At 41.2% G+C, this 56,293-nt stretch carries 67 protein-coding genes, 1 other RNA gene and 5 pseudogenes (2 of these 73 running past the window's edge); 55 read left to right on the top strand and 18 right to left on the bottom strand.

Annotated features, from left to right (window positions below):
* From MHB78_RS13465 to MHB78_RS13455, 3 genes are all read right to left on the bottom strand, one after another.
* Positions 1–61, bottom strand: the beginning of a protein-coding gene (locus MHB78_RS13465) for a multidrug efflux SMR transporter (RefSeq protein WP_046132487.1). Its footprint begins 302 nt before the window's first position; 61 of the gene's 363 nt are visible here — the first part of the coding sequence; the start codon lies at positions 59–61; its stop codon lies off the left edge, out of view.
* A gap of 11 nt (positions 62–72) precedes the next feature.
* On the bottom strand, positions 73–390 hold the full coding sequence (locus MHB78_RS13460; protein ID WP_046132488.1) for a multidrug efflux SMR transporter: 318 nt from the start codon (positions 388–390) through the stop codon (positions 73–75).
* Positions 391–636: 246 nt separating this feature from the next.
* Entirely contained in the window at positions 637–852 is a 216-nt protein-coding gene (locus MHB78_RS13455) for a hypothetical protein (protein ID WP_046132489.1), read from the bottom strand.
* A 130-nt stretch (positions 853–982) separates the two neighbouring features.
* Between MHB78_RS13455 and MHB78_RS13450 the strand changes: the two genes are divergently transcribed.
* The 10 genes from MHB78_RS13450 to MHB78_RS13405 all read left to right on the top strand — a co-directional run bounded on the left by MHB78_RS13450 (position 983) and on the right by MHB78_RS13405 (position 9,071).
* Positions 983–1,387, top strand: coding sequence for a YmaF family protein (locus MHB78_RS13450; protein ID WP_046132490.1), 405 nt, complete (start codon positions 983–985; stop codon positions 1,385–1,387).
* 110 nt (positions 1,388–1,497) lie between these two features.
* Positions 1,498–2,442 carry a tRNA (adenosine(37)-N6)-dimethylallyltransferase MiaA gene (gene miaA / locus MHB78_RS13445; protein ID WP_046132491.1) on the top strand — a complete coding sequence of 315 codons (945 nt, stop codon included), beginning with the start codon at positions 1,498–1,500 and terminating at the stop codon, positions 2,440–2,442.
* Between the two features lie 40 nt (positions 2,443–2,482).
* Positions 2,483–2,704 (top strand): RNA chaperone Hfq, encoded by a 222-nt coding sequence (gene hfq, locus MHB78_RS13440; protein WP_006640257.1) that lies wholly within the window; start codon positions 2,483–2,485, stop codon positions 2,702–2,704.
* 150 nt (positions 2,705–2,854) lie between these two features.
* Complete coding sequence (locus MHB78_RS13435; RefSeq protein ID WP_046132492.1) at positions 2,855–3,067, top strand: hypothetical protein; 213 nt, start codon at positions 2,855–2,857, stop codon at positions 3,065–3,067.
* A gap of 248 nt (positions 3,068–3,315) precedes the next feature.
* Positions 3,316–3,711, top strand: coding sequence for a class Ib ribonucleoside-diphosphate reductase assembly flavoprotein NrdI (gene nrdI, locus MHB78_RS13430; protein ID WP_046132493.1), 396 nt, complete (start codon positions 3,316–3,318; stop codon positions 3,709–3,711).
* A complete protein-coding gene (gene nrdE / locus MHB78_RS13425; RefSeq protein WP_046132494.1) occupies positions 3,668–5,770 on the top strand; it encodes a class 1b ribonucleoside-diphosphate reductase subunit alpha in 2,103 nt (700 codons plus the stop codon). Before nrdI ends, nrdE begins: the two co-directional genes overlap by 44 nt.
* A 20-nt stretch (positions 5,771–5,790) precedes the next feature.
* Positions 5,791–6,765 (top strand): class 1b ribonucleoside-diphosphate reductase subunit beta, encoded by a 975-nt coding sequence (gene nrdF, locus MHB78_RS13420; RefSeq protein WP_046132495.1) that lies wholly within the window; start codon positions 5,791–5,793, stop codon positions 6,763–6,765.
* Between the two features lie 119 nt (positions 6,766–6,884).
* Complete coding sequence (locus MHB78_RS13415; RefSeq protein WP_046132496.1) at positions 6,885–7,502, top strand: hypothetical protein; 618 nt, start codon at positions 6,885–6,887, stop codon at positions 7,500–7,502.
* Positions 7,503–7,579: 77 nt separating this feature from the next.
* Complete coding sequence (locus tag MHB78_RS13410) at positions 7,580–8,245, top strand: GntR family transcriptional regulator (RefSeq protein WP_046132503.1); 666 nt, start codon at positions 7,580–7,582, stop codon at positions 8,243–8,245.
* A 4-nt stretch (positions 8,246–8,249) separates the two neighbouring features.
* A complete protein-coding gene (locus MHB78_RS13405) occupies positions 8,250–9,071 on the top strand; it encodes a multidrug resistance efflux transporter family protein (protein WP_046132504.1) in 822 nt (273 codons plus the stop codon).
* Here the strand turns inward: MHB78_RS13405 and MHB78_RS13400 are convergent.
* Positions 9,017–9,277 (bottom strand): annotated as a pseudogene (locus MHB78_RS13400) (transposase); the annotation flags it as partial. The gene MHB78_RS13405 and the pseudogene MHB78_RS13400 overlap by 55 nt on opposite strands.
* An 83-nt stretch (positions 9,278–9,360) precedes the next feature.
* Positions 9,361–10,122, bottom strand: a complete 762-nt coding sequence (locus tag MHB78_RS13395) for an N-acetylmuramoyl-L-alanine amidase (RefSeq protein ID WP_046132758.1) — start codon at positions 10,120–10,122, stop codon at positions 9,361–9,363.
* 156 nt (positions 10,123–10,278) lie between these two features.
* Here MHB78_RS13395 and ssrS point away from each other — a divergent pair.
* A non-coding RNA gene (ssrS, locus tag MHB78_RS13390) (6S RNA) lies at positions 10,279–10,462 on the top strand.
* A 349-nt stretch (positions 10,463–10,811) separates the two neighbouring features.
* On the opposite strand, the gene MHB78_RS13385 is transcribed toward ssrS, so the two are convergent.
* From MHB78_RS13385 to MHB78_RS13370, 4 genes are all read right to left on the bottom strand, one after another.
* A complete protein-coding gene (locus MHB78_RS13385; protein WP_046132760.1) occupies positions 10,812–11,297 on the bottom strand; it encodes a DMT family transporter in 486 nt (161 codons plus the stop codon).
* Positions 11,298–11,319: 22 nt separating this feature from the next.
* Positions 11,320–11,769: a DMT family transporter gene (locus tag MHB78_RS13380; RefSeq protein WP_046132761.1), complete on the bottom strand. Its 450-nt coding sequence runs from the start codon at positions 11,767–11,769 to the stop codon at positions 11,320–11,322.
* Between the two features lie 187 nt (positions 11,770–11,956).
* Complete coding sequence (locus MHB78_RS13375; RefSeq protein WP_046132762.1) at positions 11,957–12,334, bottom strand: UPF0715 family protein; 378 nt, start codon at positions 12,332–12,334, stop codon at positions 11,957–11,959.
* Positions 12,335–12,503: 169 nt separating this feature from the next.
* A complete protein-coding gene (locus MHB78_RS13370) occupies positions 12,504–12,941 on the bottom strand; it encodes a hypothetical protein (protein ID WP_046132763.1) in 438 nt (145 codons plus the stop codon).
* Positions 12,942–13,315: 374 nt separating this feature from the next.
* On the opposite strand from MHB78_RS13370, the gene MHB78_RS13365 reads away from it, so the two are divergent.
* From MHB78_RS13365 to MHB78_RS13305, 13 genes and pseudogenes are all read left to right on the top strand, one after another.
* A complete protein-coding gene (locus MHB78_RS13365; RefSeq protein ID WP_046132764.1) occupies positions 13,316–13,750 on the top strand; it encodes a DUF2243 domain-containing protein in 435 nt (144 codons plus the stop codon).
* 173 nt (positions 13,751–13,923) lie between these two features.
* Positions 13,924–13,995 (top strand): annotated as a pseudogene (locus MHB78_RS13360) (AAA family ATPase); the annotation flags it as partial.
* 472 nt (positions 13,996–14,467) lie between these two features.
* Positions 14,468–14,719 (top strand): hypothetical protein, encoded by a 252-nt coding sequence (locus tag MHB78_RS13355; protein ID WP_046132766.1) that lies wholly within the window; start codon positions 14,468–14,470, stop codon positions 14,717–14,719.
* A gap of 184 nt (positions 14,720–14,903) precedes the next feature.
* Positions 14,904–15,338, top strand: a complete 435-nt coding sequence (locus MHB78_RS13350; protein WP_099047106.1) for an SMI1/KNR4 family protein — start codon at positions 14,904–14,906, stop codon at positions 15,336–15,338.
* Between the two features lie 283 nt (positions 15,339–15,621).
* Positions 15,622–16,173: an SMI1/KNR4 family protein gene (locus MHB78_RS13345; protein ID WP_046132768.1), complete on the top strand. Its 552-nt coding sequence runs from the start codon at positions 15,622–15,624 to the stop codon at positions 16,171–16,173.
* 225 nt (positions 16,174–16,398) lie between these two features.
* Positions 16,399–17,370 carry an alpha/beta hydrolase family protein gene (locus MHB78_RS13340; RefSeq protein ID WP_046132769.1) on the top strand — a complete coding sequence of 324 codons (972 nt, stop codon included), beginning with the start codon at positions 16,399–16,401 and terminating at the stop codon, positions 17,368–17,370.
* A 216-nt stretch (positions 17,371–17,586) separates the two neighbouring features.
* The gene (locus MHB78_RS13335; RefSeq protein WP_231947461.1) at positions 17,587–17,751 is read left to right on the top strand and encodes a T7SS effector LXG polymorphic toxin; all 165 of its coding nucleotides are present in this window, start codon (positions 17,587–17,589) and stop codon (positions 17,749–17,751) included.
* A gap of 359 nt (positions 17,752–18,110) precedes the next feature.
* Complete coding sequence (gene spoVK / locus MHB78_RS13330; protein WP_046132903.1) at positions 18,111–19,076, top strand: stage V sporulation protein K; 966 nt, start codon at positions 18,111–18,113, stop codon at positions 19,074–19,076.
* A 103-nt stretch (positions 19,077–19,179) separates the two neighbouring features.
* A complete protein-coding gene (hflX, locus tag MHB78_RS13325) occupies positions 19,180–20,442 on the top strand; it encodes a GTPase HflX (RefSeq protein WP_046132770.1) in 1,263 nt (420 codons plus the stop codon).
* A gap of 19 nt (positions 20,443–20,461) precedes the next feature.
* Entirely contained in the window at positions 20,462–21,727 is a 1,266-nt protein-coding gene (locus MHB78_RS13320; RefSeq protein ID WP_046132904.1) for an aminotransferase class I/II-fold pyridoxal phosphate-dependent enzyme, read from the top strand.
* Positions 21,728–21,830: 103 nt separating this feature from the next.
* Positions 21,831–22,238 (top strand): MerR family transcriptional regulator, encoded by a 408-nt coding sequence (locus MHB78_RS13315; protein ID WP_046132771.1) that lies wholly within the window; start codon positions 21,831–21,833, stop codon positions 22,236–22,238.
* 56 nt (positions 22,239–22,294) lie between these two features.
* Positions 22,295–23,629, top strand: coding sequence for a type I glutamate--ammonia ligase (gene glnA, locus MHB78_RS13310; protein ID WP_046132772.1), 1,335 nt, complete (start codon positions 22,295–22,297; stop codon positions 23,627–23,629).
* A 333-nt stretch (positions 23,630–23,962) separates the two neighbouring features.
* The gene (locus MHB78_RS13305; protein WP_157759334.1) at positions 23,963–24,100 is read left to right on the top strand and encodes a hypothetical protein; all 138 of its coding nucleotides are present in this window, start codon (positions 23,963–23,965) and stop codon (positions 24,098–24,100) included.
* Between the two features lie 202 nt (positions 24,101–24,302).
* Here MHB78_RS13305 and MHB78_RS13300 read toward each other — a convergent pair whose 3' ends face one another.
* The 3 genes and pseudogenes from MHB78_RS13300 to MHB78_RS13290 all read right to left on the bottom strand — a co-directional run.
* Positions 24,303–24,572 carry a hypothetical protein gene (locus tag MHB78_RS13300; protein ID WP_046132773.1) on the bottom strand — a complete coding sequence of 90 codons (270 nt, stop codon included), beginning with the start codon at positions 24,570–24,572 and terminating at the stop codon, positions 24,303–24,305.
* Between the two features lie 1,668 nt (positions 24,573–26,240).
* Positions 26,241–26,882, bottom strand: coding sequence for an endo-1,4-beta-xylanase XynA (xynA, locus tag MHB78_RS13295; RefSeq protein WP_046132775.1), 642 nt, complete (start codon positions 26,880–26,882; stop codon positions 26,241–26,243).
* Positions 26,883–27,038: 156 nt separating this feature from the next.
* Positions 27,039–27,130, bottom strand: a pseudogene (locus MHB78_RS13290) (hypothetical protein); the annotation flags it as partial.
* On the opposite strand from MHB78_RS13290, the pseudogene MHB78_RS13285 reads away from it, so the two are divergent.
* Positions 27,129–27,504 (top strand): annotated as a pseudogene (locus tag MHB78_RS13285) (hypothetical protein). The pseudogenes MHB78_RS13290 and MHB78_RS13285 sit on opposite strands and share 2 nt — an antisense overlap.
* A gap of 306 nt (positions 27,505–27,810) precedes the next feature.
* Here the strand turns inward: MHB78_RS13285 and MHB78_RS13280 are convergent.
* The gene (locus MHB78_RS13280) at positions 27,811–28,017 is read right to left on the bottom strand and encodes a hypothetical protein (RefSeq protein ID WP_046132776.1); all 207 of its coding nucleotides are present in this window, start codon (positions 28,015–28,017) and stop codon (positions 27,811–27,813) included.
* A 131-nt stretch (positions 28,018–28,148) separates the two neighbouring features.
* Between MHB78_RS13280 and MHB78_RS13275 the strand changes: the two genes are divergently transcribed.
* Positions 28,149–28,457 (top strand): hypothetical protein, encoded by a 309-nt coding sequence (locus MHB78_RS13275; RefSeq protein ID WP_046132777.1) that lies wholly within the window; start codon positions 28,149–28,151, stop codon positions 28,455–28,457.
* 12 nt (positions 28,458–28,469) lie between these two features.
* Here MHB78_RS13275 and MHB78_RS13270 read toward each other — a convergent pair whose 3' ends face one another.
* A complete protein-coding gene (locus tag MHB78_RS13270) occupies positions 28,470–28,910 on the bottom strand; it encodes a hypothetical protein (protein ID WP_231947462.1) in 441 nt (146 codons plus the stop codon).
* Positions 28,911–29,214: 304 nt separating this feature from the next.
* Here MHB78_RS13270 and MHB78_RS13265 point away from each other — a divergent pair, with 304 nt between their 5' ends.
* The 15 genes and pseudogenes from MHB78_RS13265 (at position 29,215) to MHB78_RS13195 (ending at position 41,908) form a co-directional block, all read left to right on the top strand.
* Positions 29,215–29,565 (top strand): hypothetical protein, encoded by a 351-nt coding sequence (locus MHB78_RS13265; RefSeq protein WP_046132778.1) that lies wholly within the window; start codon positions 29,215–29,217, stop codon positions 29,563–29,565.
* A 133-nt stretch (positions 29,566–29,698) separates the two neighbouring features.
* Complete coding sequence (locus MHB78_RS13260; protein ID WP_315956877.1) at positions 29,699–30,241, top strand: hypothetical protein; 543 nt, start codon at positions 29,699–29,701, stop codon at positions 30,239–30,241.
* Entirely contained in the window at positions 30,204–30,860 is a 657-nt protein-coding gene (locus MHB78_RS13255) for a tetratricopeptide repeat protein (protein ID WP_315956876.1), read from the top strand. The genes MHB78_RS13260 and MHB78_RS13255 overlap by 38 nt, the downstream gene beginning before the upstream one ends.
* Before the next feature lie 1,221 nt (positions 30,861–32,081).
* Positions 32,082–32,513: a YrhA family protein gene (locus MHB78_RS13250; RefSeq protein ID WP_046132779.1), complete on the top strand. Its 432-nt coding sequence runs from the start codon at positions 32,082–32,084 to the stop codon at positions 32,511–32,513.
* Between the two features lie 788 nt (positions 32,514–33,301).
* On the top strand, positions 33,302–34,561 hold the full coding sequence (locus tag MHB78_RS13245; protein WP_046132780.1) for an MFS transporter: 1,260 nt from the start codon (positions 33,302–33,304) through the stop codon (positions 34,559–34,561).
* Positions 34,562–34,638: 77 nt separating this feature from the next.
* Complete coding sequence (locus MHB78_RS13240) at positions 34,639–34,854, top strand: hypothetical protein (RefSeq protein WP_046132781.1); 216 nt, start codon at positions 34,639–34,641, stop codon at positions 34,852–34,854.
* A 753-nt stretch (positions 34,855–35,607) separates the two neighbouring features.
* A complete protein-coding gene (locus MHB78_RS13235) occupies positions 35,608–36,096 on the top strand; it encodes a cation:proton antiporter regulatory subunit (RefSeq protein ID WP_046132783.1) in 489 nt (162 codons plus the stop codon).
* 16 nt (positions 36,097–36,112) lie between these two features.
* Positions 36,113–37,336 carry a cation:proton antiporter gene (locus MHB78_RS13230; protein ID WP_046132784.1) on the top strand — a complete coding sequence of 408 codons (1,224 nt, stop codon included), beginning with the start codon at positions 36,113–36,115 and terminating at the stop codon, positions 37,334–37,336.
* A 242-nt stretch (positions 37,337–37,578) separates the two neighbouring features.
* Positions 37,579–38,081: pseudogene (locus MHB78_RS13225) on the top strand (transcriptional repressor Rok).
* Between the two features lie 247 nt (positions 38,082–38,328).
* A complete protein-coding gene (locus MHB78_RS13220) occupies positions 38,329–38,634 on the top strand; it encodes a hypothetical protein (protein ID WP_046132785.1) in 306 nt (101 codons plus the stop codon).
* An 82-nt stretch (positions 38,635–38,716) separates the two neighbouring features.
* Complete coding sequence (locus tag MHB78_RS13215) at positions 38,717–39,100, top strand: UPF0715 family protein (RefSeq protein ID WP_046132786.1); 384 nt, start codon at positions 38,717–38,719, stop codon at positions 39,098–39,100.
* Between the two features lie 619 nt (positions 39,101–39,719).
* Positions 39,720–40,154, top strand: coding sequence for a dUTP diphosphatase (locus MHB78_RS13210; RefSeq protein WP_065894529.1), 435 nt, complete (start codon positions 39,720–39,722; stop codon positions 40,152–40,154).
* A gap of 54 nt (positions 40,155–40,208) precedes the next feature.
* Entirely contained in the window at positions 40,209–40,808 is a 600-nt protein-coding gene (locus tag MHB78_RS13205; RefSeq protein ID WP_046132789.1) for a class I SAM-dependent methyltransferase, read from the top strand.
* A 175-nt stretch (positions 40,809–40,983) separates the two neighbouring features.
* Positions 40,984–41,499 (top strand): AAA family ATPase, encoded by a 516-nt coding sequence (locus tag MHB78_RS13200; RefSeq protein WP_052948578.1) that lies wholly within the window; start codon positions 40,984–40,986, stop codon positions 41,497–41,499.
* 55 nt (positions 41,500–41,554) lie between these two features.
* On the top strand, positions 41,555–41,908 hold the full coding sequence (locus MHB78_RS13195; protein WP_157759335.1) for a DUF3221 domain-containing protein: 354 nt from the start codon (positions 41,555–41,557) through the stop codon (positions 41,906–41,908).
* 730 nt (positions 41,909–42,638) lie between these two features.
* Here MHB78_RS13195 and MHB78_RS13190 read toward each other — a convergent pair.
* Positions 42,639–42,737, bottom strand: coding sequence for a YjcZ family sporulation protein (locus MHB78_RS13190; RefSeq protein WP_081605354.1), 99 nt, complete (start codon positions 42,735–42,737; stop codon positions 42,639–42,641).
* Positions 42,738–43,458: 721 nt separating this feature from the next.
* On the opposite strand from MHB78_RS13190, the gene MHB78_RS13185 reads away from it, so the two are divergent.
* The 7 genes from MHB78_RS13185 (at position 43,459) to speG (ending at position 49,535) form a co-directional block, all read left to right on the top strand.
* The gene (locus tag MHB78_RS13185; RefSeq protein ID WP_231947463.1) at positions 43,459–44,052 is read left to right on the top strand and encodes a hypothetical protein; all 594 of its coding nucleotides are present in this window, start codon (positions 43,459–43,461) and stop codon (positions 44,050–44,052) included.
* Positions 44,053–44,154: 102 nt separating this feature from the next.
* Positions 44,155–45,342: an MFS transporter gene (locus MHB78_RS13180; protein WP_231947464.1), complete on the top strand. Its 1,188-nt coding sequence runs from the start codon at positions 44,155–44,157 to the stop codon at positions 45,340–45,342.
* 312 nt (positions 45,343–45,654) lie between these two features.
* The gene (locus MHB78_RS13175) at positions 45,655–47,097 is read left to right on the top strand and encodes a flavin monoamine oxidase family protein (RefSeq protein ID WP_128748163.1); all 1,443 of its coding nucleotides are present in this window, start codon (positions 45,655–45,657) and stop codon (positions 47,095–47,097) included.
* A 561-nt stretch (positions 47,098–47,658) separates the two neighbouring features.
* A complete protein-coding gene (locus MHB78_RS13170; RefSeq protein WP_046132792.1) occupies positions 47,659–48,249 on the top strand; it encodes a TetR family transcriptional regulator in 591 nt (196 codons plus the stop codon).
* 73 nt (positions 48,250–48,322) lie between these two features.
* The gene (locus MHB78_RS13165) at positions 48,323–48,658 is read left to right on the top strand and encodes a multidrug efflux SMR transporter (RefSeq protein ID WP_046132793.1); all 336 of its coding nucleotides are present in this window, start codon (positions 48,323–48,325) and stop codon (positions 48,656–48,658) included.
* On the top strand, positions 48,658–48,972 hold the full coding sequence (locus tag MHB78_RS13160) for a multidrug efflux SMR transporter (protein WP_046132794.1): 315 nt from the start codon (positions 48,658–48,660) through the stop codon (positions 48,970–48,972). Before MHB78_RS13165 ends, MHB78_RS13160 begins: the two co-directional genes overlap by 1 nt.
* Before the next feature lie 35 nt (positions 48,973–49,007).
* Positions 49,008–49,535 carry a spermidine N1-acetyltransferase gene (gene speG, locus MHB78_RS13155; RefSeq protein ID WP_046132795.1) on the top strand — a complete coding sequence of 176 codons (528 nt, stop codon included), beginning with the start codon at positions 49,008–49,010 and terminating at the stop codon, positions 49,533–49,535.
* 31 nt (positions 49,536–49,566) lie between these two features.
* Here the strand turns inward: speG and MHB78_RS13150 are convergent, their stop codons facing one another.
* Together MHB78_RS13150 and MHB78_RS13145 are read right to left on the bottom strand one after the other, a co-directional pair.
* Positions 49,567–50,562, bottom strand: coding sequence for an FUSC family protein (locus tag MHB78_RS13150; protein WP_052948579.1), 996 nt, complete (start codon positions 50,560–50,562; stop codon positions 49,567–49,569).
* A 104-nt stretch (positions 50,563–50,666) separates the two neighbouring features.
* Positions 50,667–50,852: a DUF4177 domain-containing protein gene (locus MHB78_RS13145; protein ID WP_046132796.1), complete on the bottom strand. Its 186-nt coding sequence runs from the start codon at positions 50,850–50,852 to the stop codon at positions 50,667–50,669.
* A gap of 155 nt (positions 50,853–51,007) precedes the next feature.
* Between MHB78_RS13145 and resA the strand changes: the two genes are divergently transcribed.
* The 5 genes from resA to MHB78_RS13120 all read left to right on the top strand — a co-directional run bounded on the left by resA (position 51,008) and on the right by MHB78_RS13120 (position 54,877).
* Entirely contained in the window at positions 51,008–51,547 is a 540-nt protein-coding gene (gene resA, locus MHB78_RS13140; RefSeq protein WP_046132797.1) for a thiol-disulfide oxidoreductase ResA, read from the top strand.
* A gap of 129 nt (positions 51,548–51,676) precedes the next feature.
* Positions 51,677–52,477, top strand: coding sequence for a DUF2935 domain-containing protein (locus MHB78_RS13135; RefSeq protein ID WP_046132798.1), 801 nt, complete (start codon positions 51,677–51,679; stop codon positions 52,475–52,477).
* 135 nt (positions 52,478–52,612) lie between these two features.
* Positions 52,613–53,524, top strand: coding sequence for a hypothetical protein (locus MHB78_RS13130; RefSeq protein ID WP_052948580.1), 912 nt, complete (start codon positions 52,613–52,615; stop codon positions 53,522–53,524).
* A gap of 112 nt (positions 53,525–53,636) precedes the next feature.
* Positions 53,637–53,936, top strand: a complete 300-nt coding sequence (locus MHB78_RS13125; RefSeq protein ID WP_046132799.1) for a hypothetical protein — start codon at positions 53,637–53,639, stop codon at positions 53,934–53,936.
* A 335-nt stretch (positions 53,937–54,271) separates the two neighbouring features.
* The gene (locus MHB78_RS13120; RefSeq protein WP_046132800.1) at positions 54,272–54,877 is read left to right on the top strand and encodes a TetR/AcrR family transcriptional regulator; all 606 of its coding nucleotides are present in this window, start codon (positions 54,272–54,274) and stop codon (positions 54,875–54,877) included.
* A 299-nt stretch (positions 54,878–55,176) separates the two neighbouring features.
* On the opposite strand, the gene MHB78_RS13115 is transcribed toward MHB78_RS13120, so the two are convergent.
* The gene (locus MHB78_RS13115; protein WP_269082065.1) at positions 55,177–55,305 is read right to left on the bottom strand and encodes a hypothetical protein; all 129 of its coding nucleotides are present in this window, start codon (positions 55,303–55,305) and stop codon (positions 55,177–55,179) included.
* Positions 55,306–55,596: 291 nt separating this feature from the next.
* Between MHB78_RS13115 and MHB78_RS13110 the strand changes: the two genes are divergently transcribed.
* Both MHB78_RS13110 and MHB78_RS13105 read left to right on the top strand, forming a co-directional pair.
* Positions 55,597–55,737, top strand: a complete 141-nt coding sequence (locus MHB78_RS13110; RefSeq protein WP_164918159.1) for a hypothetical protein — start codon at positions 55,597–55,599, stop codon at positions 55,735–55,737.
* Positions 55,730–56,293, top strand: partial view of a prohibitin family protein gene (locus MHB78_RS13105; protein ID WP_046132801.1) — the 5' portion only. Its footprint extends 270 nt past the window's final position; the window shows 564 of its 834 coding nt (coding positions 1–564); it begins with the start codon at positions 55,730–55,732; the stop codon falls past the right edge of the window. The genes MHB78_RS13110 and MHB78_RS13105 overlap by 8 nt, the downstream gene beginning before the upstream one ends.

The raw sequence follows: 56,293 nt of genomic DNA, 5'->3' as shown, positions 1-56,293 counted from the left end.
GCATCGTGCTTCCGAATACTTCTGAAAGAATGGCCGCCGCTAAAAATAGAATTCCTTTCATCTAATCCCTCCTTACGACAAATTGATCAGCACAACACCCGCAACAAGGCAGACGATGCCAAGCATCGCCCGGCGGTTCAATTTTTCTTGAAACCACAGGACGCCGATGACGGTCGTAAGCACTGTGCCCGCGCCGCTCCATGTCGCATATGAAAGGCTGAGCGGAATGGATGTTAATGTCAGCGACATCATGTAGAAGGCCAGCGCATATCCGATCACAACGAGCACCCCCGGCTGCCATCGCTTAAATCCGTCAGAGACTTTCAGCATTGCGGCGGCTGCCGCTTCGGACAATATCGCGACTAGTAGAAACAGATAGCCTGTGATCATAAAAAATCCCCCTTCACGAGATTCGGCGGATGTGCTCATCTGAGAGCTTTTTTTTTGAAAGCGTCAATTCAAACGTTTTTAACATTTTCCCCACCTCGCCGAGCGAAAACGCTTGTCCATTGCGGCGAAGGATTTTTAGACATAAAAAAATCCCCCCGCAATGATGTACGGTAGGCAAAGTTCATCATAAATGATCCGAAAGTTTCAAGTCAAGGTAAAAAGGCCCCGTCCAGGGACCTTTTTTGATTACCAATAGTAAGGATACGGTCCGTAAGGATATCCATATCCGAAACCGGGGCCGAGGAGCGCTCCTGCTGTCAGACCGCCTAAAAATCCGCCGAAAAACGGTCCCGGTCCGAAAAACGGCCTGCCGAAGAACGGTCTCCCAAAGAACGGTCTCCCAAAAAACGGTCTGCCGATGATTCGCTCATCCTCCAAATGATCAAATCCGAATTGATTCATAAAAAAGTCCCTCCAATAATAAAATGATATCTGACTACCATCAATGTATTCCGCCCGGTTGTTTTTGCTTGGGCAGGCGTTTATGCAATGCCCGATTTTTAATGAATCAGCCCGAAAAGGGGAGAAAGAAATGGGATTATATCAGTCAGACTGGTCGAAGGCCCCTGCGCATGCCCATGCATACAGAGCGAGAACGTCTGAAGCCGAAGGCCATATTCATTTGATTGAGGGGTTTACACAGCCGGCAAACGGAAGCAATACAGATTGTCATGTCCATTTTTATTCAGGGATCACGTCCTTTGAGAGAGGACACTATCATAGATACTACGCGATTACGGGGCCTGCCATACCGAGAGCGGACGGTACGCACTACCATGATATCGAAGGAACTACTTATTTGGCTTACAGCACAGCTCTCCCGATCAGATACGGAGGCGTCGTTTATGTCGGTGAAGGACGCCGCAGGAAGACGCACAGACATACATATAAAGGGATGACGAGAGAAGTGGTCGGAAATGAGCCGCTCGGCTGGTAAGGAAATGGAGGAAATGTTTTCCATGGGGCAAAAACGGGTAAAATGAAATAGGTGTTTTTGTGTGTTAAATGGTATAATGGGAGCAGCTTGCTTAAAGAGAGTGATCATTAGTGAATAAAAGGAAACCGCCGGTTATCGTTTTGATCGGACCGACCGCTGTCGGCAAGACGCAGTTAAGCGTGATGCTGGCCGGAAGTTTAAACGCGGAGATTATCAGCGGCGATTCGATGCAGATTTATAAAAGAATGGACATCGGCACAGCAAAAATCAAAGAAGAGGAAATGAATGGAATCCCACATCATCTTCTTGATATCAAGGAACCGACCGAATCTTTTTCCGTTGCTGAATATCAGGAGTTGGTCAGGGAGAAAATGTCTGAAATCGAAAGCCGCGGGAAGCTGCCGATGATCGTAGGCGGAACCGGGCTGTACATTCAATCTGTGCTTTATGACTATTCATTTACGGATGAAGCAAGCGATCCCGCTTTCCGGGCGGAAATGGAGAATATCGCGTCACAAAAAGGATCAGATTATGTGTACGGCCTGCTGTCAGAGCGCGACCCGGAATCGGCGAAAGCGATTCACCCAAACAACACGCGCAGGGTCATCAGAGCGCTAGAAATTCTACATACCTCCGGAAAAACGATGACTGAACATATGGAAGGACAGAAAAGAGAACCTTTGTACAATGCGGCCCTCATCGGGTTAACGATGGACCGCGAAGCGCTTTACGACAGAATTAACAGGCGGGTCGACCAGATGATGGACGATGGGCTTTTGGAAGAAGTGAAGCAGCTCTATGATGAAAAGGTCAGAGACTGCCAGTCTGTTCAGGCGATCGGCTACAAAGAGCTTTATGCATATCTTGAGGGCAGGGAGCCGCTTGAGGCTGCAGTTGAGACTTTAAAGCGAAACTCAAGACGCTATGCCAAACGGCAGCTGACGTGGTTCAGGAACAAAATGGACGTCGCCTGGTTTGATATGACGCCCCCTGTCAAAATTGAGCAGAAAAAACAGGAAATTTTCGCTTATATAGCAGGAAAGCTCGAACTTTAATCGAAACAATATGTTATAGAGAAACAAGGAGGACCAGAATATGAAATCGATAAATATTCAAGATCAGTTTTTGAATCAGATCCGTAAAGAAAATACATTTGTCACGGTCTTTTTACTCAATGGATTTCAACTGCGCGGACAGGTAAAAGGATTTGACAATTTCACAGTATTGCTTGAGACAGAAGGAAAGCAGCAGCTCATATACAAGCATGCCATTTCAACATTTGCACCGCAAAAAAACGTCCAGCTTGAACTCGAATAAGGATTCGCGGCTTCGAAAGACCATGCCCCCTGCATGGTCTTTTTTATGTCCGGGCGGCGCGATGCATACAAATTTACAAAGCAGCCGCGAATCGATAAACTAGGTATTGGTTAACACATAAGTTTTTAAATGCAAAGGAATGAGCGTACAATGAAACCTAAAATTGTCATCAACCATTGGGAAGAAACGTGTGAAGACGAGTCCTGCTACGAATACGGCACAAGCATTCTTGTAAACGGAAAAGAGCTGATCCGCGAGGCATCCATCCTGACGGCCGTTAAATCCGTGCTTGAAGAACTCGGAATCGAAGCCGATATTAAAGAAGTATGCGAGAACAAGTGTTGCGACGCTTACAAAAAATAAGTGAAAAAGTCTAGTCTACTAACTCAATTTTTTTCGTGTTATGATAGATTTCGGTTTGATGAGTAGGGTGAGCGTCAGCTCTCATTCTACTCATATTTCTTTGGCCTGCGGCTCCTCAGCTTGGAGCAAATTGTGAACTTTCTCGACTTGCGTATCAATATATTGTGTTTTTCTGAATGATAGTATACTATATATTGTGTAAGGCGAGTTGAGAGACTCGGGAACAATTTTAATAGGTCGTGATAATGATGATTCAAATCGTATTTGATTCAAAGACGGGGAATGTTCAGCGCTTTGTAGATAAAACGCCGTTTCGGAATAAACGGAAAGTCAGCGCAGACGAGTATTTAGACGAGCCGTTTATTTTGATCACGTACACGACAGGGTTTGGAGAAGTTCCGAAAACAACTGAGATGTTTCTTGAAAAAAACGCCCATCTCTTACTCGGGGTTGCGGCGAGCGGAAACAGAAATTGGGGAGATAATTTTGCGAGGAGCGCAGAAAAAATATCGAGACAGTATCAAGTTCCGATTCTCCACAAATTTGAACTCAGCGGGACGGCCAAAGACGTTGAACTGTTTACTCAGGAGGTAGAAAGAGTTGTCAGAAAATCAAGTGCCAAAATGGATCCAGTTAAACAATGAGATCATGATTCAAAAAGACGGGAAATTCCAATTTGATAAAGATAAAGAAGCGGTACATAGCTATTTTGTTGATTATATCAACCAAAATACGGTGTTTTTCCATGATCTGAAAGAAAAAATCGACTACTTAATCAAAAATGATTATTATGAAGAAGAATTTTTAAGCCGGTACACATTTGAAGAAATCAAAGAAGTGTTCAAAGAGGCATACGCAAAAAAATTCAGATTCCCGTCATTTATGAGCGCTTTTAAGTTTTACAACGATTATGCGCTGAAAACGAACGATAAGAAAAAAATTCTGGAGCGCTATGAAGACCGGATTTCCATTGTCGCCTTATTCTTCGCAAACGGCGATAAGGAGAAAGCGAAAGAGTTCGTCAGAATGATGATCAATCAGGAATATCAGCCGAGCACGCCGACGTTCTTAAATGCCGGCCGCAAACGCCGCGGCGAGCTTGTCAGCTGTTTTCTCCTTGAAGTCAACGATTCGTTAAACGACATTTCCAGAGCCGTGGATATTTCGATGCAGCTTTCCAAGCTTGGCGGAGGCGTGTCCCTCAACCTTTCAAAATTGCGTGCGAAAGGCGAAGCCATCAAAGACGTCGAAAATGCGACAAAAGGGGTTGTCGGCGTGATGAAGCTGCTCGACAACGCGTTCCGCTATGCAGATCAAATGGGACAGAGACAAGGTTCAGGAGCGGCATACTTAAACATTTTCCACCGCGACATCAACGATTTCCTTGATACGAAGAAAATTTCGGCAGACGAGGATGTCAGGGTGAAAACATTATCCATCGGCGTCGTCATTCCCGATAAATTCATCGAGCTGGCGAGAGAGGATAAAGCAGCTTACGTCTTCTATCCGCACACCGTCTATAAAGCGTACGGCGAGCATTTGGACGAAATGGACATGAACGAGATGTACGACCGTTTAGTGGAAGACCCGAGGGTCAAAAAGGAAAAAATAAACCCGCGCAAAATGCTGGAAAAGCTGGCGATTTTAAGATCGGAATCCGGGTATCCGTACATCATGTTCCAGGATAACGTCAACAAAGTTCACGCGAATAACCATCTGTCAAAGGTTAAATTCTCCAACCTTTGTTCGGAAGTGCTTCAGGCTTCCCAAGTTTCGTCTTACACCGATTACGGCCAAGAAGACGAAATCGGTCTGGATATCTCCTGCAACCTGGGATCGTTAAACATCCTGAATGTCATGAAAAACAAATCGCTTGAACAAACGGTCAAGCTTGCGACCGATTCATTGACGCACGTCTCAGAAACGACGAATATCACGAATGCGCCGGCTGTCCGCAAAGCGAACAAAGCGATGAAATCCATCGGCCTCGGTGCGATGAACCTTCACGGATATTTGGCGCAGAACGGCATCGCCTATGAGAGCGAAGAAGCGAGAGATTTTGCGAACACCTTCTTTATGATGATGAACTTCTACTCTATTGAACGTTCGGCAGAGATCGCCAAGCAAAAAGGGGAGACGTTCCATCAATATGAAGGTTCCGCATACGCGACGGGAGAATACTTCGAGAAGTATATCACGCAGGACTTCACGCCTAAATTCGAGAAAATTGCCAAGCTATTTGAAGGCATGCACATCCCGACGAAAGAAGACTGGAAACGGCTGAAGGAATTTGTTGCAGAGCACGGCTTGTACCACAGCTACAGACTGTGCATCGCGCCGACCGGCTCCATTTCATACGTGCAGTCAAGCACAGCGTCCGTGATGCCGATTATGGAGCGGATTGAAGAAAGGACGTACGGCAATTCGAAAACATACTATCCAATGCCTGGACTTGCGCCGAACAACTGGTTCTACTACAAAGAAGCGTACGATATGGATATGTTTAAGGTTGTGGACATGATTGCGACGATCCAGCAGCACGTGGACCAAGGCATAAGCTTTACATTGTTCCTGAAAGATACCATGACGACACGCGATCTGAACCGGATCGATCTTTATGCCCATCACAAAGGCATCAAAACACTTTACTATGCAAGAACGAAGGATACAGGGCAAGAAAGCTGCCTTTCTTGTGTCGTTTGATTAAAGGAGAGTATGAGAAAGTGACGAAAATATATGACGCAGCAAACTGGTCGAAGCATGAAGACGATTTTACCCAGATGTTTTACAACCAAAATGTAAAACAGTTCTGGCTTCCGGAGGAAATCGCCCTAAACGGCGATCTCCTCACATGGAAGTACTTGGGCCAAAACGAGCAGGATACATACATGAAAGTGCTCGCGGGGCTGACGCTTCTGGATACGGAGCAGGGAAACACGGGAATGCCGCTTGTCGCAGAGCATGTCGAAGGACACCAGCGCAAAGCGGTGCTGAACTTCATGGCCATGATGGAAAACGCGGTTCACGCCAAATCCTATTCGAACATTTTCATGACCCTTGCACCGACGGAGACAATCAATGAAGTCTTTGAATGGGTCAAACAAAATAAATACTTGCAGAAAAAAGCGCAGATCATCGTCGGGCTGTACGAAAAAATCAGACAAGGCGACAAAATATCGCTGTTTAAAGCGATGGTTGCCTCCGTCTATCTGGAAAGCTTCCTGTTTTACAGCGGCTTTTACTACCCGCTTTATTTTTACGGACAAGGCAAGCTTATGCAAAGCGGCGAAATCATCAACCTGATCTTGCGCGATGAAGCGATCCACGGCGTCTATGTCGGTTTGCTCGCCCAGGAAATTTACAATCAGCAGACGCCTGAAAAGCAAAAAGAATTATATGAGTTTTCGATCGACCTATTAAACGAGCTTTATGAAAACGAGCTTGAGTATACCGAAGATTTGTACGATCAAGTCGGCCTTTCGCACGACGTGAAAAAATTCATCCGCTACAATGCAAACAAAGCGCTGATGAACCTCGGTTTTGATGCTTATTTTGAAGAGGAAGAGATCAACCCGATCGTATTGAACGGATTAAATACGAAAACAAAATCACACGACTTCTTCTCAATGAAAGGAAACGGGTACAAAAAAGCAACCGTTGAACCTTTGAAGGACGACGATTTTTATTTTGACGAATAGTAAACTTAGTCTGGGCTGCAAGCGCCTAAGACGCCGGCTCCCCGCAGGAAGGGCCGGCACGTAAATGAAGAGCAGAACTTGTTCTGCTCTTTTATCTTGATTGGAGGAACACGGTTACGATGGGAAAAATGGATGAAATGATTCTCGTGGCACCGCGGGAAGACGTATTTGCAAATGAAACGCTGACATTCCAAGGCGTGAATAGCGACAAGGAATCAATCCGGCAAATCATGGCGCATATCGAACGGAACTTCAGCGAAATGAGAAGGGGAGACGCGGAAGAAAACCCTTCTTATAAACAGCCGATTCCGTATGTCGTTATCAAAAGGGAAGATGAAATTTTCGTATATGATCGGCTTGAAGGAGGCGGCGAAGCCCGGCTTCACAACAGGCTTTCGCTCGGTTTCGGCGGCCATATGAACGCTGCGGAAGGCCTCGGCTTTGCGGATGTTTTAAAATTAAACACAGACAGGGAGCTTGATGAAGAACTGTTGATCGATGAATCCGATAAAGGGAACGTGATAACGCTCGGACTGATTAATGATGATGAAAACAGCGTCGGCAAAGTCCATATCGGCATTCTCTCCGCACTTGAGCTGAAACCCGGCGCCCGCGTTGAAGTAAAAGAAAAAGACCAGATTGCAGGACGGTGGATGAAAGCCGCCGATCTGAAAGAAAAAAGCGTGTACGATCGGCTTGAAACATGGTCACAGTTTGTCGTCGACATTTTAGTATAAATGAGAAAGAGGTTCGGCCTTATGAGCCGAATCTTTTTTTGTTTGATCATAAAACCAAAATGCGATATATTGGTTTTATGATGAAGCATAACATTAAACCGCTTAAACGAATGTCGTTTCGTGAAGAAGTATACCAAACGCTAAAGCGTGCAATCGTCCAACTTGAGCTGAAGCCGGGGGAACGCCTTCATGATCAAGAGCTTGCAGCGCAATTCGGAATCAGCCGCACGCCTGTCAGAGAAGCGCTTAAACGGCTTGAAGACGAAGGGCTTGTGGAAGCCGTTCCGGGATCGGCGACAAGAGTCGCGCCGCTAAAAGCCGAGGAAGCAAGGCATGCCTTTACCGTGACGGCCGCTCTGCACGCTTTGGCTGTCAAGCTTTCGGTCCCTTCCTTAACAGAGGCCGCTCTGCAGGAATTGGAGGATTGCAACAAAAGTCTGCAGCATGCGATCGAAAAAGAGGACATCGTTGCAGCCATTGAAGCAGACGACTCTTTTCACCGGGTGTTTTTACATGCGTCGGAAAACCCTGAAATTACCCGTGCACTCGAAAAAATCGTCTCAAAAATTTACCGGCTTGAAATGTCACAGTTTTCTTCAGTCAGCAGTATGAAATCGATAGAACAGCACAAGCGGATTATCGAGGCTTGCAGGCGGAAAGACACCGATGCAGCCGTCAGGCTTGCAGAAGAAAACTGGCTGAGCCTTGGAGAAAGACTGGCCGGACATCCGGAGGGAGAGTAGGAATTTGAAACCGATCGTGCTCGGCATTTTTGCCGCTTTCTTTTTTGCCTTTACGTTTGTTCTCAACAGGGCGATGGAAATGGAAGGAGGGAGCTGGGTATGGAGCGCTTCCCTCCGTTTCATCATGATGGCGCCGCTTCTTTTTGTCATTGTTTGGGCAAGGGGAAATATCAGTGGCGTTTTTCGAGAAATCAAAAAAGCGCCGTTCGTCTGGCTTATATGGAGCACTGTCGGATTTGGCTTATTTTATGCGCCGCTGTGCGTTGCCGCAGCTTACGGTCCGGGCTGGCTGATCGCCGGAACATGGCAGATCACGATCATTTCGGGGTCCTTGATGGCGCCGCTTTTTTACGAAATCGTACAGACGCAGTCAGGGCCTGTAAAGATCAGAGGAAAAATCCCCTATAAGGGGCTGTCGATGTCGCTTATTATTTTGGCCGGAGTTGCGCTCATGCAGCTGGAACATGCTGCACAGCTTTCGCTTCAAGAAATGCTTTTTTGCGTCGTTCCCGTCCTTTTGGCTTCCTTTGCATATCCGCTGGGAAACCGAAAAATGATGGAGGTTTGCGCCGGCCGTTTGGATGCCTATCAGCGTGTATTGGGCATGACGCTCGCAAGCCTTCCGTTTTGGCTCGTCCTTCTAATGTACGGCTTGGCAGCAGACGGACCGCCGGAGAGAGGTCAGGTCATTCAATCGGGCCTTGTGGCCGTTTTTTCCGGAATATGCGCGACCGTCCTTTTCTTCGCTGCAACCGATATGGTGAAGGGGGATATGAGAAAATTAGCGGCTGTTTCACGGATCGACGTCCCATTTTCGATCATATAGTGAAGTACCTTCAGTTTATCTTCTACAGAATAGGTTGTATAGAGTTTTTGAAACGCACTTTCTCCATGGTAATGGTATTTGCGAATCCATACCTGAAACACACCTGACGAAACACCGATCTCTCTGGCGATTGTTTTATGCCCTTCCCTACCCGCAAGATACCTTTTGACCGCTTGTATTTTTTCCTCAGCTGTAAATTTAGCCATAAAAAACTGCACCTCCGATTGTTAGATGGTGTCTAACAATTGGGGTGCAGTTCATTTCCTGTGAAGGAAGGCAGGCTTTTTCTTTATTCCTGATAAAAAAAGGCCTCAAATCCGGCACTTTTCGCTTTCTGAACAAGCGCTTCAGCGTTTTCCTTTGACGAAAAAGCGCCGATTTGAACTTTATAAAGGCTTTCCCTGTAAATCACGATGGCGTCAAACCCATTCGCTTCTGCTTGAGAGGCTAGGGTATCCGCATTTGCTTTTTCCTTAAAGGCCCCAATTTGGACTTTATAAAGAGCTTCAGCCTTTTTGGTAAGGTTAAACGCTCTTGCCAGTCCATTCGCATGCCCTCTGACAATCGATTGAATAAAAGCTGATGATTTTAACTTATCGGCGTCATCGGCATTGTCGACAAACCCGTTTTCCGTCAACAATGCCGGCATCACCGTTTCTCTTAAAACGTGGAAATCGGCCGTCTTTTTTCCGCGATCCCTGAAATCGACGGCTTTTATTATCTCTTCATGAATCCTATCCCTGTAAGTGGTCGTAGGTGCGCCGACGCCCGGATAAATATACGATTCAAAACCAGTGCCCCCGCCGGCATTAATATGGATCGACAGATAAAAATCCGCGCCCCAATTGTTTGCGGCGTTCGTCCTCTGCGTCAGGCTGACAGTCTGGTCGCTTGTCCTGCTTAACTGAACAGAAACATTTTCATATTCATCAAGCAAAAGGTTTCTTAACGCAAGGGCGATTTGTAATGTTATATTTTTCTCGATCAAGCCATTTCCGCTCGCACCTGCATCAGAACCGCCGTGTCCCGGGTCGATGAAAATTTTAACCATATGACATCACCTCATCCATAGTGTATGAAAAACTTGTACAGAAGGGTTGTGCAGCCGTCATATATTAACTGAATTTTGGTAATATTCAGCTTATTTGCATCTTTTTCCTTCTCAAAGACAACGGTTGATTTTGATGTGCAAATATCATATAATACAAATACGCTGCATTGTACGTAATGATAATTAAGTTTTAACCTTTAAGCTGTAATAGGGAGTTTTATATCGAACCTGGAATGCCAAGCCTTCTTTGAAAGGACGGCAGGAAAGTTTCTGCAGACACCCACTTTGAGGAGTGTGGTTTAAAACTTTCTTACTTGCATACGGCAATTGCAGCACCCTAAGTCATTTTGAATAAAATGGCTTTTTTATTTGTCTTCAAACAATTTATTATAAAAATGTTATGTCAACTAAAATAGCGTCCGTCTAAATGACGGGGAGAAAAAGGGCAGATCCTTTTATTTTTTCAGCAAATTTTTTGGCCCTGAGACGAATTTGCGGTTTTAACCCAAATCGGGCGGGCAGAGCGCGGAAGACCCTGTCTGAACAGTCGCCTGTCAGTATCCCTGTCTTTTCCTTTTATAAAAACCTTCTTGGCGCTGCTTCATCCATTTTCTTCGAAAAATCTTTTCACATCTACGGTTTTATTTAGTCTCCACTCCTTTTTAATTTTCCGGCTATACAAATTGGCATCAAAAATGCTGAATGATCATAATTCCCGCGATCATGAGTACAATTCCAAGAATGCGCTGTACATTCAAGCGGTGTTTAGCGATCCCGAACCATCCAAAATGATCGATGATAAGGGCGATGATCATTTGGCCGCTTAAAGCCAAAACAACAGTAAGGGATGCTCCGACAATCGGCAGAAGCAAAATATTGGACGTGATGAAGATGACCCCAAGTATTCCGCCTGTCCAAAGCCACCAAGGGTTGCCTGTGATAAAGTTTTTTGCTGTTTCTAAATGGTTTGAATGAAATAACCGGCGATGTTCGATGAGTGATGTAAGAAAAAGAAGAACGATCAATCCCACCAAAAAAGAAACAAGGGAGGCGATAAATGGCGAATGGAGTGCAATCCTCAGCTCTGAATTGATGGATGTTTGAATCGGCGATGCCATTCCGGCGAAGAGGCCAAGCAGCATGTAAAGAAATATGTATATGGATTTGTTTTTCATTGATGATGAACTCCCTTGTTATTTAATATTTTTTGATGATGAAAACCCCGAATATAATGAATAAAATGCCGATCATTCTAGGAAGGTTTAATTCATGAACGGGAACATGAAACCATCCGAAGTGATCGATGGCGATCGCCATTATCATCTGCCCGAGAAGGGTGACGACCACCGTCAGCGCTGATCCTAGGCGCGGAAGCAATAGAATATTTGATGTTAAATAAAATACGCCTAAGCACCCGCCTCCGATGACTATCCACCATGGAAGGGAAGGGGGAAGTCCAAAAATAGATAAAAAACGGTGCTCTGTCAGCAAGGCAGCAATGAGCAGGATCAACGTCCCGACAAAAAAAGAAATAGCTGCTGCCCCGTAAGGAGACCCGATTTTCATGCCCAGTCGTGAATTAATGGAGGTTTGAACAGGAATGGCCATTCCAGACAAAATACCGGCCAGCATTAAAATCATCATCATTTTGTAAAACTCCTTTTTAGACGGTTATTGGAACGATTATTCGGGATAATGTTTCTTGCAGCATAAATACAAACGGCTGAAATCTTGCCGCCGGGCGGGGACACCTTATATTTTGGCGAAAAGGAACTGTTGATGCAAGTGCTGATTTATTAAAAGAAACGAACATTTGCGGCTTTGTGAGAACACTTTATTTAATGCTTTTTTTCTGTGCACATATCGAATCCCAGAACCAATATACAATCCCGGAAACCGTGCCATACCAATAAATTTCTGGTCTGGTATATAAAGGTGGATGGAATGGCTCACTCATTAAATAAAAAATCAAAAAGTTTGATGCTAATGACATGAGCAAATAGACAAGAAAATAAACCGGCGAGAATTTTTTTGGTTTTTTATTCAGAACGTACTGTAAAGGTATCGCAAATATCAAAAGAGGGACGAAAAAATAAACGGCAAATGCAATAATCAAAAATATCATTGAAAAAAGCCCGACACTATAATACTGAATAAAACCCAAGGTTAGACTTGAGAAAAAAATCGTCTTAGCTAAGTTTGTTTTCTTCATGAACATCCTTTCCTTTTGGAGGATTTGCACTGAGAAAGATTATTTATTTTCATATAATTGAGATGGAAGAACATAAAGAGCAGGGTTGTCCCGAAAAAACGACAATAAAGAATAAGTGTTAAATGAGGACTCTGGTTGAGTCCTCTTTGTTTTTTCCGGATGTTTCGTATCACCAGTCCGGCTCCTCATGTTCAAAGCCGTAAAAACCTTTAATTTTTACATCTTTACAGCCATCAGACACCTTAGTGATGTCCAGGTAATGATTCCTGAACGGCGTTCCCGCCACTTTGTCCGCGGCGCTAAAATCAAAATGATTTCCAGTAAACTCTTTCTCGCTTAACGTATAATAATCATTCCCTAATGTAATCCTTTGCAGCTTAATGTTGAGAGTACAACCTTCGGCATTAAATATTGTAAACCTGTAATAAAGCCAAGTTGGATAATAATTTGGATTAGTATCATCGGACATAAAAAAACCCGTATTATCCTCAGTCATTGCAAAACTTATTTTTCTTTGATCCTTTGTAATCTTTGCCATTGAATCCTGCACATTGAAATTCAAAACCAATAATAATGTTAACACCGTATAAGCCAATAATTTTTTCATGATCATCCCTCCCCATTTTCCCACATTATAAACGGATTGCAATAAAAAGGAAATGTGGGATATAGAGATGATGAGGAAGCTTTGGATCATATCCGGTCGCCCCAATGGAATCGGCAAATAAAGCAGGGTGAAAGAGAGGCGCTTTCAATCAACGAGGCTGAAACAAAACGCATGCGGACTTTCCGGATTTCATAAATAAAAAGCTGATCTAAAAGGGAGTTTGCCAGTGTTGTATTTCTTCTATTATATAAAGCTTAGCTTTTTACGGTATGGAAAAAAGAGGATAATCCAATTTAGGAGAGAATGTAAACATAACCGGTTTTTCTTTTTGGCCGGCGGGTACATAGAAGATAAGTACGTGAAGGAGGGTAAACATGAAAAACAGAAAACAGTTTTGGGGGCCTTTCCTGTTCGGCGTCGGCATCATCGCCATGATCGACGGCATCATTTTTCATCAACTGCTTCAATGGCACAGCGTGTACATGGACACAGACCGCCCTCACCAAATCATGAGCGACGGACTGTTCCACCTGTTTTCTTTGATCATCCTCTTCATCGGGGGGATTATGCTGTGGAACAGAGGAGAGCTGAACGGCCGCCGTCCGCAGCATATATTTTGGGGCGCGTTTCTGCTGGGGGCGGGCTGGTTTAATTTTGTGGAGGGCATCGTCAACCATCACCTTCTCCAGATTCACCACGTCAACCCGGCAAGCCCGAACCGTCTCTTCTTTGACTTGGCCTATGATGCCTCAGGGCTATTGATTATTGTAATCGGATGGCTGATCTACCGAAAAGGCAAAAAAATGTGAGGGGAAAATGGGTTTGTCCCCACGCCTTGCCTGAAGACAATAAGAAATAAAATATTTCTCGGGAAAGCGCAGATTTCAACAAAGCCGGATGTGAACGTGTCAAAATCCATCAGATTGTGTAAGTAAAAGCCTGGGCGGCTGTTACTAACAAAACAAATCCTGTTTACAGATGAAGCTATTCCCTTGCAAGAGGGGGAGAGAAGGATTTTGGCAAGGAAGCGATCGACACATTAGTAAAGAACATGGTTTTAGTTTCTATGTCACGTTTGAAGTAGATATTCCCAAGCCGAAACGCAGCCATAAATACGCATGGAAAGAGTATGAAGGCAGCTTTGACGAAATCAAAAAGATGCATTTTAAAGACTTGATGACTGTTGGACAATAAACATCTCAGATTGGATCATAAGCTAAAAAAGTGGACAAGCTTAACTACCCTGAATTGTGTCGGAGACGAAGAGCGCGTGATTTTGATAAGCTGTATGATATGACAAGATATATATGAAAATACGGCTACTAACCCTTCAAAACGAAAGGGTTTTTTTATAAATTTCGATAAAATCCTCATTTTATTTAAACCTAAAAACAGCTTGAATACATCTTAAATATAAAGTATCATTGTGAATTTAATTTTTCTTTAATATTTTTGCATTTCAGTCAAAAACTTCTTGTGGTATGTTAAAATTTTACTGAATCCATAGTCAAAAGGGGAATGTGATGATGTTAGGAATTAAAGTTGAAAAATCAAATGAAAACTTAATTATCAGTTGGCAGTTATCCAAAATTGAAATTTCAATAAACGAAATAAATGATGTGTTTTTTGACCCGAACTATGGGGGAGAGGAGAAAAGCGCAGTAAGGATTGGGTTTCCTTTTGGATCTACGGATAGAGTAGTGATAAAAACAGCAAATAACACTTATATTTTGTTCACCACTAATGCTACTTCAATTATGAATAAGATCGTGTCTTAATAAAAAGCTGGCGCCCATTTAAAATTTCGCTATTAAATGTCTGTGTGGAAAAACTTAATGAGATCCTTTGCGAAGGAGGAGCTTTATGGAAGAAGGAAAGTTAGTTCACATGACTCTAAATGGTATTAAGAAAGCAGTTTCTAAATATGGTACATTCCCTATGTTCCATCATGGGGGGTATGTCATGGAAGATGCTACTTTTCATTTCGAAGATCCGGCAAGTCCTCAAGAAATTAGCGATTTAGAAAAGAAGTTAGGTGTTACTTTCCCTAATGATTATAAAGAGTTTTTGTTACAACACAATGGGATGGAAATGTTTGACGGCGTTGAAATACTTAGCTTAGAAGGAATCATTGAATATAATGAAGTTCAAGATTTCCCAGAGGGATACGTTTTAATTGGATATCATTATGATGGAAGATATGTTATAGACACAAACAAATCAAGAAACGGATTAGGCTATATGTTATATCTAGATTCAATTGATGATATTGAAGATGCTGTCGACTTAGATTCTAATTTTGAAATATGGTTTGATATGTTAGTGTCTTCTAACGGGACGAAATATTGGGAAGTGAGTCCGAATATTCAAGAGTATTATAAACTGGTTTCAGAATAAAAAGCCCGTTCTTTATCCATAGGCTAAGGATAGTCCACACTAAACAAGTAATGGGAGTCTGCAGACGCACAAATGAAAGTTGTTTCAAAAAATAAGAGGGAAGACAGAGATCCTAAGAAAAAATTCGAAAAGTTGTATAAATACGGAGAACCAAAATGGAACTGGGATAATTACGAAGTTCATCATGTTATTCCTCTATAATATGGGGGAGTAATGATATGATCAACTTGTTTCTGTAACACCTTGGTGGAGCGGCTATTAACCAACAATTGAGGTGATGCACTTGACTACTTTTATAGACAAAACTGTGAATGGGTTGAAGAGTCTTTTAGATCACAGGGGAACAATTAAACTATTTGGTTCGGAAGGGGATATTACCGAATCTCAAGTTACCTTTCCTATCTACGGAGCATCAGCCGATGAAATTCAAAGTTTTGAATCGAAATACAGCATATCCTTCCCTGAAGATTACAGAAAATTTTTAGAACAACATAATGGCGCCAGAATTTTTGACATTATTTCTGATGGCGAGAACATAGGTGGTGGGCTGCACTTATTCAGCCTTGAAGAAATTGAAGAAGAACTGGGATATGTGGAATTGTTTGAAGGCGTAAACGGCATTCCAATAGGGCACCTCTTGGAAGAATGTCATCTAATGATTGACAAGGATAGACTTGATCGGAGTGATCCCAACTATCTCTATTTATTTGAGGATGGTTTAGAATACACTCCGTTAAACTTAAATTTTGAGATATTTCTAGATCGCTATATTATATGTCAAGGAGAAGCATTTTGGGAATTGAACTATCGGACAGCGGAGAATTACTATAGATAAGATGTGAAGACAGTCAGTAAAGGCTGTTTTTCGCTTTTATATTGATTCATTTTCATGGATGGACAGGATTTACCCCAATCCATTTCCGTGAAATGTTAAAATAACAACTGATTATGGAGGTTTGATCAATGGAGCTCTATGATGTTTTTAATGAACATACAAGGTTTTTCATGTGAAACAGACTAATTTCAATATAAAGAAACACCGCTGCCAGGAGGACATAAAGTGTTTTTTTCAAAAACCATAGATCGTTTAGCCTTATATGATTTACACAGAAAAAGAAGCAAGGATAAACATTTTTCTGCTTTTTCATTGGATGCAATGGCTGAAAATGAATTCTACAAATCAAGTATAGCTGACGTCTCAATTATTCTGAAAGAATCCAGAAAAAAATATATGGTTGGAACTTTCAGCTATGAATCCTTAATTCCTTCCGGGGATCTTGTCAATGATACTTTAACAGGAGAGGTCTTTTTAAATGAAAATGATATAGATAAACCCAATGTTATCTTTGTACACGGCTGGCGAATGAATTCATACGATCGAATCAAAAAAATCTTTCATCATCGCATAATGAAAGATGTAGGATGGAACATGTACTACTATTCTCTTCCCTATCATTTAGAAAGAGAGCCGGAAAATTCACTTTATAGTGGGGAATTGATGATCAGTGCGGATATTGATCGTACAGTTGAATCAACGAGACAAGCCATTGTAGATTTACGAGCATTCATCCACTGGTTAAAAGCAAATAAAAAAGGCCCTGTCATCATAGTGGGTGTAAGTTTAGGGGGTTGGATTACCAATCTAATGGCTACCCTTGAACCTCAAATAGATGCAGTGGTCTCGATATTTTATGCCAATCGCCTTTCTTATTCGATATGGAAAACGATTCCGGGTAAATTCATAAGAGAAGAACTGGAACAACATGGCGTGACTTACGAAGATTTAATAAAATATTGGGAAATCATAGATCCGAGCCAAACCGTGCCGAAAGTTAACAAAGATAACATTCTCTTGATTTCTGCTAAACACGATCAGTATATTCATTTGGAAGATGCTGATTATTTGTGGGAAAGGTGGGGGAAACCCGAAAGATATCTGTACAATTGCGGCCATGCCGGGATTGTTCTTTGTCGCAAAAAACTAGCCTCAGATACGCTTTCTTTCCTCCGAAAAAAACTAAAAAAGAGTTGAAAACACTTCTGAACAATTTTCAGAAATCATTATCAAAAACCGATGTTGAAAAAGTCCAAAATCGGAATGTGCTTGAATCCACCGGAAACCGTTTTGCTGCAATTGAAAATGTGCCGGAAACTGTTGAGGTGAGCATCTGAACAAAAAGGGATTCAATTAAACGCAGAGTTTGAAATAAGCTGCAAACCGTAAATCTGAAAATAAAAGCTTTATCTGATGCGATGGATAAAAATCTTCATTTCGATTCTTGCTGATGCTGACGCTATACGCGCCCTTTATGAGGAATCCCACACTCCGTTCCTCCAGTTTTACGAAGCATTTATCGATGATTATCAGTCAGCACTAAAAAAATCAATTCGTTGTTCGATCGGCCTAGTTTAACCCTTGTTTCAGCTCGTGTTCAAGGAATGACCGTAAAAGATTGTTTCGAAGGGAATCGGTGTATTATTTTGATTTTCCAGCTTTTATTGGGCCTTGCATATTGATGCATCAGGCTTTTGATGATTATGATCTGATGGCCGATCTATCGCAGATGCAAATAAAAAGGATGAAAAAAATTGGTTTGTCCCCACGCCTTGCCTGAATACAATAAGAAATAAAGTATTTCTCGGGAAAGCGCAGATTTCAACAAAGCAGGCCCTAAATGTGTCAAAATCCACCGGATTGTGTAAACACCTGGGCGGCTGTCACGGTGCAGCGCTTCATGAATAGGATATAAAGAGAGAATGGGTGAGGTGAGTGTGTTGGAGAGGGCTGTTACTTACAAAAACAACGGACAGATCAATATCATACTGAACGGTCAGAAGCAGGTTTTGGCCAATTCAGAGGCAGAAGCCGAATATCAGGCCGCACTGCAGAAAAACGAAACGAAACACAGCATCTTGAAAGAGATTGAAAAGGAAATGAACACGCTTGTCGGCATGGAAGAAATGAAGCGCAATATAAAGGAAATCTACGCCTGGATCTTTGTTAACAAAAAACGGGAAGAACAAGGGCTCAAAGCCGGGAAACAAGCGCTCCACATGATGTTTAAAGGAAATCCCGGAACGGGGAAAACGACCGTTGCCAGGCTCATCGGCAAGCTTTTTCACGAAATGAACGTGCTCTCCAAAGGCCATTTAATCGAAGCGGAGCGTGCCGATCTCGTCGGGGAATACATCGGGCACACGGCGCAGAAGACGAGGGATTTAATCAAAAAAGCCATGGGCGGCATCCTGTTTATCGATGAAGCGTACTCCCTTGCAAGAGGCGGAGAGAAGGATTTTGGCAAGGAAGCGATCGACACATTAGTAAAACATATGGAGGATAAACGCAATGAATTTATATTAATCCTTGCCGGCTATTCGAGGGAAATGGATCATTTTCTCTCTTTGAACCCGGGCCTTCAGTCAAGATTTCCGATCAGCATCGACTTTCCCGATTATTCGGTATCCCAGCTGATGGATATCGCCAAACGCATGATGGCTGAAAGGGAATATCAGTTCAGCCCTGAAGCGGAATGGAAGCTGAAGGACCATTTGATGGCGGTCAAAAGCACGGTCAGTCCGGCGAAATTCAGCAACGGCCGCTATGTCCGCAACTTAATCGAAAAATCGATCCGTTCCCAGGCGATGCGGCTTTTGATGGGAGACTGCTATTTGAAGAACGAATTGATGACCATTAAAAGCCAGGATCTGGATGTGAAAGAAGACGCGGCGCACGCATGACCCGCGCTTCTTTTTTTATTTTCAAGGAGTTCTGGCAACCTCTCCCTACGTTTGTTATGATAGTACTGTTTATTGACTATGTTTTAGAAAGGAACATGATCATTTGAATGGACAGGATGTCATAAAAGAAAAGGCCATATTAGTCGGATGCCAGCTTCCGCACGTCTCTGACGAGCGCTTCGCCTATTCGATGGAAGAGCTCGCCGCGTTGACGAAAACGGCTGACGGGACGGTCGTCTCCACCGTTACGCAAAAGCGGAACCGAGCGGACGCTGCTACATATATCGGAAAAGGAAAAGTAGATGAACTGGAGGCGCTCTGTGAAGAACTGTCGCCAGACGTTGTGATTTTTAATGATGAATTGTCGCCGAGCCAGCTCAAAGCGCTTGCCGCGAGTCTCGACGTGAAAATCATCGACCGGACGCAATTAATTCTCGACATTTTTGCGAAACGGGCCAGAACGAGGGAAGGGAAGCTGCAAATCGAGCTGGCCCAGCTTCAGTATGCGCTCCCGCGGTTAAGCGGACAGGGGATCAGCCTGTCAAGGCAGGGGGGCGGTATCGGCACGAGAGGCCCGGGGGAAACAAAGCTTGAAACCGATCGGCGCCACATCAGAAACCGGATTCACGAAATCGATGTTCAGCTCTCAACCGTTATCCGCCATAGAAGCAGATACAGAGAGAGAAGAAAGAAAAACGGCGTCTTGCAGATCGCCCTCGTCGGCTATACAAATGCGGGAAAATCGACGTGGTTCAACCTTTTGACGGACGCTGACAGCTACGAAGAAAACCTGCTGTTTGCGACGCTTGATCCGATGACGAGAAAAATGACGCTGCCGAGCGGCTACAGTGTGCTGTTATCGGATACGGTCGGATTTATTCAGGATCTGCCGACAACGTTAATCGCTGCATTCCGGTCAACATTGGAAGAAGTGAAAGAAGCCGATTTGATTCTTCATATGATCGATTCTTCACACGAAGATTATGAAGGACACGAAGCTACGGTCAAGCGTCTTCTCAAAGAGCTTGAAGCAGATGATATCCCTGTGCTCACGATCTACAACAAAAGGGATCAAAAACGGCCGGACTTCATCCCATCATCCGGAAAGGGCCATATCATGCTAAGCGCCAAGATCAGAGGGGACTTGCCGCTGTTTAAACAGGCGGTAGAGTCCTATATCAAAAAAGAGCTGCTCATTCCGTATACGGTGCACATTCCCGCCTCAGAAGGCAGGCTCCTATCAAAGGTGAAATCGGAAACATTGGTGCAAAACACCGCCTTTCAGGAAGAACGGGAAGTATACGATGTGGAAGGCTTTATCCTTCCCGAACAGAACATATTGGGAGAGCTTAAGAAGTTTATGTAAGAAAGGACACTTGCAAAACATGTTTGAGACATTAAAACACGGAGATTTATTGAAAAAAACAGCAATCGAAACCGAAAAAGACATCGCGGCCGTCCACAAAAAAATCGACGAAACAAGCGAACGGAACGAATGGAGGGTGCTGGAAAGCTACCGAAAGCATAGAGTGTCAGACACCCATTTTACGCCTTCGACAGGCTACGGCTATGACGATATCGGCCGCGATACGCTTGAAGCCGTCTACGCCGATGTATTCGGCGGTGAAGCGGGGCTTGTAAGGCCGCAGATCATCTCGGGGACCCATGCGATATCGATCGCTTTATTCGGCGTTCTCCGCCCTGGAGACGAACTCCTTTATATCACAGGAAAACCGTACGATACGCTCGAAGAAATCGTCGGCGTGAGAGGCGAAGAACATTCGGGTTCGCTGAAGGATTTCAACATCGGCTACAGCCACATCGAATTGACAGAGCAGGGAACCGTCAATTTTGACCGGGTTGCATCTGCGATTACGCCCCGGACAAAGGCAGTCGGGATACAGCGTTCAAAGGGCTATGCCAACCGGCCTTCTTTTACGATTGACGAGATTGAAGAAATGATTCGGTTTGTAAAAGGCATAAATGAAGACATCATCGTCTTTGTCGACAACTGCTACGGCGAGTTTGTCGAAGACCGAGAGCCTTGCCACGTCGGAGCCGATCTGATGGCCGGCTCGCTTATTAAAAATCCCGGAGGCGGACTGGCCAAAACGGGAGGGTATATCGTCGGAAAAGAACAATGGGTGAAAGCGTGCTCATACAGAATGACATCCCCGGGAATCGGCAGGGAAGCCGGAGCATCGCTTTATTCGCTGCAAGAGATGTACCAGGGCTTCTTCCTTGCGCCGCACGTTGTCTCCCAGGCGTTAAAAGGAGCAGTGTTTACCGCCCGCTTCCTTGAAAAGCTCGGCTTTCGTTCAAACCCTTCATGGGATGCGAAACGCACCGACTTGATCCAGTCCGTCGAATTTTCCGGATCTGAACAAATGATCGCCTTCTGTCAGGCGATTCAGTACGCTTCACCCGTCAATGCCCATGTGACGCCATATCCGAGCTATATGCCCGGATATGAAGACGACGTCATTATGGCTGCCGGCACGTTTATACAAGGGGCAAGCATTGAATTATCAGCTGATGGCCCTATACGGCCGCCATATATCGCCTACGTGCAAGGCGGCTTAACCTATGCCCACGTCAAAAATGCGATTTGCAGCGCCGTCGATGCCTTAATGGAAAAGCAATTAATCTGAAAAAAATGAGCAACAAAATTGATGTAAAGAATCCTAACATCGTGTTGACACATTTTATAACATCACATATAATGAATTTATATAAGAAAAGGAGGAAATTGAGATGAGTGATAAAATTCGCCGCTCAATGCCCTTATTTCCCATTGGAATCGTGATGCAGCTCACCGAATTATCGGCAAGACAAATTCGGTATTATGAGGAAAATGGACTGGTATCTCCCGCGAGAAGCGAAGGGAACAGACGCCTATTTTCATTTCAGGATGTAGATAAGCTGCTCGAGATTAAAGATTTGATCGATCAAGGTGTAAACATGGCGGGAATCAAGAAAATTTTCGCCAAAACGGAAAACGAACAAAAACATGAGAAACAAGACAAACCGAAAAAAGCCGAAAAGCACGATTTGTCAGATGAAGAATTGAGACAGCTGCTGAAAAACGAACTCATTCAAGCAGGCCGTTTCCAAAGAGGGACGACATTCCGCCAGGGAGACATGTCCAGGTTTTTTCATTAATTCGTTAGCAACTGCATTGCTATATACATTTACCTTTTAGAGGAGGAGTTTTACGAATGGCAAAGTATACAAGAGACGACATTGTTAAACTAGTAAACGAGGAGAACGTCAAATATATTCGCCTTCAGTTTACCGACATTCTTGGAACGATCAAAAACGTTGAAATTCCTGTGAGCCAGCTGGAAAAAGCACTTGATAATAAAGTCATGTTCGACGGCTCTTCAATCGAAGGATTCGTACGCATCGAAGAATCAGATATGTACTTATACCCTGACCTGGACACTTTTGTCATTTTCCCTTGGACAGCCGAAAAAGGTAAAGTAGCCCGCTTTATTTGCGACATCTACAATCCGGACGGCACACCGTTCGAAGGTGATCCGCGCAACAACCTGAAACGCATTTTGAAAGAAATGGAAGACATGGGCTTCTCAGATTTCAACCTTGGACCAGAACCGGAATTCTTCCTGTTCAAGCTTGACGAAAAAGGCGAGCCTACGCTCGAACTGAACGACAAAGGCGGATACTTTGACCTTGCTCCGACTGACCTCGGCGAAAACTGCCGCCGCGACATCGTCCTTGAGCTCGAAGAAATGGGCTTTGAAATCGAAGCGTCCCACCATGAAGTCGCTCCTGGGCAGCACGAAATCGACTTCAAATACGCCGGCGCCGTTCGCGCTTGTGACGACATCCAAACATTCAAGCTTGTCGTCAAAACGATCGCTCGCAAACACGGCCTGCATGCGACATTTATGCCAAAACCATTATTCGGCGTTAACGGATCAGGCATGCACTGCAATCTATCACTCTTCCGAAACGGCGTCAACGCCTTCTTTGACAAAGACGCTGACCTTCAGCTGAGTGAGACTGCAAGACAATTTATCGCCGGCATCGTGAAGCACGCAACAAGCTTTACAGCCGTAACAAACCCGACGGTAAACTCATACAAACGCCTTGTTCCAGGCTATGAAGCACCTTGCTATGTAGCATGGAGCGCCCAAAACAGAAGCCCGTTAATCCGCATCCCGGCTTCCCGCGGTATCAGCACCCGTGTAGAAGTAAGAAGCGTAGACCCTTCTGCAAACCCGTACCTTGCCTTGAGCGTACTGCTTGCAGCAGGCCTTGACGGCATCAAAAACAAACTGGAAGCACCGGCTCCGATCGACCGCAACATCTATGTCATGAGCAAAGAAGAGCGCCTCGAAAACGGAATCGTCGACCTTCCGGCAACTCTTGCAGACGCTCTGGAAGAATTCAAATCAAACGAAGTCATGGTCAAAGCCCTCGGCGACCATCTATTCGAACACTTCGTCGAAGCAAAAGAAATCGAATGGGATATGTTCCGCACACAAGTCCATCCTTGGGAGCGCGAGCAGTATATGTCTCAGTATTAATTTTAAAACCCCTTGGCACCAGTGGTGTCAGGGGGTTTTGTTTTGGTTCAAAGAAATTATAAGAAAAGCCCATCAATACTTCAGAAGACTTCTCGAAGGCATTCTTTGCTGGACTCACTTGTAAACTCATTCTGTGTCATTTTACACGCGCGTAATGGGATCTGAACGATTCAAGCAAAATGGATCACTGTGTATGGCCCCGCAGATGATCCTAACAGCTGGGGGATCTGCGAGCATGACGTTGAAGAGTTTTTCGATATCATAGAGCGTCGGCCTTTGGGGAAAAGAGGTCGAAACGTTTGTTGAAGTCATCCAGGAGGTTGTTATTATTAAATGAATTTTGATGATGTGATGGGTGAAATTGTGACCATCGTTTTTATTAGGGAATTAGCCTGCATAGGCAAAGAGCGAAAATTTATTTTATTCATGAAAAAACAAGGTTTAAGGTCTTGCATAAAAATAATTGATTAGAAGCTGTTTGAATACTTTGGAACATTGTCATATTAATTGGGGATGGCGGAATAAGGGAATAAAATTCAAGGGGAATGAAGTAACCTTGAACAGATAGATTAAACATAGTTCATTGTCAATACAGCTGAGCGATTGCGGTTTTGTTTGAAGTGATTAGGAGTAATGAGGCTAGGGAAGAGGAGGCTATGAGCCTCCCACCATATTAACGGGTCGAATAGTAGGCAATATAGGATCCATCAGGATAAAAAGTAACCCTGTCTAAATAATATGTTTTACTTCCTATAGTAATTGTTGGTCCCGGATCTGGGTCAGAAGGTAATCCACGAACAACTAGGGTATCTAAAGCAGAAGCTTCCTTCGTTGTATTTTCTGCAGAATGCGTATCAGTAAGGCTTGCAGCAAAGGCAGGAGCTGTAGAAAAGAGTAAAGCAAGTGATAAAGCCGAACCAGTTAATACTTTTTTGAAACTCATGTTAACCACTCCTTTAGTTTTTTGATGCACTTAAAAGATTCGCTTTATGTTAAAAATATCCTTGTTAATAAATGTTAAAAATTTGTTAACATTCAGAAAATAAGACGCAGTTAAAAGATGGCTGAATGACAAAGGGAGCCACGATTCATGATCAGCAATGAATTTTGTGATGGTAGAGGAAAGTCGAAGGTCAATCATGATATATCTGATTTTATGGATCGTCATTTTTGCCGCTCGATACTCTGGATGGAGGTTGCTGAATAACAGATCGAGGAATGGGAAAAGAAAAATGACGAATGAAGGGAAAGGATGTCAAAGGAACAGCCATATTTTCTCGATGATGTGGACGAAAAAGCCGTCTGCCGGCATTAATATTTCCCCTTCTCTCCGGGATTCATAAGCTTAAGGTCAAGCAGATGGAACGGGCTTTACAAAACAGCTTGGTGATGAGGAACGTGTGATCATCGAAAAGAAATACCTGACGGCTGCCAGGGTGAAAGACATTAATATATATGGAGCTCGGCATGAAAAAGGACACCTATTATGAAATAAAGCAGCGGGCAATCTGCCGTATAGCAACAGCACTCGGAATTATCTGAGTGCTTTTTCATCGAGAGAATCCCGACATTTTTCCGATATTCGGGGGGATAAAGAGGGGGAATTTATATGCGTGTTTCAACGATGAAATTTACTTATCAAGAAATAATGGGAGATGCGTCATTTCCTTATCAAGTTGAATTCGGATACTCAAATCGGTGAAGTTATTGAGATTACACTCTTTCTGTTATTTAATATATTTTTTATTCTTTACTTTATTGGGTGTTAACGTTTATTTTTTATTTAATCAGCAGGAATGACCCGATATTTGCAAAAACCTCTAAGCAACATCCATTTTCATATAAAATTTCAAAAATAAATGACATTATTGCAGAGATTGAAGAAATCTATCAAAGAGTGGGCAGGAACTGATGATAGGGAACAAGCTCTACAAAGAAATTCTGAATAAACTCATTTTAGAATTCGAAGAAAAAACGGTTGAGACTGAAAAAATACTTCAAGCACCTATAACTAACCGTACTTATTTACGATAATTCCAATCGACGATTAACGGTCAGTGTATATATTATGACGCTTTCCCAAAAGGGAGGGCGTTTTTTATTTTAGGAGATGATCTGGATGGAATCAAAATGCGAGCCTTGCGGCGAAGTTCACGGAGTTTTGTTGTGGAAGGTGAAAAGGGAGAGCGGATGCCGACGACTTTACAGGTGGTATAAGTGAGGGGATCATTTCTGAACTGGAAGAGAATCTTCAATTGAATTTTCCGACGAGTTATAAATGGTTCTTGAAAAATTATGGTTCAGGAGGGATGTATGGCATAGAAGTTCTTGGCTTCGTTAATGGCAAAGCAACTGTCGTTGATCAGACAAAAGATTATAGAAGATACTTTAATTTACCGAAGGGTCCAGCAATGCCAAGGCCGTTCGCCTGGCGGAAAACGGCCTTTAACCATTTCTAACGATTTTAATAATCATTTACCATACGAGAGGGGTATATTGGAATTTCAACTGAAAGACCGTCGCCTCTTAGTAACTCACAATAACAATGATTATAAAATTTCTCAAGGAACGATCAGCAGCCCGTTAGCTACCCCTGATTAATGACGATCTGTTACCACACTGTTACGTTAGAACTTCCACTACTTTGATATCCCTCTGTCGCTAAGACTTGGTAAGACCAAATACTACCCAGATTCATTCCATGACTCTTCCATGCTTTAACATGATTGCTGAAAGTGATTTTAGCGTTGCTTCCAGTTGGTCTCTTCGACTGGCGAACACTCCAGTACTGCGTAAAAGTAGTTTTTGGGCCCTCAATGGAAGGTGCGTTATAACGTGTAGTTGTATATATGTCATATGTACCCCCATCACTTTTTACAGTACCTTTATACGTTCCAGTAGGTCTATAAGTACCCCATGAATCCACTACATAGTATTCTATGAGAGGTGATCTCGTCCAACCATATAAAGTCAAATATCCATTGCCATTCGGCGCCCAAACTCCGGCATTATAGTTTATTGTCCTAGATGGCGAACCTGTAGTCCAACCTTTACCAACAACGAAATTTCCGGTATTAGACCAATTAACACTGTAATTCCCGCCAGACCCATTTACAGCGTTTACTATTCCGCCCCCATCAGTCCAATTTTGCCAGTAGTCTGTGCTAGCTGCAGAGGCGGTTGCCGAAAACAAGCTAATGCTCATTAAAGCTGCCGTTAATCCAACTAAGAAATTCTTTTTAAACTTAAACATATGTTACCTCCTATAATATTTTTTCTGACTTTGACATGAGGTAGGATCGTCCCCTTCAATATAATACCACGAAGTCATGAGTGAATATTAAGAGTATCTGTAATTTAATTACAAAGAACTAAAAAATTGCATTATAAGTTGTCTTGTTCCTACCATAGCCTTATCCTTTTTTCGTAGAATCACAATTCTTGTTTCTAAATCTGATGGAGTAATATCTGTATTTAATCACCATTCAAACTATTTCGTATAAAGGAGATATACATTAGAGATTGTGAAATCATTGTAGCTGCCTCAGGTGGTGCTCCTGACTTTGAAGCCGTAATGGAACGTTTCATGTCCAAAAAGTCAGCTCATAAGATTGTCTACTGTGTCTTCGATGTTATCTACAAAGACGGTCAGTCAATTGCCTCTAAGCCGCTCACTGTGGGTAAGACAGTTCTGAATTTACTTGAACTGAATCATCCTAATGTCTTTGTTATCGAAGAATTCAAGGAAACGGACTAGCTTACTTGCCTTTGCCAAAGAAAAAAATTTAGAGGGAATCGTGCTCAAGAAAGCTGACGCCCCTTATGAAATTAATAAACGTTCTCATAATTGGCTGAAAGTGATCAATTATGATTAAACCGAAGTTCTTATTGCCGGCACACCAAAAAAGATATAAAATTCCTTCTATCCAATCCCGATGGAACTGCAGCTGAGTTTATGGAATTCATGCCACATGCAGAACGAAGTAAGGCCCACTCTATGAAACAAGTAAAGTCTGAATCTGATGAATATATATTTATTGAGCCTATTTTATGTAAGGTTAAGCACAGATTTAAGACTAAGCACGGTAAACTCCGCATCCCTTCCTTCGAATCCTGGAGAGTCTAATCTCTCCGTTACATAATGTCTTCTAAAAACAAGTTCGCAAATTTTAATTCTGCATCTACAATTTACCTTCGTATACATCGATAATTCTCCATTTTTTAAACATATCGCAATACCATGTAACTGCATATTTTGCTTGTTCCAATGAAGTAGTGAAAGCTTCTGCATCTCCCGGACAGGCTACTTCGACATATGGGTGTTCTAATGATCCGCTCCCATTATGTTTCAAAAAGAATTCCGTTTCGATGTTTTGAATGATAAACACAATTCCTCCTTCATAATAAAATAACTATTTTATTTTGTTCCGCAAATACTGTTCTTTAGCACCTTTCTCCCAAATATCAATTTACATATAATTACATCGTGTTCCTAATACAAGAATAGGAGATGACAATTATGAAGTTTAAAAAAATGTTTGCAGGTTTGCTTTTGCTTACGTCTTTAATTGTTTTTACCTCTCCATCCCATGCAGCAACTTCTTCAGTGAATAATAAAGAGAATGTTCAAATCCAAGCCGATCAAATGGAAATGACTGTTGTGAGATACTATACTAGTGAAGAAGCTCGTAATTGGCTTCCATATCAGATCGAATATGCTGAGAACGGCTGGTATGGAACGTTGACTGTGGATTTAAAAACTTGGGAAAAGCAACCTGATGGCAGATATCGAGTTGAGTATAAAGGGACTGTCTACTTAAGCCATTGATCTAAGGGGCGCTTAATCCCTTAGATCTTTTACTGAATCCCAATCAAATGTCTCTAATATTTTCATTAAGCGCTCAACTTTTGGTGCTCTCCAAGCTGTCATAGCGTATGTATGTACCTTTTTAGTGTAATGGTGTCGATTTCTTTTGATATGTTCTTTTGCTTCTTTTTTTGTCAGAAATATAGTGTTAGGAACAATAAATGATTCTTCTATTTCAAAAATCGGAAAAGTTTCATCATTAACATTTGGAGCTATCCATTCCAGCATTTCGCTTTCATCATCCAGGTCATAGAGTTCTCTAAGCTCTTCAAGCATTTCTTCTGTGTACATGTTGTATTTATCATCGAGAATATCTTCAACATATTCGCTTAACTCATAACATTCGGCTCCATCGGAAGAATAAATGCTTACCCTTTCATGTTCTCCCTCTGTGGTTTCTCTCCTGTAGTCCATCAATGCCCAAAAACGAGGTGCTGCCTGGAATCTGTGTCTTGTGTTCGTAGTTCTTCCTACAGCTCTTTTAAAAACTAATTGCCACCCATCCTAAAAGAAACCCTAAGCCTGGGGCGAAAACTCACAAACTTTGTGAGGCAGAATTAAAGATTTTAAGGAATCACAAAGGTGAAATACGAGGTTATGAGATTCAAAAAAATGACAATTTCGAAAGTCCTTCTGAATGAGGGTTTTTTTGTTTAGTAATTGGTTAAAAATGCATAATAAATAAGGAACATACATTTGATCTGAAGGTGTTGAGAGTGTGAAGCCTGTTATTTCTAAGGAACTTGAAAACTCAGTACATGAAAAGATTATTGACCTATGTATCCATGCAATAGAGTCAAGATTGAAGAAAGCCGAATCAAATAAAGAGCCAGAACTTGTTGAATATTATGAGGGGAAGTTGAAGAAGCCCTTTTCAATAAAAAAGGGGTTGAAAGACTATCTAAGGAAGGAAAACACAAAGATTCAAGAAGTTGTCGTATGTGATGACATGTTTGTGGAGTATCCTTATTATATAAGAACTAAAGAAGGAGATAAAGGAGGGGGGGAGTCAAAGTTTTGGAAGGCTGCTTTAAAACTGCATATGAAGAACAAATTGAAAGAGCTGTAATTAGACGATTGATTTGTCGATATATTCACTTTCTTTTGAAATTTTCTAACAAACCATTACCACCAGATTTCCTTGTTGTGCTATAATTCTTAATATATGGAAAACAAAAGAATATAGGAAAGGGGTTTGAAAGTTGCAAAGCGAAAGTGTAATTCCTTATGATTTAGTAGCTACTAAAATGAATTTTTGGTATAGCAGAATTAAGAATAACGACATTGGTAACGCGGAGAAAGTTAGAAGAGAAATACAACAAGAAATAAATCAAATGGAAGAGAACCAAGATGTCCTTATCTATTACTCTCTATTAGAGTTTAGACATAAACTTATGCTAGCCTACATTTACCCCAACGCCGTCAAAGACATTAAGGAAACCTACGGTGACATCAGGGGCTACATCGGAAACAGAGAATTGAATGGAATGTTAGAATATTATTATTATTTCTTTACTGGAGAATACCATTTCCGACAAAAAGAGCTTACACACTCGTTGACATATTACCGAAAAGCAGAAAAATGCCTTGATACTATAGATAGAGATAATATAGAACTCGAAAAGGCTGAATTTTATTTTAAACTTTCAGAAATATTTTATCATATGAAACAGACTCATTTTTCAATGAATTATGCGATGCATGCATATGACATATTTAAAAACCAGCCGGAAGTTGACGGTTGACGGAAGTGCTACATACGGTGTCCAAAAAGTACGATGTCAATTCATTATCTTCGGAAACTTGGCAGATTGTTATAAATACGACAAAGCCTTGAAACAGGCGCATGAGGCTTATAATGAAGCCAAAAGACTTCACGGAAAAGAAAAGAATCGTGGACATTTATTACGTTCCTCACTGTTTAATATTGGTTTATGTTATAATAATATGGAAGAACTGGACGCGTCTGTTTCCCATCTTTTTAAAGCACTTGAAATAACCAAACCAGAAAACCATGATTTTATGGCAAGAACGTTGTTCCTCATTGCCTATATTAAGGGAAAACAAAAAGACCTTACGGGGGCTGAAACATTTTATAGACGATCACGGGAACTTGCCGAAAAATACAAAAATGACGTAATACTTGCTAAGTTAAAGATGGTGAAAGGGCTGTTCTTATCCGAGGACTTAGGATTAGTAAGGGAAGCGTTCAAGATCTTCGAGTCGAAAGATATGTATCCTGACATGGAACACTATGGTGAGTCGATTGCGGACAGCTTAGTGAACAAAAAAGATGCTTGGGGTGCTACTGACTTTTATCGAATGGCAATTGAGGCAAAAAGACAAATTGAAAGGGGAGTTTAACCATGAAATCAAAATTAGTCATCTGTGCAGTTCTTTTATTAGGTCTCGTAACTACGGTAGGCGCTTCACTTGTTAGCCAACAAAATGATACGATCAAAGTCGCGGAAAGGGCTGAAACTTAATATTAATTACAATTGGTTTGAAGGATTTCGTTACAGAAAAGTATTGAAATAGCTGAAAGAATTGAAACTCAAAATTAAAAATTTTATTAATGAAACCATCCCTTTAACATAAGTAAGGAGATGGTTTCTTTTCGTTTCCGCCGTCATTCTTTCTTCAGTATGACCAAAAGTATGTAATGCATACATTTATTCTTGAATTTCACTTTGCGAATCACCAAATACAGCCAATACTGAAGACTGCAAAATGACAAGAAGTATGAATTGAATATAATCAATGGTAAAGCAACGACACTTGTAAAATTGCATAATAATGTTATATTAGTTACATTAAATGAAATGTGTTGCATCTTGGGACATGAAATATAAGTATACATTTTATTAAGCAAAAGTATTGCAAATTGGTTTTATTTTATAAAATAAAAAAGACCCGACTGCAGTTGAGTCAGTGAGTACAAAGTGGCCCAGCAAGGGCTCGGCTCTAATATTGTGTTTGAATAGGCTTTCCTTGTGAACTTTGTGAGGGCTCAAGGGAAGTCTATTTTTTGTTTATATACGACAACAAGGCAAGAATTAAAAATGCCAAAACCGATCATTATAGAAATCGCTTCCAAAGTCGTCATAAACATCACCTAGAGACACTGCCCTGGTAAGTTCAGCATAAGAATGTTTATAATGAAATTGAAAAGAAATATACGTTAAATTCCCCTGTGTTATAAGCAGTTTTTACTGAAATATGGTGCAAGAATGATAAGTGAAGATGGTGTTTATTTTAAATCATTAGAGCAAGACACATGGTCAGAAGATAAATTTCAAGTGATGAAGTTCTTTTACGGCTTGGGAGAAACTGAACTTGATCCATATACAAGATAAATACCTATGCAGATCGTTTTCTGGAAGGTATTATTCCTATTGTAGGTTCTCCTTTTGGAAATGAAATAGCCTATAGGCTAAAGTAGATGGCATTGGGAAAATTTGTTTTTGGGATCATGAATACAGATCATCAGAAGGGTGCTTTTTCTTGCATGCGGACTTGTTTGCAGACTTTATCAAAAGCCTTGTCAAAAAGGAAGAATAATGTTAAGAGCTGGTAGGTGATTTTATGATTTCCGATTTATTGCAGCATATTAAAGAGGTTGAACACCACTATCAAAAAACTTTTATATCTGCAAACGAAGAGAATATTCAATTGGTTAAGGACTGGGTGTCTAATAACATTAGACATGGTCTTTGGGTTGCTGAATATGAGGATTTCTTAAACAAAGTGGATGGTTTAGAGTTTAATGGCTTAATCATCTACAATACTCAAGCTGATGACAATAACTATGGAATTATTGCTGCTAATGAGATATGGCGCGAAAACCAATGGGACAACGAATACTTGTTTTTTGGAGACTCTGATATCTCTTGGTACTGCCTAGATATTGATAAGAACGTCTTTGTAGAGTTGGATAAGCCAAGTGGCTACGTAGTCGGTGAATTTTCAAGTTTCAATGAAATGATCGAAGAGGCAATAACCAGTGTATTAATTTAAGACCCTGACCAAAAGCTGAAATTGCAAAGTCGTTTGAGAAAAATAAACCAGAAAAACCAACTACACCAATTATTTCAGCTTCATCCTAACCTGGAACGAAAGCTCACAAACATCGTGAAGCAGCTTTAAAGATTGCAAAATCAACAAGGTAAAACATGTGGCTATGAGATTCAAAAAGAAACAGGAATGTCAATTCTTGATATGACGACTTTTATGCAGGGATTAATGAAATATCGCCCTGAAGTGTAAAAGACATACCGTGGTCGTTATGTTCTCAGAAAAAGAAAAACAAACACAATTACCGCAAAGTCCTTCTAAATGAAGGCTTTTTTGTTTAAGAACGATTTAATGATGTGAAATTTAGGAAACGCAAGTTTGTTTTTAAGGTGTTGGAAGTATGATTATTCCGAAGGAACTTGAAAATGCCATTCATAAAAAGATCATTATTGATCTGTGTATTCATCCAATGGAAACAAGGATAAAGTAAGCTGAATCAAATAAAGATATAGAGCGTGTTGAAATATTATGAGGATAAGAGACAAAGAAGCTCTTTATATATAGGAATTAAAGAAGGGGGGATAAAGGAGCGAGAGGCAAAGAAATGGAAGTCTGCGTTCAAATTTGCACATCAAGAATATATTGAAAGAGTTATAAACATCATTGTCTATTTAACTTAAATTTTTCTTAAACAATTTCTGCTTGGCATTGACCCATAAACCAAAAATAGGATATGCTTAAAAAATACAAGATGTAAAAAAGAGGGATTTTGCAAGGGGGATTTAAGAAAAATGGATAGCGCCAATACCGTATGGCAAAAAAATTTCACCTTTCTTTTTTGTTCCAAAATGGTGAAAATAACTGCAGACAGTTTAGCATTCAATACGATTCTATGGTTTTTAATCTTGGATGGGAAAGGGGCTATAGGGACCGCGTTTTTAATCGCTGTAAGTTTTCTTCCCCAGGCAATTTTAGGGCCGATCATTACTCCACTAATGAAAACAAACACATTGAAGTTCTGGATGTTCTTTGCGGACTTAACCAGAGCGTCATTGATGTTCATTATTCCAATATGCTACTTCAATGGTTTTTCTCCTTTATGGTTTATCATATTGCTGATGCTGGTTCATTCTGCCACAGGAGCTTCGTATGATCCTGCTTCTGTTTCTTTAATTCCGAAAATTGTGAAAGATGATCTCATTCAAAAGGCAAATGCGATAATACAATCTGCGGGGCAAGCAGTTAAGCTGGGAGCGGTTACACTTTGCGGTGTATTGATTGTATTGATTGGTGCAGCTCATACGATGCTCATTATATTGCCGCTCTATATAATATCAGCTATGTTGGTGCTGTTCATTAAATATAACGTTAGTAAGAATCGAGTGAATGCCCTGGCAGCACAATCACATGAGCCATATATAAACAAGCTAAAGAGAGGCTTTATGCTTGTACGGCGCCATCATATTTTATTTCCTTTGGCCATTTTTTGCGTATTTTTGAATTTAGGATCTGCACCGTGGGAAGCATTGGCAGCAGTCTACATAGCGGAAGATTTAAACCAAGGGGCAATTATTCACTCTATAGTGAGAGTTTTGACTACCAGCGGTGCGTTTGTGATGGGATTTATCTTAACTAGGGTCAGAGTGAATCGTTATGGTCTGCTTTTTGTTACGGCTGGTATTGTAGAGGGAACGGCGTTTTTTATAACTGGTATGAATTCTCTATTGTTATTAGTGTTCGTTGCGGCTTTTGTGTTAGGAGCGACGATTAGTGCAATAAATGTCCCTGAACATACGATTATTCAAATATCAGTAGACGATGAGGATCAACCTCAAGTCTATACTGTTATACGTATGATTTCATATGTGATGATTCCTATAGGTGCTTTATTAGCTGGGTATGCTGCAACTGTTTTTGGAGCAGGCAAAGTAATCGCTTTTGGAGGATTGGTTGAAATCATAGCCGGGATCGGCATATTGATTTTCACAAAACTTTGCAAAACTCAACGATCAGACTTGTCGCAGGCTAAAGAAGACAGTTTGAAATTATAATTATATAAGTTTTGGATTCTTAATTTTCAGTCGATTGGATACAGTGGAACATATAGTGTCATTTGTGGGAAATATTTGTGTTCAAAAAGATCGATTTTGTTTACCTTGAAATCATTTGGGAAAGAGAAGCATTTAAGTATTTCGAAGAGAAAAAGCTATATCCTGATATGGAGGGGTACGGAATTTGTATAGGTGATGTTTTATCTGAAAAACAAGGTGACATTTTAGGTGCAAATGAATTTTATCGTAAAGCTATTGCATCACGAAAAAAATTCGAAGGGGAGGTTTTCTAAATGAAATCTAAATTATTGATTTTTGCAGTTTTATATTGTGTTTCATAGGAGTAGAGTTAAAACTTGATTTTTAAACATCCTTGTTATTACAACAAAGCTTTCAATGAGCATATAATTAAACGATAGACTGACCTTTTAAATTGCACAAGGGGAGGTCTTTTTTTGCTGGAAATTGAATTTGCAAATTTGATTGTGACCATTTCAACAAATTTTGCGATCCTCATTTGCGACATCTAATATTGAGCTCAAATGATAAAAGGAGTACAACCAGGTTCTTTTGGCATGCAATTTAGTTCCTGAATCCTTCTGCAATTACCCATTAAATCAATATATTTTTATGAAATCCTGCGAATAATCGCGCATTCATGAGAATATCGCATTAAACGGAGGGAGTCAAAAGCTTTTTAAACAAGTGTCGGCTAATTACATAATATTTGGCATTTGAAATGTTATAAAACAATACTATAATGGTATTGAGTTACATGGATTAAGAAGGTTTATAAAACAATATGTGGAATTTTGGTCTGAGAAAATGATTCGGAATGATTTCATCATCTTTTTTTCATATATAAATTTTATTTGGGAAGGGGCAATCGGGAACGAGTTACCGTTTCTTTCAAAAATAGTTTCATCGCTCGCCCCTTCTCAGCCGCTCAAATGTCCTGGAAAGTATAATGATGGAGGGAATGCGGAATTGATATCAATCTTTAGAACATCCCTAATCCACTATTGTTTTCAGAGGAGGAAAATGAAATGAATATTCGAGAAAGCGAACTTCCGGGAATCGGATATAAGTTTGAGATCATTACAAAAAATCAGGATAAGTTGGTTATTGTAATCCATGATGACGGCCGGAGAGAAATTTATCATTTTGATGCTGACGATCATGAAGAGGTTCTGGTTAGTGCTACATTTAACGATTCTGAAGCCAGAAAAATTGCAAGTATATTAGGCGGCATGGCGTATAAACCCCAAGCTTTGGAAACCGTAGACTTTGCTTTTGACGATACAATCATTGAATGGTATCAAGTAGAACCCAATGCACCCGCTGTAAATAAAACCATTGGTGAAATTGATATCAGAAATAACTTTGGAGTTACTGTCATCGCGATTAAGAAAAAGAACATCAAAAAGTCGCTTAATCCGGGGTCGGATACAGTTATTGAAGCTGGTGATACATTAGTTGTTTCAGGGGAAAGACAGCAGATCAAAGAATTAATCAAAAAGCTGTTATCAACCTAAGGAGTGGAGATTATAGATGGATCACTTAGTATTTGAAGTTGGTACGGCACTTGTTATAGTTGCGATTGGCGCTGTTGTTGCAAACAGACTAAAGTTTTCAATCATCCCCTTTCTAATTGTTCTCGGGATGATTGTAGGCCCACCCGCTCCAACGATTGGGGTCATTGATTTAACATTTATCGAAAGCAATGAAATTATTCAATTTCTAGGCCGAATAGGTGTACTTTTTTTACTTTTCTACTTAGGGCTTGAATTCTCTGTCGGCAAGCTGGTCAAATCAGGGCAAAACATCGTAGTAGGCGGAAGTATCTATGTGGCCGTTAACTTCATCTTAGGCCTTCTGTATGGACTTGTCACAGGCATGCCTTGGATGGAGACGCTCATTATTGCCGGACTGCTTAGTGTATCTTCCAGTGCGATTGTAGCCAAAGTTCTTGTCGATTTAAAAAGAACTGCTAATCCCGAAACAGAGCTCATCCTGGGGATTATTTTATTTGACGATATCTTTCTCGCTTTATTTTTAACAACAGTGACGGGCATCTTGCTTGCCGGTTCTACATCTTTCCTCGGTATTTTCACCTCTGTTCTTATTTCCGTTGGTTATATGTTACTGTTCTTTATTATCGCACGAAAAGGTGCTCTGTTATTAAATAAATGGTTAAACATAAAATCAGATGAAATTTTTATCATTGTGATATTTGCGATTTTATTTTTTGTTGCGGGATTTTCAGAAACGCTTCACGTGGCAGAAGCGATTGGTGCCTTATTGTTAGGCTTGGTTTTTTCTGAGACTGAGCACCGAGATCGCATCGAACATCTTGTCGTTCCGTTTAGGGACTTCTTTGGGGCGATTTTCTTTTTCAGCTTTGGATTAAGTATTGATCCATCAACATTAGCTGATGCAATTTGGCTGGCATTAGGCGCAGCTGTACTTACGATTATAAGCAACTTTGCAGCCGGAATGATCTCTGGAAGGAAAGCGGGTTTATCCCATAAAGCCTCTACCAATATCGGATTAACCATCATGGCCCGGGGAGAATTTTCTATCATCGTAGCTAATTTAGGGGTTACAGCAGGATTAAATCCTATTTTAACGCCTTTTACCGCGCTCTATGTTCTCATTTTGGCAGTTGCGGGACCACTTATGGCAAAAGAAAGCAAGAGCTTTTATAAGCATTTAAACAAAATTTTCAAGTGGAGCAAACCTGCGGAAAAGAGAAAAATGAAAGTACCCGATTAATCTATATGCCTATCTTCCCTAATTGTCTACAGTTATTTCACTATATATTTTTTTCTTGTGCGGCAGATTTCATCTGCATCCCGGTTTTTCCTTACTGGTTTGCCTTATACATTCTTGAATGGGACGTAAATCTTAATGAATCCAACAGTTGTGAAATTGTGAATAATTATGAAAAACGATTGTTAAACATAAAAAAGTCCTATACACTATAAGTAAATAATGGTTTTTAGGAGATGGCGAACGTGTTCAATGAAAGAGAGGCGCTCCGTTTAAGACTTGAGCAGCTTAACGATGCTGAGATCAATGTCATGCGCGAACTCCGGGAGGAACGGAATGAAATTTATTCTAAGCTGCGCGAATTAGACAATAGCGAGCCTAACATGATCCACAAAAAACCGCTTTTAGAGTTAGCCAATGCAACTGCAAAACCTTTTGAAAAAAATAAATCAGAGAAATCAGCACCCATTGCTTCATCTTCAATCCCCAGAAGAAAACCCAAACCTGGAACGAAAGCTTACAAACATCGTGAGGCAGCTTTAAAGATTTTAAAGCGCTCCACAAAGGTGAAATAAAAAGCCGTGAGCTTCAAAAAGAAATTGAAAAAGAAACGGGGATGTCAATTCCTAATATGACGACATTTATGCAGGGATTAATAAAATTTCACCCTGAAGTCGAAAAGACATACCGGGGCCAATATGTTCTCAGAAAAGAAAAAGGAAATGCCGTTGATGAAAGTCCTTCTTAAATAAAGCTTTTGTTAGGATTGTTCCAAAAACAAAAGGGGAAGCAATGTGCCGAATGGCGGGGAGCAGATGAAACCTAATTGCAATCCAACAAGGTGAACATGTTCAAGTTATGAAAGTAAAGGTTAGGCCAATCCTTTGACTTTTCCACAATCTCAGACGATTGTAAATTAACTTGTGAATACGTATAAACTAAATTTATTAATGAAGAAAAATAGCTGTAAAGAGGCGGAAGGATGGATCGTACTTATGGATCTTTTATGGTTAGGAATCGGCTTAGCTTTGATGGGCTATTTCATAGGGGATGGATTAAAAAACTTTAAAAGTCCAAAAGCAAGCTCTCCCGGGTACACATCCTTAATAAAAGAAAAGGATCTGCACTTTTATTTAGGATTAAATAAGGAAGAGACTAAGGAATTACTAAGCAAATTTCCTAATGCACCTAAAGTTGAAATAAAGGGAACAACTTATTACCCGTATAAGCAATTTTTAGAATGGATGTCATCAAACGATATTTATAAAAATGAAGGTGAAAGCGTTAATCCGCTTTTATAAACCCTAGACGTAAGACTAAAACGCACTGTCTTTTATCAGTCAGTGCGTTATTTTATAGTAAGAGTGAAAGGGGGGGTAAATCGTGCGAGTTAGAAGGTATCTCTATACGCTGATTCTTTCATCTCTGGCAGCAACATGTGTATATATGATTAACTTAGGATACTTTCATTATATCCCATTGGTTGCTGTGACTATCATTCTTATAATCTGCTATGCAATATTTGCTATACCGGTTCAAGTGTTCTTAAATCGTAATCCGAAGAAATTTAATTTCAAATATTTATTAATCTACAGCTTTGCATCCTTTTTAGTCTGGTACATCTTTGCTATCACAAATAACGCGGACGATGTATTCAGCGTTTTTGAAAATGCTGCGATTTATTTTTACAGTATTACTTTTGCTGCGATCTTTTGGTTTTGGGATTCAGTTTTCCTGCAGATCAAGAGTAATAAAGAGAAAGTGTAAAGGATTCAATAGGAAACACTATACTGCAAGTTTTTCATTAGCAACAGCGCGCAATATTTATTTGGGAGGTTATAATATGTACTTTATATCAGGAGTTATTTCGTTTTTGCTTGGCTTATTCATGCTATTTTCGTTACAGTTGTTTTCTATTGCTTTTCCTAACACTGTGATTGATGGAAATGGCAATAGTGAAGCTTCAGCCTATTTTCAATCATCTGTATTGTTTTATCCTATATTATTCATTATATTGGGTTTGATATTGACTTTTGTCCACTTACGAACAAAAAAGTAAGAAAAGCAAATATAAAACTGACTGGAAGAGCCTAACCATTGCAGAGACAATGTTGAACGAGAGGACTGCATAGCATCAACATTTTGAACGGCTAGATCATAAACTGCACTTTTTTGTCTAACGCTTTAATGAAAAGTTTAATTTCATAGCTTACTCTCTATTCGATTTATCAAAGATCAGGTATTTGGATGAAAAAAGCCTGAAGAGTGAGGGGGCAGCATCCGACACATCCCGCTCAATAAAATGAAGCCCAGCATTGGTTTTAAACGAGAGGCCTTAACTGCTATACTTATAATCAAAGTTGAAATAAAAAAGGAGTTAACACATATGCCATTGCAAATCAAAATCAAATATGCAGACGAAACACAAACGCGCATTTCAAAAATCGAACAGGGTGATTGGATTGATCTGAGAGCTGCGGAAGATGTATCTATTCCAAAGGATGAGTTTAAACTGATTCCTCTCGGAGTGGCGATGGAATTGCCTGAAGGGTATGAAGCCCATGTCGTTCCTCGTTCAAGTACATATAAAAATTTCGGTATCATTCAGACAAATTCAATGGGCGTGATTGATGAGTCATACAAAGGGGACAGTGATTTCTGGTTTTTCCCGGCTTATGCGCTGCGAGATACTGAAATTAAAAAAGGAGATCGGATTTGCCAATTCAGAATCATGAAGAAGATGACTGCAGTTGAATTGGTCGAGGTCGATCATTTAGGCAACGAAAACCGCGGAGGACATGGATCCACCGGAACAAAATAAATAGCCGAAGCTTGATGCCAGGTGATATCTCATGTGGGAAAGGAGAATCGGATCATGACTTCCTTCTGGAATACCCGTTTTCAAGATGAGAACTATATTTACGGAACCGAACCGAATGCATTTTTATCAGAATCCCAGAAAAAGCTCCAGTTATCAGGTGACGCTTTGGCCATTGCGGAAGGCGAAGGGCGGAACGCCGTTTTTTTGGCCGAGCAGGGAATGGATGTCACTGCATGGGATTATGCCGAATCAGGTTTGCGAAAAACTGAAAAGCTTGCCGCATCGCGGGATGTAACAGTTAAAACTGAGCTGGTTGATTTACATGAAGCGTCATGGAAAAAAGATCAATGGGACGAAATCGTATGTATTTTTGGGCACTTCCCAAAAGAATTGCGCCGAAAAACGCTTTTGGGTGTGAAAGAAGCAGTGAAGCCGGGGGGCTTTTTTGTTGCAGAGGTTTATTCCATTCACCAAATTCCGTATAAAAGCGGAGGGCCGCAAGACTTGGAACTTTTATATTCCCCTGAAGAGTTTTTGCAAATTTATGCAGATTGGCGCATTGTTCACTTTTTCATGGGGGAAGTGGTCCGTCATGAAGGGGATTTGCATAATGGCTTGTCTCATGTTATTCAATTTATAGGACAAAAAAGATAAGAGATAATGCTGTTTGATCATCAAATGCCGGTTAGTCTTATGGAAAACCGGCCATTTTTTTGTCCAGATACCTTTGAATTCCGGCGGCAAACACGTCAAATGTTTTTTTGATCGAACAGGATTATGATCACTTCTGCCGAAATGAAAACATACATATCAAAAGCAGGTGGAACGATTGAAAATTTATATCATATCCGGGCCGGCAGGGGCAGGTAAATCGACGATTGCAAAGAGGCTTTCCGAGCAGTTTGACCAGAGCGCTTATATAGAAGGAGACGTCATCAGTGATATGGTTATCGGTGGCTACCGCCCGCCCTGGGAAAGCGAAGAATCATTGGCCTTGACCTGGGAAAACATTGCTGATGTAAGCATTAATTTTATTCAGGCAAATAAGACGGTCGTGATTGATTATGTTGCTTTTCCAGAGGAAGTGGAAGCCTTTTCTCGAAAGGTTTATGCCGAGGTGAAGGCTGCTGTAATTTTTTATGTTGTATTATGGGTTGAAAAAGGTGAATTGTTACGAAGAGACGCCTTAAGGATAAAAAAACATCGGATGGGAACAAGATGTTTGGAATTAGCCGATGAATTCGAAAATAAGGGAATAGATGAGCGTTTTCTATACGATACAACGAACTTAGATATCCCCGCCATCCTCCTGAATATAAAAGAAAATCCTGGATTCAAATATTAAAACGCGTGTGTTACGCTCTTTTCAATCTTGGAAAGGAGACGGTGTATTGCAAAGGGTGTTCGTGCTTATTTCAGTTTTTGCTATTCTAGCTGGGTCCGGATGTCAAACGAATAAAGAAATTGAAGCTCCTGAAAAGGGGCAGAGCATTGTCGGCTATGTAATGTTAAAGGAAGGGGATAGAGCAATCCTTGTTGAGAGTCAGCACAGGCCAAAAAAAGAGGATTACAGGCTCACCGAAAGAGAGATCATTCAAAAATACCGGAACAAAGTGACTGTGTTAGGACTCAGTGACATAAATAACAAAGAAGCGCTTAAACAGAAGCAGAAAGTAAAAGTATGGCTTCACATGCTTAAAGAGTCAAACCCTCCTCAAGCAACGATTCATAGATTCGAAAAAATCAAGGAGTGACCTGCGCACATTACATTGAAATAAGAAGGCCGCATATCAAGGACAAAAAAGAGATGGAACCATTTTTTGGAACGATGGTTACGGATACATTGCCAAAGCAGGTCTATCAGAGCTCATTTAAGATATCGCAAGAAAATCGAAAATAAGAAGCGGCACTTGCAATGTGATTTTGATACAAGCGGGTAGTGCCGAAATTTTTTGATCGCTTAGATAAAATCTGCAATAAAGCGACCGGAACGATTAAATACGCTTCTGCCAGTGAATTGATTTATCAGCGCACAGATGGAGCATTAAAAGAATGGTATGAGATGGGAGCTGTCCATCCGAAACGCGGGACAGGGGGTTGCTTTTAAACGGGATGCTTCCTGAGCAGGGGCATCGAAAAATTTGCTTGGACAGAGGCTATTAGAATGCACAGGAGATATGGAAGAAGAAATTCGGCGAGCCTGATGATTTGCTGAAGGGCGCTGACCATATGATTTGAAGGTTATGGCCTTGTGATGCATCCACCCTATTCCGCAGATAATCGAACCCGGCAAAAAAGGCCCTTTATCAAAGGGCCCCTTCTATTTTAAAACAATAACATGGGGAGGGTAAATGAATTCCAACGGATTGATCTGACAGTTCGTTTTGGGAGGAGTGCAGAGGAGGGTAACACCCATAAGAACTGTTAGCCGGAGGGTGTTATTTCTGCACTTCTCAAATTAAATAAAGTTAAGTGCCCATTTGATTAATAAAATCCTCCGCCGACCCAGCTAGCACCGACGATGATCAAGAGAATGAACAGAACAACAATTAAAGCAAAACCTGTTCCGTAACCTCCGCTCATGTAGTTCACCTCCTTGAAGTACTAGTTTATCCTATGCCCGCAGCGAGCAATTGTATAGATCATTTATAAGGGTTTTGAAAAATGGTCGAGTTCATCAATAGAGGGAAGGAGATGACCGGCTGCACAGCCCTGTACGCGCACTTTCATCTTGGTGTTGCTCACACAATGGAAACAAAAGGATTGCTGCGTGAGGGGAAGGGCTTCGATTTCAGCTAACATCCATACAGATTTTTAAGAACAAAAAAGAAAGTCGATTTTTTTTCGCAGATCTGGAAATCGGCTTTCTTTTTATGTTAGACAGTTTGGAGGTTGTCTTTTATTTCTTGCTGGATATCAGAATTTCCTGCAATGATACCGGAAGCTCCCCAATCCAAAGTGATCGGAAATAGCTCTGCCGGCTTCTTTTTGGGGAAGCTTTTTGGATTACGAGTCCGCTATTTGTAAAACCTTCAATTCTTCCCTCACTACAGCGGGATGCTTTTATCCTTGTAATAGATCAATAGTTGGCTAAACGTTTAATTTGATAAGAAGGGCTATATATTTGGTTTAAACTCTCAATATTTAGAATTTAATAGAATGTTTGCTCTCGTTGAAAGATTACAAAAAAATTAGAGAAACAAATGATTTACATTTTGATTTCAGAAAATTGAAATTTATGTTGAAAAGAACGCTCTTTTTGTGTAACATTATATATTCAATAATTTACATTTGGGGGATTAAAATGGGTGTTGTGGCAAATGTTTGTAAAACACCGAAGGTACCATCATTAAAGTCAAAAGCTGAAGCGTTAGCGGTCAGAACACAAGAATCATTGGTAGAAGTTTATCTTGGTGTTATTGAGTTTGATAGAGCAGGCGAATATTATTTTGCAGGTGACAAAATAAAAGCTATTGATGCAGTCAGACAGGGTTTTAAAAAACTAAAGCATGCAAGAAACCTGCTAGTTGAAGTGCAGCATAGGGAGCTTGAAATGCATCCTCATAACACTAAAAAACTTGATACAAAATATGAAGAAATCATGTATGATGAGAAAGAAATGGAAGAAATCTTCAGGATAAGAGTTCGCGGGATTCAAAATGTAATACAATGCATTGATCATTTAACATACCTTAATGCGGAAGAAAAAGCTGTCGAAGCCTTAGAAAACAATGATTTTAACTCGCTATATCATTCGGTTTCTAATTCTGCAAGAGAGTTAATTACAGCTGCTCTTCATCATAATATGACTGTCATCCAACAATCTAAATATACACATGAAACATCAGATGTAATTAAAATACTTTTCCCTGAAGAGGTAAAAACAGCAGCTAATTAAAATACTTAATAAATAGAGGCTATCTTGTAGATAGTCTCTATTCTTAAAGCGAGGGAATAGTTTGAAGCATTCATGGATATTCAAAGGCGATTTTTTTAAACTGTGGTCTGGCACTTTTTTGTCGTTATTAAGCTCTACACTTTTTTATTAATATGGTGGTCTCTAAATGAAACAGATAGCGTCTTAAGTGGAAGTTTAGTAATCGGATTGGGGCTGGGAATATCAATAATACTTTCACCGTTTACCGGCTGGCTGGCAGACAGGTTCCATAGGGGAAGAATAATTGCCCTCTCTGATATCATCATTTCTCTTTTATTTTTCGTTATTGGTATTTTAGCCATTTTTAATTTCACATCCACATTACTATTAATCATTGCTAGAGCATTAATTTCTATCTGTTTGACGGCTATCGAACCAGCTTCACGATCTCTTATTTCTGATACTCTTGAAAGGGATGTGATTGAAAAAGGGATAGCATTTCAAGAAATATTGAATCAAACTGCTCAGGTTACAGTTCCTATTATCACCGGTGTGTTATTCACTTTTTTTCCTTTCGGATATGTATGGATTTTATGCGGTTGCCTGACTTTTATATCAATTTTTTTGGAGTTTTTGATTAAAGATAGAAGAGGCAGCCAAAGCGAGGTCGCATTTAGCAGAAGGCAAATATTCACCGGATTCACCAACCTAATAAATAATAAACCTTTGAGAAATCTATTGTATGGTACAAGTATACAGCAGCTTTTGTTTAGTGGGTTCCCGATTTATATTGCTGTATGGACTTCTATATTAATTAAAGACAATGAATGGATTGGCGGTATTTTTCAATCAATTTGGGGAATAGGTACACTAGTAGCAGCAATTACTCTTTCTTTTTTGGCAAAGCAAGAACACCTTAAGGTTGTAGCTCCTACGTTGATGTTAATTTTTGGTCTGTTACTTTCTCCTTTAGGATGGGTTACAAATGTCTACATAGGTTTAATTTTACTTATTTTAACTGGCGCTATTAGCGGAGTCGTGAATATTTATCTTGAGGGCTATCTGCAAAGAGTGACCGAAGGAAGTGACAGAGCTAGGTCACTGGGAGCATTTTTTGCTGTGAACAGCTCTTTAATGCCATTGGGATATGCTTTAGCAGGGGTGGTATCAGAAGTTGTAGATAAAAATGTTCTATTCCTGATAATAGCTCTTCCAACACCTTTGGTTTCATTTTTCATTTTAAGATCAGTTCAAATTTGGGAAGGGAAAGTTAAAAAGATCCACGGATCCGAAAAAGCAACTCCATTATAGGCGACCAGAAGAGCCAGTTACTTGTGAAAGCGGTAAGGCTTGTAATTTTTTCACTAAAAATGGTCTCACTCGAAGAATTGAGGACACATTTGCTGAAAGATGGCTCTATGAACCTCTTGCCAATAGAATAGAAATTATAAATTAGCTCTATAATATTGAAAGAAAATTTCCGTTTGGAAAACGATTGTCAGGAGTGAAAAAACTGAAGGGATTCGGAAGTTAATTCAACAGCAAAAAAATTCATTAGATCGTGATAGGCACCCTTTTTGGTGAATATAATGCAATAAATCAAAAAAGAGGGTGCCTCGCAAAGTGAATGCTCGATTAAAGAACAAAGACATGATCGCGATTATTAGAAACGGTCTTCCGGCATCACATCGTCCGAAGCGCATTATTGTCGTTGGTGCCGGGTTGGCCGGGCTTGTGGCAGCGTCTTTGCTAAAGAATGCCGGACACAACGTGACGATTCTGGAAGCGAATGATAGAATCGGAGGACGTGTCTACACTTCGCGGTCCCCTTTTAGTGCCGGATTGTATTTCAATGTCGGGCCGATGCGCATTCCGGATATCCATTCTTTAACTTTGGAATATATTAAAAAATTCAAGCTGTCAACAAACGTATTTTTGAACAGAACCCCAATGGACATCATTTATGCCAACGGCGTCAAAACACGTCTCCGCATTTTTGAAGAAAATCCGGGCATTTTGAGATATCCTGTTGCACCGAATGAACAAGGAAAAACGGCTGAAGAACTGATGCTTTCCGTATTGCAGCCGATCCTCGATTTTATTAATCAAGACCCTGCGAGAAATTGGCGTATTGTCGAAAAACAATACAGGAACCATTCGTTAGGCTCTTTCCTGAATACTTATTTTTCAAGCGGTGCAATCGATATGATCGGCGTACTTTTGGATATGGAAGCGTACATGGGGATGTCCCTTGTTGAAGTATTGCGGGAGTCGATATTCTTCACATCGCCGACTCGCTTCTATGAGATAACAGGCGGCATGGACCTGCTTCCGCAGGCATTTCTTCCTCAGTTAAAAGAAAATATTCTCTTCCATCAAAAAATGGTGAAAATTTCTCAAGATCAAAATAGAGTAACGATCCATTGCATTCATCAGCAGTCGAGGGAACATACAGCGCTCTCAGGCGACCTTGCGATCATCACCATTCCTTTTTCAGCCTTGCGATTTGTAAAAGTTGAACCATTCGGCTCCTTTTCCTACTTTAAACGGAGGGCCATTCGCGAACTCAACTATATAGCCGCAACAAAAACCGGAATTGAGTTTAAGAGTCGATTTTGGGAGAAAGCAGGGCAGCGAGGCGGCAAATCCATAACTGATCTCCCGGTTAGATTTTCGTATTACCCAAGCTTTGGCATCGGATCGAATGGACATGCGGTCGTGTTAGCAAGCTATACATGGGCGGATGAAGCGCTGACATGGGACAGTATGCCAGAAGGAGAGCGCCTCTGGTATACTTTAATGAATTTATCGGAAATCTATGGAGATATCGTGTGGTCTGAGTTTGTGTCCGGCGCTTCATTCAGCTGGAGTCTGAACCCATTTTCCGTCGGGGGATTCACAGCGTTCGAACCAGGACAGGAAATAGAGCTGTATCCTTATATTCCTGTTCCTGAAGGGAGAATCCATTTCGCCGGAGAACACACCTCACGCGCTCACGGATGGATGCAGGGAGCGATTGAATCCGGAATTCGAGTGGCGAATGAAGTGAATCATTTAACTACATAATGCCTATTCGAGATTTCAGAAAATTAAGACGTTCATTCGTTTGAGAGGATCCACAACAGTATAGCCAGCAGAAGGCATTGAATCCGGCGGCTGGCATTTTTTAAATTTAAGAATTGCTCAATCGTAATCTTAAATATTACATAGTTGAGGTGTATAAGATCGCGGTTCCAAGCGTTACACTGGGGGGCTTCCGGAGGCGATCTCCCAGCGCGTACAGCGAAACAATGGAATCCCTTAACATATCTCCGTCAGCACGTTGAACAAAGTGTTCAGCATTTGACCGTTCCTGGGCAGCCGCGAAGGGAGAGCGAAAGCAGAATGTGATCAGGCAGAAACGATCAATCCCTTGCAAATCTTTTTTATGATAACGCTTGCCTGGATTGAGTAAGATATTTTTGTGAAGGTGGTGGACAAGGCTGTGACTCGATGCGGGATAGGGGAGAGAAGAGGATCAGGGTTTCCACGTTATTCAAGGACAAAAAATGAGCCGCACAGTTGACACCAAACAACCAATCAACTAAAATGACTGAAAGTCATTCATTTATTAGGGGGGTCTTCAACTTGCCGAAACAAACGTCGGGGAAATACGATAAAATTTTGCAGGCTGCCATTGAAGTCATTTCTGAAAAAGGGCTTGATAAGGCCTCCATTTCGGATATCGTGAAAAGGGCGGGGACCGCACAGGGGACCTTTTATTTATATTTCTCATCGAAAAACGCCTTGATCCCGGCTATTGCAGAGAACCTTCTGACGCATACGCTGGATAAGATTAAAAGCAAAATTAACGGCACCGAGCATTTCTGGACGGTTTTGGAGATTCTGATCGATGAGACATTCAATATCACAAATGCTCATAAGGATATTATCGTTCTTTGCTATTCAGGTCTTGCCATCGACCATTCCATGGAGAAATGGGAAGCGATTTATCAGCCGTACTATAAGTGGCTTGAGGGAATTATCGGGAAAGCGGCCGAAAACGGCGAGATTATTCGCGATATCAACGTAAGGTGGACGGCGAGAACGATTATTAACTTTGTTGAGAATACGGCGGAACGGTATTACATCGGGGCTGAAAAAGATGAAGATATCGAAGTTTTCAAGAACGAGATCTTTGCATTTTTAAAAAGAAGCTTAGCTGAACATAAAAAATGATGGTTTTTTGCCGATCATTTTTTCTTGCCCTAAAAATGACTGACGTTCATTCACAAAACTGGGGGTGTTACAAATGAGTTGGCTGATCGTTATAATTGCAGGTTTTCTTGAGGTGGTCTGGGCTTCTGCACTTAAACATGCTGATAGTTTTTTAGATTGGCTGATCATTCTATTGTTGATTGCGGTCAGTTTTCTACTTTTGATTTATTCCTATAGAAAAATTCCGATGGCTTCCGCTTACACCGTATTCGTAGGAATTGGAACGGCCGGTACGTATTTGACGGGAATTTTTTTAGGAGAATCTTTTTCCGGAGGCCAAATGTTCTTTTTAGCTTTGCTGCTTGCGGGCATTGTCGGAATGAAGATTTTCACGAAAGAAAAAAACGCCAGGTCAGGAGGTGAACATTGATGGCATGGTTGTTGCTTTGCCTTGCCGGCGTTGAGGAAGTGATTGCGGCTGTAGCAATGAAATATATTGATGGTACAAGAAAGAAATGGCCGATCATCGTGATGACGCTGGGCTTTGCTTTGTCATTTTATTGCCTTTCAAAAGCGATGCAGGTTCTTCCTTCAGGCGTTGCGTATGCAGTCTGGACCGGGATTGGCAGCATCGGCGTGACTGCGGTCAGCTTTGTTTGGTTTAAGGAACGGTTTCGCTTATCACAATTGATTTCACTTTGTCTGATCATCGCCGGGGTCATCGGCCTCCGGCTCACTTCTTGATGATAAGATTTTTAAAAAAATTGGAGGATATTTACATGGATAATCAGTTAAAATTGCGTGCGTTGGAAAGAGAAGATTTGCCGTTTGTGCACCGCCTCAATAATGATGCGAAGATCATGTCTTATTGGTTTGAAGAACCTTATGAAACGTTCGTCGAGCTGCAGGATTTATTTGATAAGCATATTCATGACCAAAGCGAACGACGTTTTATCGTGGAGAAAGATACAGAAATGATCGGTTTGGTGGAACTGGTCGAGATTGATTATATTCACAGGAGAGCAGAGTTTCAAATTATTATTGATCCTGAACATCAAGGCAAAGGCTATTCGGCCGGTGCAACCTTTTTGGCGATGAATTACGCGTTTTCCGTCTTAAATTTGCACAAACTTTATTTAATCGTCGATGAAGAAAACAAAAAGGCCATTCATCTTTATAAAAAATGCGGTTTCTCAATCGAAAGCGAGCTGCAGGATGAATTTTTCGTAGACGGCTTTTATCATAATGCGATCAGAATGTGCATTTTTCAGAAGGAATTTTTAGCGATCAAACAACGTAAATCGTGACGGCTGATGTCCGGCTGGACCGGCTTGTATCTTAATTGTGATTGACAGCATCTAAAAAGTTCTTCGTTTCTTGATATATAGCAATCGGATAGATGTTCGGAGCAAGCTGAGGGGATATTCCTGCCAGGCGTTCAGGGTTCAAATCCTGAGATAACGGAAATATCTTCTTTTGGCTGTTTTTGAATGCCTGGCCGATGATATCGATCTGCTCTGCCCACGCCGACCGGTCGTCTGAAGACATAAGACCGGAGGCGCCCCATTCCAAAAACGTTTTGATTGTGTTTGACAAATATGTATATCCTTCCGTAAGATCTTTCATTTCCCGTTCGTAAGCATTGAGTTTTTGCCTGTTTTTTTCGCCGGCAGGAATAAATTTTAAGCTGTCTGATGCATGGCGCAAAGCTTTTTTGGTTTGGTGGAGCTCTTTTAATAATGCATCGGTTTCTTTTTGAAGGTTTTCTCCTTTTGCTTTTTGACATCCGGCTTTGATCCAGGACGATACGTCCATAAAAGCGGTATTGATTTTAATTGAAAACTGGCGCATTGATTCTGAAGCATACTTTGTCAAATTAGGCGGGTAAATTATATGAATCAATATGGCTACGGCCACTCCGATCACGGTATCGATGATCCGGTCGAATGCATAATGATTTGACTGCGCCAACGAAAAAACAAATAAAATGGTGATCGCCGCTTGGTGCAGCCCGACTTGATCTAATTTCAGCCATTTTGAGATCCATAACCCATACACTAATAAAGCGCCTAAAACCCAGCCGTTGTGGGGAACGAACGAGACAATATAAGCGGTCAAAAGGACTCCGATGACTGTACCGGCGATTCGTTTGAGTGAAAACTTGACGGTTTTGCCTACTGTTCCATGGAGACATAAAATGACGGAAAGCGGGGCCAAGTATGGATGATTCGATCCAAACGCTTTTGCGATTTCCCATGATAATGCCGAGGCAGCCGCCATCTTCCAAATGAGCATTGTTTTAAGTTCAGAATCCCACTTCTTTTTTCTATCCATGTTGTTTGATGTTCCCTTTTTGTGAAATATAGGTATATTTTTGTTCTATTTTTCGCTTTTTATGTGGGGTTTCTTTTTGGAATTGTCAATGCCCAGTCACCGGACTAGGCATCCCTTTCAAAGATTAACTCAAAATAAGCCGCAGATCCGTAACCGGCCGTGCTTGGGGCGAAAATTTGAACAAAACGCCATCCTTTGCCGGCGTAATCGCGAATGATTTGCTGGTAATCTTCCTTTGGTTTTCTGTTGAACGAGCTCAGCTCGACTCTTACAAATTCGTATTCTTTCATTTTTGAAACCTCCTTGACAGTTACATACGTATTTCAGGTGCGAAAGTTTCATCAAACAGACAAAACAGCTTTTTGCAGAAAATGAAGGGATTTACACATATTGCATCAAATTATTATGGTAGATTTTGATGATGTATAACGAAGGAGAAAATACAATGAAAACAAAGAAGCGGCTTTTGTTTAAGACCATGATTCTCGTCCTTTTCATTTCGGCAGCATGGTTCGCTCTTTACCAGCAGTTCGCTGTAAGCGATGACAGGAGGGAAAGCGCGGAGCTTTACCAGCCGGCTCCGAACTTTACATTACCTAAGGTGAACGGTGGAAAAGTAAACCTGAAAGAGCTGAAAGGCAAGGCGGTCGTCGTGAACTTTTGGGGTTCCTGGTGCGGACCGTGCAAAAGGGAAATGCCGGTTATTCAAAAAGCCTATTCCCGTTATAAAGGGGAAGATCTTGAAATCGTTGCCGTGAATGTTCAAGAATCAGAAGCTGTCGTAAAACGTTTTATAGACAGTTACAGCTTAACCTTTCCCGTCGCTCTTGATAAAAAGGCTGAAGTTTACCGGTCCTGGGAGATTTTTAGCCTGCCGACAACGTTTTTCATTGATTCAGAAGGCGACATCATGCGCGCTTATGAAGGAGAAATGTCATCCGGCAAGCTCCATCAATGGATAGACGAATTGCTGAAGAGAGGTTAAGGATCCGGCTGCGGCCTGCAGCGGGCGTGTTACAGTCATGCGCAGCAGCAAGGGCCTGTGCCTTGATCATAATTGAAGCATTCGCCGAATAGCCATAATGAAGAATGGTTATGAAAGGGAGGCGCGATGTTGAAAACATATCAGGAAACAGCGGTCTTTGAGCACAAATTCTGGCTTCAGGTGTTGGGGGATCACGCCCGTTTTATTCTTGATTCGTTGGCTGAGAGAGAGAGGGGGGACATTGAGCAGGCGAAGCGGTTCAAGCAAGCGTTTGATGTGCTGTTGAAGAAAGTCAACGCGTCGTCTGATTTGTATTCGCTGACGATGGAAGCGGAGGAATATGCGCTGAGTTTCAGAAAGTTCAAGCTTTCTATCATTAAAAGGCATTTAACCGGCGATATTAAAATTCATCTTTCTCCAACTTTTATTAATCATATGGTAAATGAGCTTGAAGAATATTTGCTTGTCATGAAATATTTGAAAAGAAAAGAAGTTCCGCCTACCTTTCACGAACTGCACCATCATATGCTGTGGCTGATGGATGCTGCCGGACACGCGGGAGCGATCAGCGATGATCTCGACGGAGTGGAAAAACGCTTGAAAAAAAAGAGCCGGGGATTTGAGAAGCATTTTGAACAGTTTTATTTGAAGTCTGTGGAGCTTACCGGTTATTTAAGAGCCAATGTTGAATCGTTTCCGGCTCTTAGAAAAATGAATGAGGACGTTAAGCTTGAAATCGATTTATTCCGCACTTTTCTCCACGAGATAGAGGAATTGGAGTTGTCCGATCAGGTGCTCGGTACATTTTCAGCGCTTATGGCAGACCATATGATGAGGGAAGAATGCTACTACTTAATGAAAATCGCGGAATCGACAAATACGCAAAAACCTGCATGTGATCCCGCAAAGCCGCGTCTGCAGGAAAATTAAAGCGTACGTCAGTATGCTTTTTTTATGACTGCATTTTGTTAAAGAAATCCATTTTGTTTCCGATGAACAAAATAGGACAGCAATTTGCGATATGAAAAGGAAAATATTAAGAGATGGAAAGGAGAGTATCCCATCATGCTGCGAAAACAAAAATGGCTGGCGCTTTTTCTGATTGTCTTTTTCGCTCTGGCGGGTGCTGATTCTGCATTAGCTGAAACGCCTTCGGGAAAAGACAAAGCCATGTATGTATGGGATGTCCGGCAGGAAATTAATACGCTGGACAACCGGAACAAGCTGATCAGCTTTGCCTTGCAAAAAGGGGTCAATTTGATGTATGTCATGACAGGAGATTACCTGAAAACTGATCCGTATAAATATGAAATGCTGAATGCTGCAGCTGCTCAAAACGGAATCAAGGTTTACGCATTAAACGGCGATAAATCGTGGGGGCAGCGTCAAAATGAAGCGCTAAACCAGATGCAACAGATTTATGATTTCAATCAAAAGGTCTCCTCAGCCGAGAAAAGGTTTTCCGGTATTCAGTTTGATATTGAACCGTATTTAAACTCCGAATGGAAGGATAAAGAGGCCCGGAAAACGCTGATCAAAGACTATTTGGATCTCCTGGCTAAGCTTAAGACTAAGGCTGCATCTGAGCCGGAGAAGATTCCGGTGTCCGCGGCAATCCCGTTTTGGTGGGACGGAGCGGAATACGATTATGTTTATCAAGGAACTGCTAAAAAATTGGCTTATCATGTGATCGATATGATGGACGGAGGCGTGACGATGATGGCCTACCGAAATACCGCAGCAGGAATCATTTCGATCTCAGAAGGGGAAGCCGATTATGCGGCCAAAACAGGAAAACCCTTTTCCGTCGCTGTAGAAACGAAGGATGTTCCAGAGGCCTATACAACTTTTTTTGGAAAAACGGAAACCGAAATGAATCAAGAGCTCGACATCGTCGACTCCCGTTATGCAAACCTTTCCGTTTACAGGGGATTAGCCATCCATTCGTATGAATATTACCGGTTGATGAAGCCGTAAGGACGTGATTCCGGAAAACGCGCTGCTTTACCTTTGCGTATGAAAAAAGATAACATGTAGACAAAGTCCGGGATATCGATTTCGTCTGTCCTAAAATACGGAGGTAATAAACGTGAGGGAAGAGCAGCATGTCATTTCCGCGATTTCTTATCATAAAACAGAAAAGATCATCGAATTCAATCAGCAAAAATATTTGAAAATAAAGCACCGTCTGAATTTATACAAAGATAAAATCCAAAGCGCAAACCGTCAATTTCGTTTGGAACATATCCATGACATATCATACAGGCCCTTCACTGACGCAGGTCTGCTTTATCTCCATACAAATCAGGGGGTCTTCGCATTTGAAATAAACGGAGATCCCGGGCATTTTATTCATTCCTATAAAAAACTGAAAAGTTCGATTAAATAAATTAGAATATATGTGATGTTTTTAGCAGTAAATGTTAGAATGAATGCTGGGAATTTTACAAAGTAATGGGCAAATTTGTATCCGGAAAGCGCCTCTGGGACGAATTTACATACCGTTTGACCTTAGTCGATTCATTGGAGATTACGGCCTTATGTCACTTGGCGGTCCCCGCCTGACACTGCTATGCTTGATATCAGAGCGTCCGTCTCAGGTTGTTGACTCCATTTTGAGCGAAAGAATGGAGCGCTTTTTACAAATATCATCCGGTGCTTAACGCTTCTAAATATTCTGCATACATACCCATTCACTTTCAATCAAAGAAGAGAGGACAGCTAATGAAAAAGAACACAATGAATACGGTTCAAAAAATCATAGATGCCGGCTGCCGGCTGTTTGCCCAAAAGGGCTATTCGGCAACCTCGGTAGATGAAATCATGAAGGAAGCAGGTTATTCAAAAGCTACGTTTTATCTATACTTTAAATCCAAAGAGTCATTATTTCTTCACATTATGAATGAACAGATGGAAGAGCGTTTTCTGATCAGCATGAAATGTTTTCAGAAAAAGACTTTGAGGGGTCTGTTGACAGGAATCGAATACCTGATTCAAAAAACAAATAAAGAGCACACGACAGCTTTATTTTTGGAATTTATGGCCAACAGCCACAGATATCCGGAAATCGAAAAGAAAATCGCATTATTGTATGAACGGTGGAGACAATTTTTCGTTTTGCTGATCGAGCAGCTGCAGGAGGAAGGAATCGTTCAGACCCAAATTCCCCCGAGGGTTTTGGCTTCGACGATGATCGCGATTTTTAGCGGCTATAATCATCAGCATCACGCAGATCCCTCAATCAACAAAAAGGAACAGCTTCAATCGATCATTTTTTTGCTCAATCCCAATATCCATTCTCAAATACGGGATAAAATATTCAATGCATAACAAATGCCTTTACTACATCCGGCGAAAGAGACTGCAGGCGTTGTCTGCAGTCTTCTTTTATACAAGACGCGCTTCGGGTTCCGCCCGCTTTATAATTTCATTCAGCGCCTCTCTTCCGGCGTCAACTCAGATGAATCAATCCAAAGCCCTGTTTTCGGATTTGCTTTTTCCGATATGTGGTAAAGGATTCAACCTCCCAGATGCGGCAGCCTGATTTATTGCGCTTTTTTTCTCTGTCGATGATGGCTGGTAAACGGGGGATGCTTCAAATTTTTGAAGAAAAGCCTTTACTTCTTTTCCTAAATAAATATCCTGCTAAACAATCCCGCTTGATAGTACATTTCCGCAACCTTTGCCGCCATCCTGTAGCGAAGCCTCAACCGTTCTTCCGCGCCTTCCCTGCCGTCAGGACATATCGATGCGATCATGGACAATCATCTTCCTGAATATTCGCCCCGAACGTGAACACCCTGATCGAATTGCCCGGCCAACATCTGGGAAATCGTTGATTTTCCTGAAGCCATGATTCCGGCAATGATATAAATGCCTTTTTTTAGGGTCAACTTCATTTCTCCAAATATATGCATATTCATGTTCTATCTTTTTTATTTTAAATCAAAAGGAGGTTTTCTTATTAAAAAATGAAACTTTAGGTTCATATGAACGTAAATATAGGTGAGAGGAAAAGTCATACTGTACGCCGACGAGGAGGGGAAAAAATGAAAGTCATGATCGGTTCTGTCATTTTGCTCATGATCATAGGGTTTGGAGTATGGCTGATGCTTAGCCCGCTTTTTAAAAAAATCGGGAGCGGAGCGGGCAAGATCAAGAAAACGCTGGAGGATGACGGGGATGAATGACATTCAAACGAAAAAGAATAAAGGCAAAGCATGGTTTGGCGGAATCATCGTAGCGGTCGCCTTAATCGCAGGGGGGTTTTTGGCATCGCTGTTTATCGAAAAGATTCCGAATGGCTACGTCGGAGTCGTGTACTCTCCAAACGGGGGCGTAAAATCGGAAACGCTTGATCAAGGCTGGCATTTCGTCGGACTGTTTGACAAGGTGACGGAGTATCCGGTCCGGATGCAGACCGTAAACAACCAGGACATTCAGGTGGCAACCTCGGACGGAAAAAACATATCAATGGATATCGCCTATAACTATGTCGTCCAGCCTGATAAAGTCGTAGAGCTGTTCAACAAATTCGGTGCCGTAGATATATCATCGATTGAAGACAGCTATCTGAAAACAAGGCTGTGGGACGCTGCAAGAAAGTCAATGTCGAAATATTCAGTCATCGATACGTACGGCCAAAAGTCTTCTGAAGCTGCAGCGGAAATTCAAAAAACGTTTGCAGATGATATGAAAAGGCTCGGTTTTGTCATCGACGATTTAACCCTCGGGGTTCCCAAGCCT

The organism is Bacillus sp. FSL K6-0138 (genome assembly GCF_037982765.1).
Lineage (GTDB): Bacteria > Bacillota > Bacilli > Bacillales > Bacillaceae > Bacillus > Bacillus glycinifermentans.
The sequence above is the reverse complement of the archived record's forward strand: the minus strand, read 5'-3'. Positions and strand labels throughout refer to the sequence as shown.

Bases quoted from the DNA above. Each gene is read 5' to 3' on its own strand.
- MHB78_RS13385 (WP_046132760.1), bottom strand. From the start codon at position 11,297: ATGAAAAACAAATCCATATACATATTTCTTTACATGCTGCTTGGCCTC.
- MHB78_RS13110 (WP_164918159.1), top strand. From the start codon at position 55,597: ATGAAAGTCATGATCGGTTCTGTCATTTTGCTCATGATCATAGGGTTT.
- MHB78_RS13230 (WP_046132784.1), top strand. From the start codon at position 36,113: ATGGATCACTTAGTATTTGAAGTTGGTACGGCACTTGTTATAGTTGCG.
- MHB78_RS13455 (WP_046132489.1), bottom strand. From the start codon at position 852: ATGAATCAATTCGGATTTGATCATTTGGAGGATGAGCGAATCATCGGC.
- glnA (WP_046132772.1), top strand. From the start codon at position 22,295: ATGGCAAAGTATACAAGAGACGACATTGTTAAACTAGTAAACGAGGAG.
- MHB78_RS13270 (WP_231947462.1), bottom strand. From the start codon at position 28,910: ATGGACTACAGGAGAGAAACCACAGAGGGAGAACATGAAAGGGTAAGC.
- MHB78_RS13415 (WP_046132496.1), top strand. From the start codon at position 6,885: ATGGGAAAAATGGATGAAATGATTCTCGTGGCACCGCGGGAAGACGTA.
- resA (WP_046132797.1), top strand. From the start codon at position 51,008: ATGAAAACAAAGAAGCGGCTTTTGTTTAAGACCATGATTCTCGTCCTT.
- MHB78_RS13460 (WP_046132488.1), bottom strand. From the start codon at position 390: ATGATCACAGGCTATCTGTTTCTACTAGTCGCGATATTGTCCGAAGCG.
- MHB78_RS13185 (WP_231947463.1), top strand. From the start codon at position 43,459: ATGGGTGTTGTGGCAAATGTTTGTAAAACACCGAAGGTACCATCATTA.
- MHB78_RS13410 (WP_046132503.1), top strand. From the start codon at position 7,580: ATGATGAAGCATAACATTAAACCGCTTAAACGAATGTCGTTTCGTGAA.
- MHB78_RS13275 (WP_046132777.1), top strand. From the start codon at position 28,149: ATGAAGTTTAAAAAAATGTTTGCAGGTTTGCTTTTGCTTACGTCTTTA.
- hfq (WP_006640257.1), top strand. From the start codon at position 2,483: ATGAAATCGATAAATATTCAAGATCAGTTTTTGAATCAGATCCGTAAA.
- MHB78_RS13370 (WP_046132763.1), bottom strand. From the start codon at position 12,941: ATGAAAAAATTATTGGCTTATACGGTGTTAACATTATTATTGGTTTTG.
- MHB78_RS13210 (WP_065894529.1), top strand. From the start codon at position 39,720: ATGCCATTGCAAATCAAAATCAAATATGCAGACGAAACACAAACGCGC.
- MHB78_RS13160 (WP_046132794.1), top strand. From the start codon at position 48,658: ATGGCATGGTTGTTGCTTTGCCTTGCCGGCGTTGAGGAAGTGATTGCG.
- MHB78_RS13335 (WP_231947461.1), top strand. From the start codon at position 17,587: ATGCGATGGATAAAAATCTTCATTTCGATTCTTGCTGATGCTGACGCT.
- nrdI (WP_046132493.1), top strand. From the start codon at position 3,316: ATGATTCAAATCGTATTTGATTCAAAGACGGGGAATGTTCAGCGCTTT.
- MHB78_RS13450 (WP_046132490.1), top strand. From the start codon at position 983: ATGGGATTATATCAGTCAGACTGGTCGAAGGCCCCTGCGCATGCCCAT.
- MHB78_RS13315 (WP_046132771.1), top strand. From the start codon at position 21,831: ATGAGTGATAAAATTCGCCGCTCAATGCCCTTATTTCCCATTGGAATC.
- MHB78_RS13220 (WP_046132785.1), top strand. From the start codon at position 38,329: ATGGATCTTTTATGGTTAGGAATCGGCTTAGCTTTGATGGGCTATTTC.
- xynA (WP_046132775.1), bottom strand. From the start codon at position 26,882: ATGTTTAAGTTTAAAAAGAATTTCTTAGTTGGATTAACGGCAGCTTTA.
- speG (WP_046132795.1), top strand. From the start codon at position 49,008: ATGGATAATCAGTTAAAATTGCGTGCGTTGGAAAGAGAAGATTTGCCG.
- MHB78_RS13355 (WP_046132766.1), top strand. From the start codon at position 14,468: ATGTTAGGAATTAAAGTTGAAAAATCAAATGAAAACTTAATTATCAGT.
- MHB78_RS13395 (WP_046132758.1), bottom strand. From the start codon at position 10,122: ATGGTTAAAATTTTCATCGACCCGGGACACGGCGGTTCTGATGCAGGT.
- MHB78_RS13235 (WP_046132783.1), top strand. From the start codon at position 35,608: ATGAATATTCGAGAAAGCGAACTTCCGGGAATCGGATATAAGTTTGAG.
- MHB78_RS13120 (WP_046132800.1), top strand. From the start codon at position 54,272: ATGAAAAAGAACACAATGAATACGGTTCAAAAAATCATAGATGCCGGC.
- MHB78_RS13130 (WP_052948580.1), top strand. From the start codon at position 52,613: ATGCTGCGAAAACAAAAATGGCTGGCGCTTTTTCTGATTGTCTTTTTC.
- MHB78_RS13205 (WP_046132789.1), top strand. From the start codon at position 40,209: ATGACTTCCTTCTGGAATACCCGTTTTCAAGATGAGAACTATATTTAC.
- MHB78_RS13435 (WP_046132492.1), top strand. From the start codon at position 2,855: ATGAAACCTAAAATTGTCATCAACCATTGGGAAGAAACGTGTGAAGAC.
- MHB78_RS13255 (WP_315956876.1), top strand. From the start codon at position 30,204: ATGACATATTTAAAAACCAGCCGGAAGTTGACGGTTGACGGAAGTGCT.
- MHB78_RS13245 (WP_046132780.1), top strand. From the start codon at position 33,302: ATGGATAGCGCCAATACCGTATGGCAAAAAAATTTCACCTTTCTTTTT.
- MHB78_RS13190 (WP_081605354.1), bottom strand. From the start codon at position 42,737: ATGAGCGGAGGTTACGGAACAGGTTTTGCTTTAATTGTTGTTCTGTTC.
- MHB78_RS13350 (WP_099047106.1), top strand. From the start codon at position 14,904: ATGGAAGATGCTACTTTTCATTTCGAAGATCCGGCAAGTCCTCAAGAA.
- MHB78_RS13365 (WP_046132764.1), top strand. From the start codon at position 13,316: ATGAAAAACAGAAAACAGTTTTGGGGGCCTTTCCTGTTCGGCGTCGGC.
- MHB78_RS13165 (WP_046132793.1), top strand. From the start codon at position 48,323: ATGAGTTGGCTGATCGTTATAATTGCAGGTTTTCTTGAGGTGGTCTGG.
- MHB78_RS13300 (WP_046132773.1), bottom strand. From the start codon at position 24,572: ATGAGTTTCAAAAAAGTATTAACTGGTTCGGCTTTATCACTTGCTTTA.
- MHB78_RS13320 (WP_046132904.1), top strand. From the start codon at position 20,462: ATGTTTGAGACATTAAAACACGGAGATTTATTGAAAAAAACAGCAATC.
- MHB78_RS13305 (WP_157759334.1), top strand. From the start codon at position 23,963: ATGAATTTTGATGATGTGATGGGTGAAATTGTGACCATCGTTTTTATT.
- MHB78_RS13250 (WP_046132779.1), top strand. From the start codon at position 32,082: ATGATTTCCGATTTATTGCAGCATATTAAAGAGGTTGAACACCACTAT.
- MHB78_RS13145 (WP_046132796.1), bottom strand. From the start codon at position 50,852: ATGAAAGAATACGAATTTGTAAGAGTCGAGCTGAGCTCGTTCAACAGA.
- MHB78_RS13150 (WP_052948579.1), bottom strand. From the start codon at position 50,562: ATGGATAGAAAAAAGAAGTGGGATTCTGAACTTAAAACAATGCTCATT.
- MHB78_RS13380 (WP_046132761.1), bottom strand. From the start codon at position 11,769: ATGATGATGATTTTAATGCTGGCCGGTATTTTGTCTGGAATGGCCATT.
- MHB78_RS13375 (WP_046132762.1), bottom strand. From the start codon at position 12,334: ATGAAGAAAACAAACTTAGCTAAGACGATTTTTTTCTCAAGTCTAACC.
- MHB78_RS13115 (WP_269082065.1), bottom strand. From the start codon at position 55,305: ATGATCGCATCGATATGTCCTGACGGCAGGGAAGGCGCGGAAGAACGG.